The organism is Pseudomonas sp. BAY1663, assembly GCF_000582595.1.
In the GTDB taxonomy this organism is placed as follows: Bacteria; Pseudomonadota; Gammaproteobacteria; order Pseudomonadales; family Pseudomonadaceae; genus Stutzerimonas; species Stutzerimonas stutzeri_AF.
In genome coordinates this window covers 1-57,671 of sequence record NZ_AZSV01000008.1, presented here as the reverse complement: position 1 = coordinate 57,671, position 57,671 = coordinate 1, and the positions used below count along the sequence as shown (strand labels likewise).

Annotated in this window: 47 protein-coding genes and 7 pseudogenes (1 of these 54 running past the window's edge); 15 read left to right on the top strand and 39 right to left on the bottom strand. The window is 58.5% G+C overall.

Features of this window, described 5'->3' with window-relative positions:
• The 3 genes and pseudogenes from BAY1663_RS04275 to BAY1663_RS04265 all read right to left on the bottom strand — a co-directional run.
• Window positions 1-1,065, bottom strand: a pseudogene (locus BAY1663_RS04275) (TonB-dependent siderophore receptor); it reaches 1,425 nt to the left of the window's first position.
• Between the two features lie 106 nt (window positions 1,066-1,171).
• The gene (locus BAY1663_RS04270) at window positions 1,172-2,116 is read right to left on the bottom strand and encodes a FecR domain-containing protein (RefSeq protein WP_037038181.1); all 945 of its coding nucleotides are present in this window, start codon (window positions 2,114-2,116) and stop codon (window positions 1,172-1,174) included.
• Window positions 2,116-2,631 (bottom strand): sigma-70 family RNA polymerase sigma factor, encoded by a 516-nt coding sequence (locus BAY1663_RS04265; RefSeq protein WP_037038180.1) that lies wholly within the window; start codon window positions 2,629-2,631, stop codon window positions 2,116-2,118. The genes BAY1663_RS04270 and BAY1663_RS04265 overlap by 1 nt, the downstream gene beginning before the upstream one ends.
• A 140-nt stretch (window positions 2,632-2,771) precedes the next feature.
• Here BAY1663_RS04265 and BAY1663_RS04260 point away from each other — a divergent pair.
• A pseudogene (locus BAY1663_RS04260) lies at window positions 2,772-3,298 on the top strand (DUF3617 domain-containing protein).
• Window positions 3,299-3,391: 93 nt separating this feature from the next.
• Here BAY1663_RS04260 and BAY1663_RS04255 read toward each other — a convergent pair.
• On the bottom strand, window positions 3,392-3,754 hold the full coding sequence (locus tag BAY1663_RS04255) for a hypothetical protein (RefSeq protein ID WP_037038178.1): 363 nt from the start codon (window positions 3,752-3,754) through the stop codon (window positions 3,392-3,394).
• Between the two features lie 70 nt (window positions 3,755-3,824).
• Here BAY1663_RS04255 and BAY1663_RS04250 point away from each other — a divergent pair.
• Window positions 3,825-4,810, top strand: a pseudogene (locus tag BAY1663_RS04250) (GTP-binding protein).
• 6 nt (window positions 4,811-4,816) lie between these two features.
• Here the strand turns inward: BAY1663_RS04250 and BAY1663_RS04245 are convergent.
• Both BAY1663_RS04245 and BAY1663_RS04240 read right to left on the bottom strand, forming a co-directional pair.
• Complete coding sequence (locus tag BAY1663_RS04245; protein ID WP_037038176.1) at window positions 4,817-5,191, bottom strand: DUF3301 domain-containing protein; 375 nt, start codon at window positions 5,189-5,191, stop codon at window positions 4,817-4,819.
• Between the two features lie 74 nt (window positions 5,192-5,265).
• Window positions 5,266-5,673 (bottom strand): SMI1/KNR4 family protein, encoded by a 408-nt coding sequence (locus BAY1663_RS04240; protein WP_037038175.1) that lies wholly within the window; start codon window positions 5,671-5,673, stop codon window positions 5,266-5,268.
• A gap of 185 nt (window positions 5,674-5,858) precedes the next feature.
• Here BAY1663_RS04240 and BAY1663_RS04235 point away from each other — a divergent pair, with 185 nt between their 5' ends.
• On the top strand, window positions 5,859-6,071 hold the full coding sequence (locus BAY1663_RS04235) for a ParD-like family protein (protein WP_037038174.1): 213 nt from the start codon (window positions 5,859-5,861) through the stop codon (window positions 6,069-6,071).
• Window positions 6,068-6,843: pseudogene (gene map / locus BAY1663_RS04230) on the top strand (type I methionyl aminopeptidase). Before BAY1663_RS04235 ends, map begins: the two are co-directional and overlap by 4 nt.
• A 648-nt stretch (window positions 6,844-7,491) precedes the next feature.
• Here the strand turns inward: map and BAY1663_RS04225 are convergent.
• The 5 genes from BAY1663_RS04225 to BAY1663_RS04210 form a co-directional block, all read right to left on the bottom strand.
• The gene (locus BAY1663_RS04225; protein WP_037038173.1) at window positions 7,492-7,812 is read right to left on the bottom strand and encodes a hypothetical protein; all 321 of its coding nucleotides are present in this window, start codon (window positions 7,810-7,812) and stop codon (window positions 7,492-7,494) included.
• Between the two features lie 91 nt (window positions 7,813-7,903).
• The gene (locus BAY1663_RS25815; RefSeq protein WP_371257584.1) at window positions 7,904-8,599 is read right to left on the bottom strand and encodes a YiiX/YebB-like N1pC/P60 family cysteine hydrolase; all 696 of its coding nucleotides are present in this window, start codon (window positions 8,597-8,599) and stop codon (window positions 7,904-7,906) included.
• Between the two features lie 137 nt (window positions 8,600-8,736).
• Window positions 8,737-9,426, bottom strand: a complete 690-nt coding sequence (locus BAY1663_RS04220) for a hypothetical protein (protein WP_128576076.1) — start codon at window positions 9,424-9,426, stop codon at window positions 8,737-8,739.
• A 170-nt stretch (window positions 9,427-9,596) separates the two neighbouring features.
• Window positions 9,597-10,025 (bottom strand): hypothetical protein, encoded by a 429-nt coding sequence (locus tag BAY1663_RS04215; protein WP_037038170.1) that lies wholly within the window; start codon window positions 10,023-10,025, stop codon window positions 9,597-9,599.
• Window positions 10,022-11,875, bottom strand: a complete 1,854-nt coding sequence (locus BAY1663_RS04210; RefSeq protein WP_037038168.1) for a DEAD/DEAH box helicase — start codon at window positions 11,873-11,875, stop codon at window positions 10,022-10,024. Before BAY1663_RS04210 ends, BAY1663_RS04215 begins: the two co-directional genes overlap by 4 nt.
• Before the next feature lie 688 nt (window positions 11,876-12,563).
• Between BAY1663_RS04210 and BAY1663_RS04205 the strand changes: the two genes are divergently transcribed.
• Window positions 12,564-14,060 (top strand): hypothetical protein, encoded by a 1,497-nt coding sequence (locus BAY1663_RS04205; protein ID WP_037038166.1) that lies wholly within the window; start codon window positions 12,564-12,566, stop codon window positions 14,058-14,060.
• A 66-nt stretch (window positions 14,061-14,126) separates the two neighbouring features.
• Here BAY1663_RS04205 and BAY1663_RS04200 read toward each other — a convergent pair whose 3' ends face one another.
• The 3 genes from BAY1663_RS04200 to BAY1663_RS04190 form a co-directional block, all read right to left on the bottom strand.
• On the bottom strand, window positions 14,127-14,498 hold the full coding sequence (locus BAY1663_RS04200) for a hypothetical protein (protein ID WP_371257583.1): 372 nt from the start codon (window positions 14,496-14,498) through the stop codon (window positions 14,127-14,129).
• Window positions 14,499-14,793: 295 nt separating this feature from the next.
• Entirely contained in the window at window positions 14,794-15,528 is a 735-nt protein-coding gene (locus BAY1663_RS04195; protein WP_128576074.1) for a hypothetical protein, read from the bottom strand.
• 23 nt (window positions 15,529-15,551) lie between these two features.
• Window positions 15,552-16,418: a hypothetical protein gene (locus BAY1663_RS04190; RefSeq protein WP_037038164.1), complete on the bottom strand. Its 867-nt coding sequence runs from the start codon at window positions 16,416-16,418 to the stop codon at window positions 15,552-15,554.
• Window positions 16,419-16,648: 230 nt separating this feature from the next.
• Here BAY1663_RS04190 and BAY1663_RS04185 point away from each other — a divergent pair, with 230 nt between their 5' ends.
• The 3 genes from BAY1663_RS04185 (at window position 16,649) to BAY1663_RS04175 (ending at window position 21,344) form a co-directional block, all read left to right on the top strand.
• A complete protein-coding gene (locus BAY1663_RS04185) occupies window positions 16,649-18,538 on the top strand; it encodes an ATP-binding protein (protein WP_218186648.1) in 1,890 nt (629 codons plus the stop codon).
• Between the two features lie 550 nt (window positions 18,539-19,088).
• Entirely contained in the window at window positions 19,089-20,372 is a 1,284-nt protein-coding gene (drt2, locus tag BAY1663_RS04180) for an antiviral reverse transcriptase Drt2 (protein WP_037038163.1), read from the top strand.
• Between the two features lie 24 nt (window positions 20,373-20,396).
• On the top strand, window positions 20,397-21,344 hold the full coding sequence (locus BAY1663_RS04175; protein WP_037038161.1) for a hypothetical protein: 948 nt from the start codon (window positions 20,397-20,399) through the stop codon (window positions 21,342-21,344).
• A gap of 206 nt (window positions 21,345-21,550) precedes the next feature.
• Here the strand turns inward: BAY1663_RS04175 and BAY1663_RS04170 are convergent, their stop codons facing one another.
• From BAY1663_RS04170 to BAY1663_RS22920, 3 genes are read right to left on the bottom strand one after another with little or no spacing between them, the layout of a single operon-like run.
• Entirely contained in the window at window positions 21,551-22,900 is a 1,350-nt protein-coding gene (locus BAY1663_RS04170; RefSeq protein WP_033874681.1) for a hypothetical protein, read from the bottom strand.
• Window positions 22,897-24,903, bottom strand: coding sequence for a hypothetical protein (locus BAY1663_RS24960; protein ID WP_033997546.1), 2,007 nt, complete (start codon window positions 24,901-24,903; stop codon window positions 22,897-22,899). Before BAY1663_RS24960 ends, BAY1663_RS04170 begins: the two co-directional genes overlap by 4 nt.
• Window positions 24,900-25,862, bottom strand: coding sequence for a hypothetical protein (locus tag BAY1663_RS22920; protein ID WP_051497067.1), 963 nt, complete (start codon window positions 25,860-25,862; stop codon window positions 24,900-24,902). The genes BAY1663_RS24960 and BAY1663_RS22920 overlap by 4 nt, the downstream gene beginning before the upstream one ends.
• 666 nt (window positions 25,863-26,528) lie before the next feature.
• Here BAY1663_RS22920 and BAY1663_RS23295 point away from each other — a divergent pair.
• From BAY1663_RS23295 to BAY1663_RS23285, 3 genes are all read left to right on the top strand, one after another.
• Window positions 26,529-28,280: a TnsD family Tn7-like transposition protein gene (locus tag BAY1663_RS23295; protein ID WP_128576072.1), complete on the top strand. Its 1,752-nt coding sequence runs from the start codon at window positions 26,529-26,531 to the stop codon at window positions 28,278-28,280.
• Between the two features lie 96 nt (window positions 28,281-28,376).
• Window positions 28,377-28,640: a BPSL0761 family protein gene (locus BAY1663_RS25680; RefSeq protein WP_071534601.1), complete on the top strand. Its 264-nt coding sequence runs from the start codon at window positions 28,377-28,379 to the stop codon at window positions 28,638-28,640.
• An 11-nt stretch (window positions 28,641-28,651) separates the two neighbouring features.
• Window positions 28,652-29,260 (top strand): DUF6088 family protein, encoded by a 609-nt coding sequence (locus tag BAY1663_RS23285; protein WP_128576070.1) that lies wholly within the window; start codon window positions 28,652-28,654, stop codon window positions 29,258-29,260.
• Between the two features lie 218 nt (window positions 29,261-29,478).
• On the opposite strand, the gene BAY1663_RS23280 is transcribed toward BAY1663_RS23285, so the two are convergent.
• The 22 genes and pseudogenes from BAY1663_RS23280 to rpmH form a co-directional block, all read right to left on the bottom strand.
• Window positions 29,479-30,624 (bottom strand): hypothetical protein, encoded by a 1,146-nt coding sequence (locus BAY1663_RS23280; protein ID WP_128576068.1) that lies wholly within the window; start codon window positions 30,622-30,624, stop codon window positions 29,479-29,481.
• Between the two features lie 167 nt (window positions 30,625-30,791).
• Window positions 30,792-32,627 carry a glutamine--fructose-6-phosphate transaminase (isomerizing) gene (glmS, locus tag BAY1663_RS04155; protein WP_037038156.1) on the bottom strand — a complete coding sequence of 612 codons (1,836 nt, stop codon included), beginning with the start codon at window positions 32,625-32,627 and terminating at the stop codon, window positions 30,792-30,794.
• Between the two features lie 3 nt (window positions 32,628-32,630).
• Entirely contained in the window at window positions 32,631-33,413 is a 783-nt protein-coding gene (locus tag BAY1663_RS04150; RefSeq protein WP_037038220.1) for a DeoR/GlpR family DNA-binding transcription regulator, read from the bottom strand.
• Between the two features lie 76 nt (window positions 33,414-33,489).
• Window positions 33,490-34,854 (bottom strand): bifunctional UDP-N-acetylglucosamine diphosphorylase/glucosamine-1-phosphate N-acetyltransferase GlmU, encoded by a 1,365-nt coding sequence (gene glmU, locus BAY1663_RS04145; protein ID WP_037038155.1) that lies wholly within the window; start codon window positions 34,852-34,854, stop codon window positions 33,490-33,492.
• Between the two features lie 143 nt (window positions 34,855-34,997).
• Window positions 34,998-35,426 (bottom strand): F0F1 ATP synthase subunit epsilon, encoded by a 429-nt coding sequence (locus BAY1663_RS04140; RefSeq protein ID WP_037038153.1) that lies wholly within the window; start codon window positions 35,424-35,426, stop codon window positions 34,998-35,000.
• A gap of 75 nt (window positions 35,427-35,501) precedes the next feature.
• Entirely contained in the window at window positions 35,502-36,878 is a 1,377-nt protein-coding gene (gene atpD, locus BAY1663_RS04135) for a F0F1 ATP synthase subunit beta (protein ID WP_037038152.1), read from the bottom strand.
• A 47-nt stretch (window positions 36,879-36,925) separates the two neighbouring features.
• Window positions 36,926-37,792: a F0F1 ATP synthase subunit gamma gene (gene atpG, locus BAY1663_RS04130; protein WP_037038151.1), complete on the bottom strand. Its 867-nt coding sequence runs from the start codon at window positions 37,790-37,792 to the stop codon at window positions 36,926-36,928.
• Window positions 37,793-37,842: 50 nt separating this feature from the next.
• Window positions 37,843-39,386 (bottom strand): annotated as a pseudogene (gene atpA, locus BAY1663_RS04125) (F0F1 ATP synthase subunit alpha).
• A 15-nt stretch (window positions 39,387-39,401) separates the two neighbouring features.
• Entirely contained in the window at window positions 39,402-39,938 is a 537-nt protein-coding gene (locus BAY1663_RS04120; protein WP_037038149.1) for a F0F1 ATP synthase subunit delta, read from the bottom strand.
• A gap of 12 nt (window positions 39,939-39,950) precedes the next feature.
• Window positions 39,951-40,421 (bottom strand): F0F1 ATP synthase subunit B, encoded by a 471-nt coding sequence (locus BAY1663_RS04115; protein ID WP_037038147.1) that lies wholly within the window; start codon window positions 40,419-40,421, stop codon window positions 39,951-39,953.
• A 93-nt stretch (window positions 40,422-40,514) separates the two neighbouring features.
• A pseudogene (gene atpE, locus BAY1663_RS23275) lies at window positions 40,515-40,741 on the bottom strand (F0F1 ATP synthase subunit C).
• A 55-nt stretch (window positions 40,742-40,796) separates the two neighbouring features.
• Complete coding sequence (gene atpB / locus BAY1663_RS04110) at window positions 40,797-41,651, bottom strand: F0F1 ATP synthase subunit A (RefSeq protein WP_037038146.1); 855 nt, start codon at window positions 41,649-41,651, stop codon at window positions 40,797-40,799.
• A 15-nt stretch (window positions 41,652-41,666) separates the two neighbouring features.
• On the bottom strand, window positions 41,667-42,065 hold the full coding sequence (locus BAY1663_RS04105) for a F0F1 ATP synthase subunit I (RefSeq protein ID WP_128576066.1): 399 nt from the start codon (window positions 42,063-42,065) through the stop codon (window positions 41,667-41,669).
• Between the two features lie 135 nt (window positions 42,066-42,200).
• Window positions 42,201-43,073, bottom strand: a complete 873-nt coding sequence (locus tag BAY1663_RS04100) for a ParB/RepB/Spo0J family partition protein (RefSeq protein WP_037038141.1) — start codon at window positions 43,071-43,073, stop codon at window positions 42,201-42,203.
• Between the two features lie 9 nt (window positions 43,074-43,082).
• Complete coding sequence (locus BAY1663_RS04095) at window positions 43,083-43,871, bottom strand: ParA family protein (protein ID WP_037038139.1); 789 nt, start codon at window positions 43,869-43,871, stop codon at window positions 43,083-43,085.
• A gap of 16 nt (window positions 43,872-43,887) precedes the next feature.
• Window positions 43,888-44,535, bottom strand: coding sequence for a 16S rRNA (guanine(527)-N(7))-methyltransferase RsmG (gene rsmG / locus BAY1663_RS04090; RefSeq protein WP_037038137.1), 648 nt, complete (start codon window positions 44,533-44,535; stop codon window positions 43,888-43,890).
• Window positions 44,535-46,426, bottom strand: a pseudogene (gene mnmG / locus BAY1663_RS04085) (tRNA uridine-5-carboxymethylaminomethyl(34) synthesis enzyme MnmG). The gene rsmG and the pseudogene mnmG overlap by 1 nt, the downstream one beginning before the upstream one ends.
• Before the next feature lie 516 nt (window positions 46,427-46,942).
• Complete coding sequence (mnmE, locus tag BAY1663_RS04080; RefSeq protein ID WP_037038136.1) at window positions 46,943-48,310, bottom strand: tRNA uridine-5-carboxymethylaminomethyl(34) synthesis GTPase MnmE; 1,368 nt, start codon at window positions 48,308-48,310, stop codon at window positions 46,943-46,945.
• Between the two features lie 76 nt (window positions 48,311-48,386).
• Entirely contained in the window at window positions 48,387-50,060 is a 1,674-nt protein-coding gene (gene yidC, locus BAY1663_RS04075; RefSeq protein ID WP_037038135.1) for a membrane protein insertase YidC, read from the bottom strand.
• A 2-nt stretch (window positions 50,061-50,062) separates the two neighbouring features.
• Complete coding sequence (yidD, locus tag BAY1663_RS04070) at window positions 50,063-50,308, bottom strand: membrane protein insertion efficiency factor YidD (protein WP_014822280.1); 246 nt, start codon at window positions 50,306-50,308, stop codon at window positions 50,063-50,065.
• A complete protein-coding gene (rnpA, locus tag BAY1663_RS04065) occupies window positions 50,301-50,696 on the bottom strand; it encodes a ribonuclease P protein component (RefSeq protein ID WP_037038133.1) in 396 nt (131 codons plus the stop codon). Before rnpA ends, yidD begins: the two co-directional genes overlap by 8 nt.
• 14 nt (window positions 50,697-50,710) lie before the next feature.
• Entirely contained in the window at window positions 50,711-50,845 is a 135-nt protein-coding gene (gene rpmH / locus BAY1663_RS04060; RefSeq protein WP_003290924.1) for a 50S ribosomal protein L34, read from the bottom strand.
• 499 nt (window positions 50,846-51,344) lie between these two features.
• Here rpmH and dnaA point away from each other — a divergent pair, with 499 nt between their 5' ends.
• The 4 genes from dnaA to gyrB are packed head-to-tail and all read left to right on the top strand — an operon-like array spanning window position 51,345 to window position 57,481.
• Window positions 51,345-52,805, top strand: a complete 1,461-nt coding sequence (gene dnaA, locus BAY1663_RS04050; protein WP_037038129.1) for a chromosomal replication initiator protein DnaA — start codon at window positions 51,345-51,347, stop codon at window positions 52,803-52,805.
• Window positions 52,806-52,838: 33 nt separating this feature from the next.
• The gene (dnaN, locus tag BAY1663_RS04045) at window positions 52,839-53,942 is read left to right on the top strand and encodes a DNA polymerase III subunit beta (protein ID WP_037038127.1); all 1,104 of its coding nucleotides are present in this window, start codon (window positions 52,839-52,841) and stop codon (window positions 53,940-53,942) included.
• A gap of 12 nt (window positions 53,943-53,954) precedes the next feature.
• Window positions 53,955-55,067: a DNA replication/repair protein RecF gene (gene recF / locus BAY1663_RS04040; RefSeq protein WP_037038126.1), complete on the top strand. Its 1,113-nt coding sequence runs from the start codon at window positions 53,955-53,957 to the stop codon at window positions 55,065-55,067.
• Window positions 55,064-57,481, top strand: a complete 2,418-nt coding sequence (gene gyrB / locus BAY1663_RS04035; protein WP_037038124.1) for a DNA topoisomerase (ATP-hydrolyzing) subunit B — start codon at window positions 55,064-55,066, stop codon at window positions 57,479-57,481. The genes recF and gyrB overlap by 4 nt, the downstream gene beginning before the upstream one ends.
• Window positions 57,482-57,671 lie beyond the last annotated feature (190 nt).

Here is a 57,671-nt window from a genome sequence, read left to right as displayed (position 1 = left end):
TGCAGGGTCAGGCGGGTGTCCGCGCTGAAGTCGATGGAGAGCGACGGCATCAGCGCATAGCGCTGTTCCTCGATGCCATCGACCTGGTTGTCGGCATCCTTGGCGACGCCGACCAGGCGGTAGGCGATGCGCTCGTCGTCCAGCGGGCCGGTGAAGTCGAACGCGGCCTGCTTGTAGTCGTGGCTGCCGTAGGAGAACTGCAGCTGGCGGCGGGCCTCCTGCTGCGGCTTCTTGCTGGTCATCGCCACCAGGCCACCGGGCAGGCTGCGGCCGTAGAGCACCGAGGACGGGCCCTTGAGGATGTCGATGCGCTCGATGAAGTACGGATCGACCTGCAGGCTGCTGTAGGTGCCGCTGTCGCCCAGCAGCTTCTGCCCGTCGAGGTAGAGGTTGTCCACCGAGCCATCGGTGATGCCGCGCATGGCGACGTAGTCGTAGCGGGTGGTCGCGCCGTAGGGCGTGCTCATCAGCCCGGCGTGTAGCGCACCGCCTGGGCGATGGAACGCGAGCCTGGTCCTCGATCTGCTGGCGGGTGACCACCGAGACGGTCTGCGAGGTCTCCACCAGCGGCATGCTGGTCTTGGTCGCCACGCTGCTGTGGGTGGCGTTGTAGCCTTGCATCTCGCCCAGCGCGTTGCCCAGGGCGAAGCCCTCGACCACCATCGGCTTGAGTTCGACGGCACTGGCCTGCTCGACGCGCGGGGCCAGCGAGTAGTTGCCCTGGCCGTCGCGTACCGCCTGCAATCCGCTGCCCTGCAGCAGCGCCGCGAAACCGTCCTCGACGCCGTACAGGCCCTGCAGGCCGCGCGACTGGCGCCCCTGCAGCAGGCTGCCGTCGACCGACAACAGCACGCCCGCCTCGCCGGCGAAGCGGCTCAGCGCGCTGGACAGCGGGCCGGCCGGGATGTCGTAGCTGCGCACCGCCTGCTGGCTCGCCGAATTCTCGGCGGCACTCGCCAGCGCAGGCGCCAGAGCCCCCAGCGGCAGGCACAGCAGGGCGGCACGCACCGCGCCGGTCAGGGCGTGCGAGCGGCTGGGAAGGAGCGGCAAACAGGTCGAACGCATGATGAATCCTTTTCCGTGTTGGCGGGACTTATGCGCCTATGCCCGATCAGAATGGAAAAGGGGAACTGCAGATACGAATATTTTTTATTTGCAACTGTTCTTGGGGCTAGGCCGCCGGCTCCAGGCTGACCCACCAGGCCATGCGCCGCTGGATACGCACCGGCAACGTGGCCGCCAGCGCCTCCAGCACCCGCTCGGTGTCGCCCAGTGGAAATGCGCCGACCACCCGCAGGTCGGCGATGCGCGGATCGCAACCGAGATAGCCGTGGCGATAACGCGACAGCTCGGCAAGGAAGTCGCCCAGGCGCTGGTTATCGGCCAGCAGCACGCCGGTCGACCAGGCCTGCCGCTCCGCCCGCACCGGTTGCAGCGCATCGATGCGGCTGAGGCTGAAACCGGCCTGCTGCCCCGCGGCGACGCTGGTGATGCCGAGCCCCGCCAACTGGATATCCACCACGCCGGTATACACGCTGAGCAGGGTCCGGCCGTCATCCTGGCGCAGCGAGAAACGCGCCGCCTGATCGCTGCGCAGCTGCCCTTCACGGCTGCGCAGCAGGAGCGGCGGAGCGCTGCGCCCGCCCGGGGCATCGACCAGCAGCTCGCCACGATAGAGTGACAACCGCCGCGCCTGGCGATCGAAGGCGATATCCACCGCGCTGTCGGTGTTCAGCCACAGCTGCGAACCATCGGCCAGGCGCAGATCGCGGACCTCGCCGACAGCGGTGCGCTGGTCGGCGGTCCACTCGCGCCAGGGTGCCGCCCCGGTCGCCAGCGTGAGCCCGGCACCCCCGCACAGCACGCCCAGCAGCTTCAGCGCCTGGCGCCGGCTCGAGCGCTGCTGGAGCAGGCCGCCGGCGATGCGCCCGACCGGATCGGCTGCCAGCGGCAGCAACTGCCCGCTGATGCGCTCCACCCTCGCCCAGGCCCGGGCATGCTCGGGCTGCCCGACCCATTCCGACCAGGCCTGGCGCTCGGCGGCGCTGACCGTCCCGGATTGCAGCACCGCGAACCAGTGCGCGGCCTCCTGCAACACACGGTAATCGATGCTCATCACTCCTCCGCCACCAGGGTCAGGCAATGCAGCATGGCCTGCGCCATGTACTTCTTCACCATTCGCTCGGAGACCCCCAGTTCCGCGGCGATCGCCGCATAGGTCATGCCCTGCAGTTGCGACATGAGGAAGGCGTTGCGCACCTTCGCCGGCAGGCGCGCCAGCAGCGCGTCGACCTGCAGCAGGGTTTCGACGATCAGCGCCTGCTCCTCCGGCGAGGGCGCCAGCGGCTCGGGCTGCAGCGCCAGCGCATCCAGGTAGGCCTGCTCGATCTGCCGACGGCGCCAGTGATTGATCAGCAGGCCCTTGGCGATGGTATGCAGGTAGGCCCTGGGCTCGCGGATGGCGGCCATGTCCTCGTCCTTGGCCAGCACCCGCACGAAGGTGTCCTGGGCCAGGTCTGCAGCCTTCTGGTTACAGCCGAGCTGGCGCCGCAGCCAGCCATTGAGCCAGCCGTGGTGATCGGCATAGAGCCGATGCAGCAGTTGCTGCCGAACCATACCTTCGGTTGCCATGCGGCCTCCCATGAATGCTGCGGAGGTTAATGCTAACGCTTCTCAACAACATAAATCCACGACCAACTGTCCGCACTGCCGGGCGGCCTTTTGCGCAGCCTCGACTAGGCTTTCAGAACATCCGAATGTGGAGTGCGACCATGCCTCGTCTGCCCCGATTGGCCACCGCGGCCGCCCTGTCGATGTTCTTGCTGCCGGCCCAGGCCCAGCCGATCCTGCCCGGACTCTGGGAGTTCCGTAGCGGCGATATCCAGATGGATGGCCAGCAGATGCCGGGTACCGACGAGATGCTGGCACAGATGCAGAACCTGCCGGCCGAGCAGCGCAGGATGATGGAAGAAATGCTCGCGGCGCAGGGCGTGCAGCTGGGCGGCAAGGGCGTACGCATCTGCCTCAGCGAAGAACAGGTGAAGTCCGGCGACCTGCCGTTTCAGGACGATCCGGCCTGCCGCCAGGAAATCACCGAGCGCAGCGACAGCCGCTGGAAATTTCGCTTCGAGTGCCCCGATGCTCGCGGCCAGGGAGAAACCCGCTTCATCAGCGATCGCGAGTTCGTCAGCACCATCGAGAGCGAATACCGGCAGGCACCGAAACCGGCACCTCGCGCATGGAGTCCCATGCGCGCTGGGTCGGCGAGGACTGCGGGACGCTCGAACCGGTGCGCTAGCGTCTCGTCTACGCGGCTGATAGGCAAGCCGAATCGCATCGAGCAAACCGATAGTTCCACGTGAAACCCCCATGAACACAGGGGGGCCAGGCCCTACTCGGTTTCCCAGGTGCCCTCGCTGGTCTGCTCGCAGGCCGGTTGGAGAAAGCGGGCATCGCTGGCGATACCGTAGTAGTGGATGTCCTGCCGATAGGGCATGTTGGAAACGCGGGCGTCGCGGCAGATGCCGAAGGCACCTGGCGGACAGTGCTCGACGAACTGCACCTCGACCTGCTGGCCCTCGAGCTGCGGCTGGCAGAAGCCGCTGCGAAACAGCTCGGCGGGAATGCTGCGATTGGCCTGGCAGAGCTGCACCGCCACCCGCCCGTCATCACTGTGGATGACGCAGGCCTCGGCCAGCGCCTCGCCGGTCATGACGCTTCCCGCTAGTAAAGTCAGCAATAACGATAGCCGCACGAATCATTCCTCCCGAATCGCGGCGACTTTAGCACGGGGTGAGCGCAGCCTCTTCCAGCCGCGCCGCAAAATGCGCACCATGGCCGCCATGCTCGAACAGATCCCCACCCACCTCATCGGCGGCCCGCTCGGCGCCGGCAAGACCAGCCTGATCCGCCAGTTGCTGGCACAGAAGCCGGCGGCCGAGCGCTGGGCGGTGCTGGTCAACGAGTTCGGCCAGATCGGCCTGGACGCCGCGCTGCTGAGCAGCGCGGTCGAGGGCGTCAGCCTGGCGGAAGTCGCCGGCGGCTGCCTGTGCTGCGTCAACGGCGTGCCCTTCCAGGTCGGCCTGGGCCGGCTGCTGCGCCAGGCCCGCCCGGATCGCCTGCTGATCGAACCGTCCGGGCTCGGACATCCGGCCGAGCTACTGCGCCAGCTTGGCCAGGCGCCCTGGCAGCAGGTCCTGGCGGTTCAGCCGAGCGTGCTGGTGCTGGACGCCAGGCACTGAGCCAGGGCGTAGCGCTGCCCGACAGCCAGCAGCAGGCCCTGGCGGATGCCGGGCTGCTGCTGATGAACAAGAGCGAGACACTGGACGCGCCGACGCGCGCGCGACTGGCCAGCCAGTTGCCCGAACGGCCACTGTACTGGACCAGCCAGGGCCGGCTGCCGCTGCAGCGCCTGCCGGGCATCCAGGCCCATGCCCACGAAGCATCGCAGCCACCCGCCCTGCCCCAGGGCGCAGTCACGCTGCCGCAGCTCTGGCTCGATCCGCAGCAGCCCATCTGCCAGGTGCAAGGGAATGACGAAGGCTGGAGCATCGGCTGGCGCTGGCACCCGAGCCAGCGCTTCGATCTGCAGCGCATCGCGCACTGGCTGGCGCAATGGCCCTGGCGCCGCGCCAAGCTGGTGCTGCACGGCCGCGAGGGCTGGCGGTCGGCCAATGCGCTGGAGGGTCATACGCTCGAATTCAGACCCAGCGAATGGCGCAGGGATTCGCGGATCGAGCTGATCTTCGCCGAAGCCCAGGCGCAGGTCGCGCTGGAACAGGGTCTGCTCGCTTGCCGCCTGGCGAGCTGACGATGCTCAATCGCGCGTGCGGCGCCAGTCGTCCAGCTGGATCACCCGCCCCGGTTCCGCGGCGGGCTGGAACGGATGGGCGGCCAGCTCGATACGGCCGACCTGCGCGCCGAACATGACGATGCTGCCAGGATGGCGTTGCTCGCCGGTGACGGTGAATTCGAAACCGTAGATGCGCGCCAGCCGGCGCCGCCCCCGGGCATCCGGCAACAGCGCCAGGCGGCGGAAGGCAACGGCGCCGTCGAGCAGCTCGACGTCCATCTTCTGGCAATGCCGGCGCACCGCCAGCAGGGCACGCTCGCGAATGCCGTGGGAATGCCAGAGCCAGGCGCCCGCGGCGGCCAGCAGCATGAACAGGAACAGGTTGCCCAAGGTCAGCATAGGGTTTCGGATCGTTGGCAGAAGGCGCACAGCTTAGCGCTTTTCGTCAGCGCGAGGCGGTTCGGCAGCCGCACTCAGCTTTCCAGCCAGACGTCCCGCGCCCAGTGCCAGACCGTTTCCCAGGTTTCCTCGGTCAGTTCGCCGTCGTCGCCGTCCCAGAGGGTAACCTGGCCTTCCAGATCGACCACATAGTAATCGCGACCGTCCTGGCAGAGCGGCACCAGGTCGCGCGGCACCCCGGCATCCCAGGCGTTGGCCGCCACCTCGGGCAGGTAGGTATGCGCTTGCGGATCGGTGGCGGTGACCGGCTCCAGGCGGCCATAGACCACGTCGCTGACCTGCAGCAGGAACTCGCGCAGGCCGAACGGCAGGTTGATCAGCAGCTGTTCCTCGATCTCCACCAGCAGATCGTCGTCCGGCAATTCCAGCGGCACCGGCACCGGCTCGTTGAGTTCCCGCAGCTGTTCGATGACCTCTTCCATCGCGACTCCCCTCGTACCGCGTCGATCAGCGGGTGTTATACCCGCCCGCGCATTGGCGAGCCAGCGTTTACGCCGTTCGCTGGATGAACAGGTCGCGCTGCCCCGCTGCCTGCTCACGCGGGCAGATGAAATTCGCTCCTTATTTCTATATGATTCGTATATGTTTCATTTAGACGGAGATTTCCATGGGAATCGTCAATATCGATGACGAGCTGCACGAGCAGATTCGCAAGGCGAGCAGCGTGTCCTGTCGCTCGATCAATGCCCAGGCCGGCTTCTGGATTCGCATCGGCATGTTGTGCGAAATGAACCCAACACTCAGCTTCCACGAGGTGGTTGCCGCGCAGATGCGCACCGCCGGTGTCGTGGTGCCTGCCAGAGCGGCGGATGCCTCATGACCAAGAAGCCGGAGGAAATCGCTCTGATGGCGGAGTCAGGCAGGTTGCTGGCATCCGTGTTCGGCTATCTGGATCGGTTGGATCTGCTCGGCCTGTCGACCCTGCAGGTCAACGACCTGGTGGACGATTTCATCGTCAATCAGCTCGGCGCGCGCCCCGCGAGCAAGGGGCAGTACGGCTTCGCCTACGCCATGAACACCTCGCGCAACCAAGTGGTGTGCCACGGCGTGCCCAGCGCCTGCGAGATCCTGCAGAACGGCGATCTGGTGAATTTCGACATCACCCTGGAGAAGAACGGCTATATCGCCGATTCCAGCAAGACCTATCTGATCGGCGAGGTTTCGGCGCAGGCCCGGCAGCTGGTGCAGGTCACTTACGAAGCCATGTGGAAAGGCATCGAAGTCGTGCGGCCTGGGGCCAGGCTCGGCGATATCGGCCACGCCATCGAACGGCACGCCCGCGCCCATGGCTACTCGGTGGTCAGGGAATATTGCGGGCACGGTATCGGCCGGGAAATGCACGAGCCGCCCGAAGTGCTGCACTGGGGCAAACCGAAGACGGGCCTGACGCTGCGCGAAGGCATGGTCTTCACCATCGAACCCATGCTCAACCAGGGCCGCAATGCCGTACGCACCCAGCGCGATGGTTGGACGGTGGTCACCCTCGACGGCAAGCTGTCGGCGCAGTTCGAGCACACCGTGGCGGTGACCCGCGATGGCGCGCGGTCCTGACGCTCCGCCCCGAGGAACGGGTTTCGGGTTTGTCCGCATGACAAAAGGCTAATGCTGTTCAGATAGGCACGGCGAGTACGTTGTAGGAGCGCGCCATGCGCGCGAATCGCGGGCGTGGCCCGCTCCTACAGTGGAACTAAACAATAAAGTCTGTCGCACGCAGGCCCCGAAATCCGGGGTGTCCAGCATGCTCGAATAAGATCGCAAAACTGTCGCAACCATCCCGAATCGAATTTAGAGAATAGGCATCAACTAATAAAAACTGTCGCGGCGTTATAAGCGCTTGAATCATATGAATTTTCTACCAGATACAGTCTCTTTACGCTTGCCTTAGCCTCAGTGACCGGTTCTGCCATGCGCGAGCTTGAGTGTAGCCAAACCACTTTTCATGCTTAGTTAGATGCCGCAGGAATTTGCCTCGGTGTGACTCAGTGCGCATGTCTCTGTGACCAAAAGCTGTCTTCCCCAGTAGCAGCAAAATGGGCAGGTACCCTGAAGCTCAGGAGGTTATGCCTCAGCTTAGTAAATCACAGTCGAAGCAGTCAGGCTTATACAGATGCCGCCTGTATAAAGTTTTTCAAAACCAATGAAGGGTACGAAGCAATAACATCGCTTTGTACCAATACCAAGGCTTGGCGGTTGCAGGAGCTGGGGTTAACTTATTTATTATTGCCCATAGGTATCCGAACCTAGGCAGCTTTGATAATGAAGTTTGCTTTTTCAAGCGGGCCTCGAACAATGCTCATAAGCTGCCGAGCGAACTGTGCATAATTCCACATACCAACAGCTTCGCAGGCAATGGCGATGTGTTTGAGCCTAACCCAGACACCTGTCAAAAGATTAGTGTAGAGCTTAAGGTGCTCCAACATATAGTTAAGTCGCGCGCTCAAGTAATTATGGGTTGTTTTCTCTATATTTTCCACATAACGCTTGACCAAACTTGGCTCTTTGCCGAGCTCTTCATCTATAAATTTCTGGGGATCTTTTGAGTTACGGAGCTCCAACGTCATCCATTCAGGGTTGTATCGGTAAGGATTTACTTTAACGTCATGATTGTAGAAAGTGAGGTAATCATTTTCGTGCAGGAAGCTGACGATCGTTTCATCGAGCTCTGGGTGAGCAACAAGTAAGCCTCCTACGTCGTTTATTGTCTGGATATCGAAAGATTTTTTTAGGGTCTGATCTGCCGCAACTAGGGCTCTTACCTTCGCTAGCCATTCGAAAGTGTCGAGAGCGTTTTTTTAACTGGGTCGGTGATTGCGCAAACTCAATCTCACCCAAAAGAGCTGGCCTGATGATGCCAGATACCCGTTCAAATGCCTTCGTTCTAGCTAACCTGCCAGGGGTACAGTAATGGGGTGATCCGAGGTTGATGAAATCGTAATCAATTTCAGCATAGGCCAATGCAACAAGCCTTGAGCAAAACTGCTTCTTGGTTGCCTCCAGCTTCATTAATCGCCTGGGCAGCGCAAGCGTTGCCTCATCTAAGGCATATAGTGAGCCGACTTGCTCATGAGCGTAACGGCAGATCCTATCGATCTGAGTATCGTCCAAGGGCACTTTGCTCCTAAGCACAGCACAGTGGCTTGGCTTGTCCAGAATGAGTCTCTGCGCATTCTTAGAAAAAACACCCTCTCTTACCGCCTCAATCATTGTGCCGCCAACCCATATGGCCGCATGTGAGTATTTCGAAGCGGTACCCAGCCTTACTCCTTTGCTCACCACAGTTTTCTCCGCAGTGAGGATGATGTCGCCTCGCTGAAGCAGAGAACGCTCAAGGGTATATTTTGTTTCCATAATTTCCCGAACTATAAGAATCTCGGCCCAGCCTAGATCCAAAGCGGCACGCTGCAAAAGCAAACGCCGTTATGTTCAACTTAATCTACGTTGAGCTGCAGCTTAGAGGATGAACCGGGTGTCGTCTGAAATACCTGTTAGGTCTTAGGGTCAAACATTTTGAAGAGGCGCTCATCGTCACCCTTCCAGTGGGCCTTACACGTGCATTGTGTTTTACACTTTCTACGCTCAATGGGAATATCAATTTTGGCATCTTGCATTGCAAGCCGAAGAGCTCCTACGGCCATGCTATAAATATTGACGTTCTCATCAGTCTTCAGCTTTGGATCATCAAGGATTATTTTCTTAAGGTGCCGCCCAAATGGTAGTGATCCGCCACAGTGCCGCAATACGATCATCTGGTCGAACCTGCCCCTGACAAAATCGCTATCTAGCTCTTTTTTACTCTGAAACCATCTTTCTTCGTCCGACCTCCCTGCCCACTTTGTCGGATTCTGTTTAGTTACCCAAATCCGGCCTGTCTTATTTCGATCAATTAGTGCGATATCGAAGACAAATAGAACTGGGCCATAGGCGTTGGCACGGTTCGCTCTCGCGTGAATATCCACGGAGTCAAGAAAGACATCGAACCATATGCTATATCGCCTATCGGCTTCATCAGAGGACTGCGCAGTCTGCGTCAACCCCATGCGCTCCACGGTTCCGCGAGACATCAAAGCCTTGCTTCTCAGAAACTGGCAAGCAGTCGCGATACTATTAGCATGATATAGCTCGCCTACGCCTTTCCCTGACAGCGCCTCAAAAACATACTGAGATGGAATGTCCATTGAGATCTACCTTCCCGATAGCTAGAGCGCACCACGTGCGCCGCTATCCCCTCTAGCAGCTCGACCTTATATCTGGGAAAACGGGCTAACAACCCTGCTGTCACATCTAGAGATCAAAGCCCAAGACGGCATGACTTCACGTTACGAGGCTTACAGAAGCTAGAACGAGATCAGGCTACCAGCTGCAGCCGAGGCGCAAGCGCCAAAAATTCACGAGGCATGGTAGACAGGATCCTCGCGACCTTTTCCTGCGGGAGTTTCTCGACGAGAAGCGCCTCGAGTTTTCCAATCCGCTCCTGAACCGCCTGCGAACGATCCCACTGGATGCTGAATTTCTTGGCTGAGATCTTCTGCTCCACAAGGACAAGATGACGGTTGCGATCATAGGTGTAGCGCATCGTGACCTTGCTCGAGCCACCCTCCTCATCTGCCTCAAGGAAGGTAATCTCGAAAATCATTCCCGTCGAAATCTTTCGTGCTGCTGACTCGACGTAAGCATCTTCGAACAGGTTATCTATGAGATCACTGGGCTGAACCCCACGGGTGACATGGAGAGTCGTGAGCTCGTCGACAAGCGTTTGGATGGATTCGAGACTCATTTCAGCATACCCCTCAGTTCAGCCACAATCACCTCCACGTGCTCAATCGACTTGGACAGTGAGCTATTGTCGCGTTCAGCGACTTTGCCGAATTTTTTCAGTAGCTTGGCGTTGATAAAGCTCACCAGTATACCGTCGTTCGGCATATTTGGCTTAGCCACAGCCAAATGATTCCTGAATTTCGGATAGAGAGTAGACGCCTTTTCATCAATGTTCAGGTCGCTCAGTAGGGTGGCTACTTCGTCCTGAGCCTTCTTCGTCAAGATCTCGCGGAGCTGTTTGCGCGCGATCTCAGGCCGCTTGGCCACGAGGTTCGGATCGATCGTCTGGGCGGCTTTTTTTGTTTCCGCGTTGATGAATACGTTTTTGAGCTGTGCCAAAACGTCTGCGTCGTACCCTTCCAGTCCTACCAGCGCTTGCACCTTCTGAGTCGCTATGGAGTTAATCTCGGCCCGTTTCTCAGAGAAGATTTTGTTGAAGTCCAAGTCTTCAAGATACGAATCCCGGTCACTCACGAACGCATCAGATGACGAGACGCCGGCCAGGGAATGCTCCTTCCTGGTGTACTCCTCGTCAGTAATTGTGTACTCCCGTGTCCGCTGATGCCTGGCCCGATCCACCTCTTTCTGGAAGGCACTCCACATCGAATTTAGGCCGGTTTCCTCGTGGTAAATCACCACCGCGTTGTTGTCGATTTCAAAGGCAGTTATTTCCTCCGCCGGAATTGCTCGCAAGACGCGGCCAACGATCTGGGCGAAAGCATTGATGCTGCGGTAGGGGCGGAACAGCGCGAGTACAGTAAGGTAGCGGTGGTCATACCCTTCCATGAGCATGTTCACAGAGATCACTACATCGCATTCGTGGTTATCAATCACCCGGAACGCCGTGTCGATCTCAGACTGCTCCATGTCGCTGTGCACAATCGCAGCAGTCAGATTCTTGGACTGGTACCAAGTGCGTAGGTCTTCGGCGTGAGTGATGCTGCAACCGACAGCAAGTATCTTGTGAGGTACGTTCGGCGAAGACTTCCGCAGATCGTTGAGGTTGGCGATGCTTCGCTCAATCACATCCATTGAGCATTCTGGAGACAGCGCCACGCTCCGCTCCAGCCACTCTCGGTCTCTCAACTCAAGGACCTCATCCTTGGAGAGCCGCACGCCTGGTTGCTCGGCAAGCGTAAAGTAGAGCTCGTGAGCGTTAACGGTCTCTTTCCTCAGCCATTTCACATAGCGATCACGCATCACCTCCGAAAGAGGGGTTTCGTGGATAAGCTTACCGGGTACCTCTTGCTTGTCACCGCGGAATGGCGTGCCTGTGATAAAAATCTTCTTAGCCTTGGAGAAATGATTCAGAGTTTTCTGCCACGTCCCTGCCGGCGCATGGTGGCCCTCATCGATGATGATGAGGTCAAAGAAGTCAGCGGGCACACGCTTGGTCAGAGAGGTTCCACGTTCATTGTAAACCTGCTGAATATTCGAGTAGACGAAATGGCTTTGCTCAAGGCTCGTCAGCAGCGTCTGAGAGTTGTATTCACATGTGATCGGTAAGTCTTCTGCACTGAAGATCACGTCGAAATTGATCCAAAAATTGTCCTCCAGCAGCTCTTGGGTCTTTCGGATGCTCTGCTTCGTTACCAGGCCTGGGGTGATGATCAGCACACGTCCTTGCGCGAGCCCGAACGGGACGATAGAGATCAACCCACTTTTTCCTGTGCCGGTTGGCAGCACGATCAAAGCGTCTTCATTGGAGCTGGAAAAATGCTCCTGCGCCTTGATGTAGGCTTCGATCTGGGGTGTGCGCAGCTTGTTGTTCCCTAGAATATTGGCTGCCGTATCGATGAAGTAGTTCATGGACAGTCTTGGTTCCTATTGGGCGGCGAGCGCCATGGAGCGCGCACGCATGGCGGGCACATGGCGACGGGAGGAATAAGAAGGAAGGGGCGACAAGGCATTGCGGAGCATAGGCATTGAAATATCCATATTTCGGGATGTTGATCGAGCTTCACGGCGTCGCTTCGATTATGGCCTAGTAATATCATGGGTAGGTTTTGCAGTCGATCACGTAACTGATCGTTATGAATAGTGATCATCGCAATTGCGGATGCCCGGAAAAGTACTACCGAGATTACCAAAGAAGGGGGCTAAGACAGCGTAATGAACCGCATTAGCTCCATGGGCGGCTTTTGCATGCCAGCTATCTGCCCCAGATAACGGTACGAATTGAGCCCCCCACGGAGCTTCCGGTTCATGAGGATAGGCCGACCAATTTTCCGCCTCAATTCTTGCCGGTTCCAAGCAGGTAGAGGAACTGTCGCTGCAGACGCGTATGGCCTTCTATTACGGGCCGTAAAAAGCACTCTGACAGACGGCTGAGATGAGCATCTTGCCTAGCTGTGACATGAGAATTCCTTTTATCTCAAACGAATGAAACCTAAATTATTGATTTATATAGATAAAATTTTTAGGCGAATTTGCTATGCACGTCGTAGAGGTTTTTAAATTATAAATAGCGCTCTGTGACATGATGTGAGGAGATGACGTGATCATCGAAGCGCTGGAGGAACTGGGTCCGTGCTTGAGCACAAAATTGGCAAGCCACCTGGTTGCTCATTACGACCTATCGCAGGATGCGGCTCGTCAACGCATCAGCCGAGCACCAAAAAATGAAGTTCGACGGTTAAGCAGCTTGCCCTTCCCTCACAGGGCAGCATTTGTTTATCTAAAAAGCCAGTACGGGACGGAGGAGTATTGGAACAACCTCTACGAGGCGATTTTATCTGTCGAGGGCACCTACTCGCGGGCCGTGGCCTCTGTCCTTTGTCGCGAGATGGTGCCGGTTCATCACTTCCACATCGCCTGTGGCGCTCCCAGCGCCCAAAAGGGACATATTGCCTCAAGGGCAGCTCTCAAGCGTCTAACAGACGCCGGGGTCTTGACCGAAAATACCTTGCCTGGAATTGGTCTTTGCGTGATGACCAGGCAGACGCTCGAAAGCCCTGAGTTCAGCGCTATTGCGGCAAGTGTCCGATCACGCTTGATGGCTGAGTCCGTGCTGCTCGATAGCATCAAGGAGTGGCTACGAAATTTGGCTCTTGCGAGCTTTAATAGTGTCGCCCTCCGAGGAACCATAGAGGATCCGCTGCCCAGCGTAGGTACGTTCAACTGGGACCTCAGTGCGCCCAGTTACAGCACCGCCCTAGCCCAACGACGTAAAGGTGAGCTCGTTCCTGGGTTCATCGCGTGCGATGTTCTCCTTACCGACAACATTAGCGTCAGCGCAATCAAGCCCTTCCTCCACAAGATACAAACGCTTCAGGCCCTACAAAATATCGGCCGCGTCATGTTCATCCTGGTCGGCCAGCGTTTTGATAACGACGCCTTCATTGAGCTTAGAACAGCAGGTGTGATACCTGCGACGCCTGAATCTCTATTTGGAAAGGAGATCGCTGCAGCCTTCCGAGATCTGATCAAGACGTTGACGGATGCAGTGCAGGGGGTCGTCAACGCAGCGAAACTCGACGACGTCATTACCAGACTTGGTAAGCTCGAGGGCGCTTTGGGGAATATGCGAGGCTCGTTCTTCGAACTGATCATTGCCGAGCTCGTAAGAAAAACATTTCCCGGAGAGGTTCAGCTCAACAAAATCTGCTTAGGCGAAGATGGAAAGGCTGAAGTTGATGTCTGGGCCGTGAAAGAAGGGATCTCAGCCAGAATCATCGAGTGCAAAGGCATGGCGCCTGGCGCTCTTGTGAGCGATGAAGAGGTCGGACTGTGGCTAACCACCCGCATCAAGCGGGTCAGACACCACTTGAAGAACGTCCTTCACTGGGACAAACCCAAGCCACAGTTTGAGCTGTGGACGAGTGGGGTCTTGTCAGCCGAAGCACAGCATCGAATCGAAAAAACACGCAATGCGAATAGCGCAAAATTTGGCCTAATCGTCGTCGGTCCGGAGGAGGTTCGGAAGGCCGCTAAATCAATGAACGACGAGTCTCTACTGAAAACCCTGGAGCACCATTTCATTCCCACTCAGTGAAGACCCGTTATCTACTTGTGGGGATCTTAGGCGCTCACCTTTAGTTCAGCGCCACTAAAAGCCTTTCTAGCCAAGGAAAGCAATATCACAATTCAAGGGGAGAGACCCGCCAGGCTCAGGATGCTGGGCCACCACAAAATCAGGCGGTCGAGCTACCCCCGTCATTGAAAAATCATCGCGAGCAACGCGCCCGAAATCGCTGATTTCTTGCTCCTCACCGCTGAACATAAAGTTCACCATGCGCTCTCGTTTGAGACCGGAAATCGTCCTGAAAAAGCAGGGCTCGCAAAGATGGACTTCGTAGCGCTCGCCATCATGAGCCGAACCATAACCCCAGCTGGCTTGCAGAGTGCCGAATTGCAACCCATACCCTTCCACACGCGTGCTGTCGCCACAAACGTCGCACAGTACATCACTGACCGATTCGGTCTGTTCCATTGCTGTGGTCTTCATTAGCAACCTCCCACCTGAATACAGGTCTGTATTCGTCTACCCAGCACCGATGCTTCTTCTGGACCTTAGCTCTAGAACCGCAATAAGCCTGCATGCGCTTCGGAGCAAAGGCAGACTGCAGTTCTCAGCCCGCCTGGATCGGTAGCACCATTAGCCGATTTAGCGGCCACCTCAGGCACCTGCTCTGTTCCACTCCAAGCCTGAAATTTTCCGTTCCGAAACTTCAGCCATGATGCAGGCGGGTATCGACTCTGCTGAAACTATGACCGTAGCCTAGCTTTCAGAACGCAGCTTCAAGAGCAGCATCAAGATCCGCTTTAAAACGCCCCAGGTGAGCCCGAAGCACATGATCCTGACTATCAAAGCACTCCTTCAGGATATGCAGGTAGTTGTTCCGCTCTCTGTAACCGTATGGCTCGATAAGATGCCGTCGCATCACAGCGGCCAATGAAGCCAGATGCTTTCGATTCTCCAAGTCTCGCAGGGTACTGAGCGCCACCCCCAGCAACATCTCCTTGAACCGACGGGCTAAGCGCGATGAAATTAGGACGGGCTGGATGACTCGGCCAATGGCTTCCGCAGCTTCGAAGGAAATGTAAACGTGGTTGCCTTCCATCTGGTCTGCATGGACAACTTCGCCCGATTTTGTAAGAGCGTCGGCATCCCTGATCCACACCGCAGTAGCGCTAACGACTTCGTACAGTAGGTAGCACAGCGGCGTTGGGAACTCATGGCTCTCATCTTCTGGCCGAACTTCACGAGCTCGGTCGACTAGGCGGCTCGCGAAATGAGGCATGTAATGGAGCCACAAATGGTCGGCAACCCTCTGATGTAGGCCCTCCAGAACCATGATCCTGAAAAACCAGATGCCTGCATAAACCGGATCACGATGCTTACCAACATCTTGAAAGGTCAGTAACCGTCCATTGAGCCTCTTCTCAAGTGTCTCATCCGCGTCGATCCGCGCTAAAACAGCCTCACCGACAGACCGGTAAACCCCGAGTCGGGCGGCCATATTAACGTCGTTGCAGTAGAACCTCATGAGGCGCGATTCTCATCAGGCAACGCCAGGCGATGCCCGCCACCATCGAAGTTGTCGTTGTTCTTCAGCTCGCTGTAGAAGACGCTAGCCTCGTTGGCTAATAGAGCCTCGAAGAATTCGTCTTGGAAATCATCAACAAAACGCGTTGCACGCTCCATGAGCTCAATACAGAGGTATGGCCGAGCGATGGCGAGATAGCCGACCAGGGGGCGAGATGAAAGCAGCCGCTTCACGACTATGGCAGCACGACGCTGCACCCGCTGCGAAGGACCGATTAGATCGGCAAGCCATTCGCGGAAGCTAAACCACTTGCGGGAGAGCCAGTTCGTCGAAGCTGCCTCTCCAAGCGAGATGGCCCCATCGTCTCGGAAGACGACCTGCAAGTTGGGATGCGGTGGCCGGATGACGCTGGCCAGACGGCTTCGCACACTTTCTGACGCCACTAGGTTCAACGCCGATGAAAGGTGAAGTTGCAGCAGCTCAGTGAGCTCCTCGAGCTTTCCAGCGTGCAATAGCGATGAGGTCAGATCATCGAAGAGCCCGAGATTCCATCTCGTCAGCCTGGTTCTGCGCGACCGCCAATAAACGAACGTAGCGAGCAGTAAGAACAGCAGGTACTGAGTAGCGCTCTTGTCGAAGCCCCACAGCCAGGGACCGAAGGTAGGAAAACCTAGTGCGGTAAGTACTGGTTGGAAGAACAACCCATGGATGATGAGCAGCACGACCCAGATGACCAACCAATCGAGCCAGCTAAGGCTCAAACGGAAGCTGAGCCTGGCTGTACTTGGCACGATAGACCATACCGCAGCAATCAAGCCAAGCATTGTGAGTAGCGTACTCGTGTCGATGCCTGCTGGGTTCATCAGTGATCCTACTTTTCGGAATGCAGTTAACTGGCCGTTTTCAGCTTGCGCGCAGAGCGAAATCCTCGACCTTCGCGCCACCTACGCAGCGTTTCATTTTGATCGGCCGCGCGCCCATTATTTGATGCATACCTCCAAAGAGTCACATAACATCTCTCGGGAATCGGCGCTTGAATGACCTTTCAAGAGCACGTGAAGTCGATCTAATCACTCCAAGGAAGACAAGCAGCATGGAGCAACGATCTCTCCTTTACGACGCCCGCTTTCTCGAAAGCTACGCGGGGGCCATCGTCACCGACCCTGCAACCGCCATCGTCGAATTGGTCGCCAACTGCTGGGATGCTTACGCCACCCAAGTGGAGATTGCCTGGCCAGCCGCTGACTCGGGCCGACAATTTAGGATCAAAGACAACGGCCTCGGGATGACCCGAGACGAGTTTCAGCATATCTGGCGCACCATTGCGTACAACCGACTCTCAGTTCAGGGCGCTATCGCCGCGCCCCCACAAGACATCGAAGGACTGCCTCGCCCCGTATTTGGCAAGAACGGTAAGGGGCGTTTCGCCAGTTTCTGCTTTGCCGATGAATACCTGATCACTTCACGTAAAAACGGCCAGGAGTTCGTCTGTCGCGTTCATCGAACCCTTACCGAACCCTTGGTGCTGGAAGAGATCTCCTTCAAGGCCGAGGGAGTCGAAGGCCACGGCACCGAGATCGTTGGCAACGGCGACATTCCTCCGCTGAATTTCAGTGAAGAGCAAGCCCGCGAACTGATCGGCAGCCGATTTCTCGCCAACCCGGCCTTCACGGTGTCGATCAACGGAAAACCGATCACCTTCAGTGACATCCCCGAACTGCTATCCAGCGTGGAGCTTGAGATCCCTGATCTAGGGAAAGTGATCATCCTACACATCGATACCAAGAAGGCCGACCGGACCACAAAACAGCATGGCATCGCCTGGTGGGTGCAAAACCGTGCCGTCGGCGACTGCAAATGGAGCCGCAGCGATTACGAGCGCGTGCTCGATGGCCGCACCTCCGAGGCCAAGCGCTTCACCTTCATCGTCCAAGCCGACTTTCTGAACCAGCATGACGCAGTCACACCAGACTGGAGTGGGTTCAAGGACGACAACCCAACCTGGTGCGCCACGCGCGAGGCCGTCCAAGACCGCATCCGACAGATCATTCACAGCAGCGGTGAAAGCGAGCGTGAAGCCAAGCGCGTCGCTGTGATAGAGCGTGTCGGTAACACCGTAAACACCCTATCCCCTAGCAGTAAAGATCGCGTCGAGGCCTTTATCGACGAAGTGGTAAAGACCTGTCCTAACTTTGGCGAGCAGGAAATTGTTCAGCTCTCCACGATCCTTGCGAAGCTGGAAAAGGCCAAATCGCGCTATGGTTTGCTCGAACTCTTGCACAAATGCGAGCCCAACGATTACGACACGCTGCACACCATCCTCTCCGAATGGACAATCGGCATGGCCAAGCTCGTGCTCGACGAGATCCAGAACCGCCTGAAACTCATCGGAGAGCTGCGCACCAAAATTCGGGTCGCTGGAATCGATGAAGTCCATGAGTTGCAGCCACTCTTCGAACGAGGCCTGTGGATGTTCGGTGCGCAATTCGAATCCATAGAGTTCACCTCCAACAAGGGCATGACCTCTGTCATCCGCCAACTGTTCGGCGACCGCCAGGGCAAAGGCAGCCGCAACCGCCCGGACTTTGTAGCCCTACCGGATTGCAGCGTCAGCTTCTATGCCAGGGCGTCCTATGATGAGGACTACAACGAAAATGGCGCCGCACATGTCGTGATCGTGGATCTCAAGACGACCAACCTACCGCTCGGCTCCCGCGAGAGGGAGCAAGTCTGGCGGTACGTGAAGGAGCTGAAGGCCAAGGGCACATTCGTCAGCACACACGAGTGGATGGTTTCATTCTCGGCAGCATCATTGAGCCAGGTGAAGATGATCCCACCACCCACGGTGAAGGAGTCAAAATTACCCCTATGCTCTACGACACTATTTTGCTTCGCGCTGAGAAACGCCTGCTTAACCTCTACACCAAAGTCCAAGACGCCCCATTTCTGCTTGAACAGCAAGAGCAACTCGCCAGCTTTCTGAAGCCGATAGACGTTCGTCAGGGGGATCTGGTCGCAGCGGTTGACGAATAAGAGCGCCTATCAATAAGGCTCCGGCACCCCGTCATCCGGCTTACAGCGATACATGGACCCAGAGCCAACATGATGCCATCACCCACAACAAGTGACATGGCCATGCCTGTAATCAGCATTGGCTCCGACTGACGAAGCAGAGCCAATGTCTGAACGCAAAGGTGGTTGCTATGTCACTTGAGATTTATGCTAGCCTGCAAGCGCTTTGGATATAGATCCAAAGGTGCATCACAAGCTGTCAAGCCCCATGGCGGCATCCCAGGTATAACAACCAAAGGTGACCAGCAATGCGGCCAGCAGCCCTCGGATACTTATCTTCATAGGTACTCCAAGTGTGACGCTGACATTATACGTCGATCCTAGCAATCGCGGCGAAATCGGAACTGGGTGACAGAGACCGATTGGATGATGTGAGGAGCATTTGAGTTTATCCGGCCAGGCGGCTGAGGATTGCCGCCATCCTATGCCTGGCCGGTTGGCTCGAACAAGGATGTACGCAGATGGCAGAAAATTGGTACAAGTCACGGGGCTACCTGCACTTTGATCGCCCGATCAACCAGGCTGCGGCGCTGGACATAGTCTCAAACCCAAAAGCTGTTGCCAGGCACGCCTTTTACCCATTCATTCGCTATGTCGCACAAACAAAGAAGGTGTTTTTCGACAAAAGCATTGGGAAGGTGGTCAAAAAAGACCCAAAGGAACGGCCTATTTCCTACGCCGCACACGTCGACAGCCACATTTACTCGTACTACTGCGAACAGCTGAACCAGGCCTACGAGAACCATCTGGCTGAAATGGAGTGGTCATCTTCCATTCTGGCGTTTAGAGCCCTTGGCAAAAGCAATATCGAATTTGCTCGGGATGCCTTCCTGAATATTGCGGCGAGAGAGTCCTGCTGCGTCATCGCCATCGACATCAAAGGGTTCTTTGATAACCTGGATCATGTGCACCTGAAAGTTGCCTGGCAGTCCCTCCTTGGCACCAGCCAACTGCCCGATGATCACTACGCAGTGTATCGCTCCCTCACCAAGTTTTCGTTCGTCTACAGAGACCAAGTCTACGAAGCGTTGGGGCTTTCAAAGAACAACCCCAAGCAAGGCCGCAAGCGAATTTGCGAACCCCATGAATTCCGGGCCAAGGTGCGTGATCGCGCCCTGATCGAAACCAACAAGGACAAGAAGGGTATCCCCCAGGGCTCTCCCATCAGTGCCCTGCTGTCCAACGTGTACATGATGGGCTTTGATAAACAGATTCACTCTTATGTCCAATCCTGCGGCGGTGCCTACTACCGATACTGCGACGATGTTTTGCTGATTGTCCCGCTGGAAAAGGAAGCAGAGGCCAAGACCTTAGTGGATCAACGCGTCAGTGAAATAGGACTGGAAATTCAGGCCGCCAAGACGGAGACCTGCAAATTCACACGGTCAGCCAAAGGATTGAGATCAGAACGACCGCTGCAATACCTGGGCTTTATCTTCGATGGAGCGAGCATCTACCTGCGTTCGTCGTCTCTAGCCCGCTACCAAGATCGTGTACACAGAGGCATCTGGCTGGCCGAAAAATGCATGGACAAGGTCAATGCCAAGCGGATTGCCAGAGGCCAGTTGCCCCGCTCGATGTTTCTGAAAAAGCTGTACAAGCGCTATTCCTATCTGGGCCGGAGAAATTTCATCTCCTATGGCTACCGGGCTGCCAGGATCATGCACGCTCCCTCGATCAAGAAGCAGCTCAAGCCACACTGGAGCAGGCTCCGCGAACGTATTTCTACCGCCCAAGGCGAATGACGCCCCGAATTAGAGAGCCCCACCATGGCGATGAAGTTTGGCCGCGCTCATTGCGAACAACTCAAAAAATCGTTGTCCCCTTACCAAGCACGCGATCTGTATACCAACGAAGACGGCGAGCACTATGCACAGGAGTTGACCTTTCTTTGCGAGGATCAGCGCTGCCGTGCGCTACTCACCCCCGTCGGCATCTACATGGCGCGCAAATCAAAACGGGCGCTGCACTTTCGCACTAGGGAGGAACATGCACCGGACTGTGATTTTTTACAGCCTGGCGCATCAGGTGGCACGAGCCGCTCGCCAGCGGAGCAGGAGGACGACTTTAAACCCAGCGACTTCCCAACTGAACTAGATTTATCTCCTCGTCCCCGTAAAGGCGCTGGAGGGGGAGGCGAAACCACGACCAGTGGGATTGATGACGAGACAGGCACCAGCGGGGCCGCCTCGACACGCGACGGCAAAATGCGAAAGACGAGTACCCGCACGCGCTATTTGGACTTGGTGGTGGATTGCTATCTGTCCGAGGATGACGCCAGCAAGAACCAACTCTTAACCATTGCAGACAAGACCAAAACCTTTGCCCGCTTCTTCAAGAAGATCCAGTATTTCCAAGACGAAACCGGACTAATCTACCACGGCCTGATCGATGATCTACGACTATACGCAGGCAAAGGCGTGGGCCTGCGCTTTGCCGAATTGGTGTGGGTGGACAAGAAGCGATACCGTGTCTGGGCGTATGTTCCGCAGGAGCGTATCGAAGAATCCCGACGCCGAAAGGCTTTTCTGGCAGAAATTGATGAATTGGAGAAAGCGATCAAGGCCGGAGAACAAGTACATGCGTTCTTTGTCGGCGCCTACCCGCTCAGAAGCACCGTAGAGAATAGAGACGGCAGCCAATTTGAGGTGTATCGAGCTGAGCTACTGAGCATTGATCATCTATCGCTGGTGTTTGCCGAATCCAGCCAACGTTAGAACTCCACACACAAACTTCAGATTATCACTGTGTAGCAAGAACGCCCCTACACAGTAAGGGTCGCATAGATTCTAATCAGCTCTCTTGGCGAACACACTGGTAACCAACAGCGTCCTAGCCGGATGCTGGGGCTCCTGCCCTCACTACCCTGACCAAGTAACTGGCCGCATTTAGTTCGCGCACGGAGAGTAGCTACAACCCGAACTTATTTTGGCTTCTTCGGTTTAGGCGGAGAGCTTGTAGACTCGACAAATTGGTGAAAGGCGCTGGTCAAATCCTCGACTGACGCCTTTGGCAAGCGAGGAGCACGAGGAGCCTTGGTCGACAGAGTAGTTTTCGAAGTGGCTTTCTCAATGTGATCCATAGCTGCCCGCTCGCTTTCATTAAGGGCTGAATCAAAGACTTTGGCTACGACACGGTTATCTCGATCTGCGCGGGCAAATGCCACAATGTTGGATCGGACGGTTACGGGAAGCTCAAACGGACAACGAAGATCTAACCGGCCACCTGTCCTACGATTCTGCAGCGCTTGTAGCTGCAGTTCCTCCACATCCTCCCGATTCGCCGCATATGCGACGGAGCGATATGCCTGGCTAATGTCTGACAGAGTCAGGGACTCACGTCCGGAGCTGCGCGCCTCGATGTAGGCGTGCTTTATAAGTTGAACAACGAGCCGCTTGATTCCAAACGTAGACTTATAAATTTCGTGGGCGAGGTCATCAATTGATCCAGATATGTGGCCGCCCGACACCCTAACGCATTCAACAATGTAATTCCTCCACCCAGAGCTCTCTGGATCATCGGGTAGCATGATCCTCGGCTCCGAAAGCAGGCGCTGCTTGTCTTCGCTGTTGCGACCCAAAAGCTTGTGCAAAAGACTGTAGTTGGAGACAAACACCATCGGAGGGCCAATCGCGGCCAACGTTAACAAGATGTCTGTGACTCGTGAAACACCCTGCCCAGCGTTGATGTGCTGAGTTTCTTCTAGAAGGAGTAGCGATACACCATCTCTATTTGCCCGACGGCGGCACTCGACGAGTAATTTAGCAACGTTATGGCTAGTTGACCTTTGATCACCCAAAACAAAGTCCGCCAACATCTGCCTACCGCCAGCTTTGCCCCTGGCGCTCGCATACCAGTGAGAGGTCAACTTCAAGCTTCCCTCAAAATGGTTGCAGGCGAGGTCTACAGGTGGAGGCAAAACCTTCCGCAGAGCTGCTATGGTCTGGGTCTTACCTATTCCGGCTAGGCCCGTCAGGCAGATAGGAGCGACTTCCACGTCAGGGGGGTTATAAATTCGAGAAATGTATTCCACTTCACTCGAAAATAGTCTCTGGCTGTGCAGCGACGCCTTCGTTGCCATTTCCTTGATGAACGCTAGGGAAAAATCATTGGGTAGATAAATTTCCTTAAGAGCACCTTCGAGTGCTTCGGCAGCGACCAAAACGTCCTTGCCACCTAAATCTCTAACAGCACCGGGCTTTACAGTTACTCGCTCGCGAATACGCTCGACATCCAAGCAGCCGTCAAAACGGGTATTGATGACCTCGTTCACTTTGCCTTTCCTCTGAGGCGGTTGAAATCAGCCGTATCCCGCAGCGCCGCACCGCCTTTAGAGGGTCGGCCTAGCTTTCGCTGACCGCTGTCCCATTCCTCTCCGGTTTCTCTCTCGAATCGATCCCTAAATTCCTGTTGAATCGCCGGCCTTTCATGTCGAAGATCTGCCGCAACTGCACGACGCATCTTGTCGATTTCTTTCAGATCATGCAGTGAAATATCGACACTACTTTCCGGTGTACTTGCAGGACGAATAAAGTCCAATTCGTATAGCAAACCTTCTACCTCGACCCAAATATGTCGCACGCACATCGTTAGTGCGAATGCAGAAACAGAAACTGTACCATTTCTGGCAATACGATCGAACACTCGGGTGTTTACTAGCGCCTGAGATCTATATTTACGACCATAAAAATATACGGCATCTTTTTTAATTGTAGCAGGATGCTCGGTTAGAAATAACCTAACAGCTCTATCATATGGCATACCAATAGCACTATTTCGACCGCGACTATCGAGATAGCACCAAATGTTGTGAGGTGTAGGTTTGAAACCTGTCAGTAACATTTCCTCCGTCATCCGCATAGCCGCATCAGAGCTATGATTATCAGATAGTACACGCATGATCTCACGTCGAGCCATCTGTACGAAGTTCAACTTACTGTGAACATAGCTTGGCTGATCTAGCGTCTTCTTATCCCGTGGATGAGACGACTCCACAGTTGCCTTGGACTGTCCTGAAAAGGAAGGAGTTAACTCAAGACTTCCAAGCCAGCGTATTTCCGACGTGCAGTCGTAGCCAGCTCCAGGTCCTCTATCGAAAACGATACTACCGGAGAGTCCTATACTCGGCCACTCACCAGGCTTTATCACCAACCCAAATAATTCGCCAAACTTCACCTTATCAATAGCCATTGAAAACAGGGCCATCCTATAGGCTTCCATGTTTTCTCGACCCTCTGAAAAGCCGATGCCCAGTATGGCTCCCGATAGGCCACAAACCGCACGCACTACGCAGAATCCATCCACTGCACTGCCTTCAGTGATACCTGAAAGCTTTTCAGAGAGATTATAGCCATCGAACTCTACACGCTGATTCAAGTTAGTCAGGCTCTCAGCAAAGCTACCCTCTGATCCGGCTTGAGCTCTCGCTATATGGGGCCCTTTTAACTCATAGGCGAGCGCTTTCGGATTGATAAGTTTGCGTACCCAATATTTGAACTGCGTAATCGAAGGAAAAGGTTTTCCATCAGGATGAATGAAAGACTTTGAATCCCCCCTTGTTACGACGGTGCAGCCAAACTCTTTGGTTAATACATCACTATAAAGCCTTTCTTGGCTGCCATACGCCGATCTAAACCTCAAGAACCCTGAAAGAATCTTCTCTTTCATTTCAGCAGTGCATGGATACCCAGAACTTCGTCCTTTCGGAGAAGGCCTGCCTAATTTCCTTGAATTCGTATGGGCCTCGCGGTTCCAGCCGCCAATACGGTGAAGCGGAGGCATTAACGCCCATTTATTAAAACCAAAAACAATATAACTATAGAACCACAGCCTAAGCCTCCTCGCATTCTGCTGTGGAATAGATTTCTTGGCGTGAGCATTGATAATAGCATTGGGATTATCGCTACTAATTACAATCAGATAATTAGCTATCAACTCCGAAATAGCCATATATCTACGATCTACCTTCTGGCTATAACTTTCCTTCGTGGAGATTCTACGGCGCTCCAAGTGAGAGACAGAATAACCTTGAATAGGTCCTAACCACGGCGGGTAGTCATCTCGAGCGTCTTCAACCAAAAAACCCTGTTCAAGACCTTCCTCAAAATCAATCCTAGAAACTGTAATAAGCTCTACACTCACATCTTCGTTTTCATTGGCAAACAAGACAAGCCTGACTCGGTTTCGATCAGAGTCGCTATTAAGAAAATGATAAGCTTGTCCTTGATCAAAACACTTGAAACCCTGAGGCGCGACAATTCGCGCTCCTAGCATCATGCTTCAAACTCCACGAACAGGCTGCCATATACTGACAGTAGGTCTTGTTCTGATGGTTTGAGCGGATGATCTATTAGTATTGGCTCGAAGAAATTTATCGATAATTTCCGACTCCAAATATCCTGATAGATCGCTGCAATAAACTGATCACGACACCCCCAACGAGCACCGTACTGAAGAGCCACATGTGCCAGCGGTATCCCATTCGCAAAAGCTTCCTGTAGCGAGCAACTAAAATCCGACATTACGGTAGAATCGTGCGTTACTGAGAGTTCGTGCATACTAAAGAGTAGATCCAGATTAGCTATGACTACCGGATCAATCATATCTAAGGAGACTTGAACCGTCCTTATTCCTGCGCTAGCGTAATACTCCAACTCAAGCTTGGCTCTGAGTTGAGCATGATCTCTATCTTTCTTCTGCTGAATTGGGCTCTTGGCGCTTGAGAGCCGTCTTTCCGAAAAAGCATTTCTTACATCCTTCACAGACCAATTCACGGCATAAGGTATCCCCGTGTGGCTAGCCATAAAGAGCAGAAGATCCCCTTGATAGGGAAATGGTACTTTCTTACGCTCGCCACTGGAGTTAGTAACTACAATCTCGTGATGCTTGAATCCAATCTGCGTTGCAATTTCTAGCGTTCCACGCAATGGCGGTGGAAATGTACCAACTGTCAAAGGGTGACCATGTAAAGGATGAATCGTCGTTACGGGCGACAACATTTTTTGTTCGTGAATATCAATAAGTTCAGGATGATAAAGCGCGAGCTGAGCGAACACTCGCTCAGGGGTGGACAAAACATGTAGCGTTCTCCCAAGTTTCCGGCTGTTCAGCCGACTTATACGAGAACCCTTTGGCGCTTCACGAGTAACAGCCAGTGTGGAAGGCGTATAGATTTCCCCCCACCTAAAGCGGCCTTGCCGGCTTACTATCAGCTCAAATCTCTGCTGAGGGGTCATCCCTTAAATTCCAATGTCATCGGGCTGTTCAACGCGCTAGTCATTTTCAAAAATGGCTATAGACGGCGCGAAACCATTTATCCGAGGTGGGCATTCTTAAGCCTCGCCATTCACGATCAAAACTTTTCTAAGGATGAGCGAGAACATACGAGGCTTGACGCCCCGCACTGAGCGGATAGACAATGGAAAGGTCAGGCAGTCAAATCTGACGTTTCCACGGAGGCCCAAGGTCGCACTTGGGCCTTTGTCTATCTAGCTTTTGGCTCTCCTTGATTGGCTAGATGTCACATATTCACTTCTTCCTCTCAAACCAACCAACGTAACCCTCGTCGCCCACAAGAGTGGCTGATTCCTAGGATTTTATATGTCCTAGAAGTTCTAATCTCGCGTGAGAGCGGGGCATGTTAACGCCGGAAAAAGTAGGCTGACAACAAAAAAATGGCGAAAAAATCCGCCTCCGGAGGCGGATTTGCACGCAATTTTACGCAATTTTTTTAAAAACACACTGTTACTAGGTGGTTTGGAGAATTAGGAATTTAGACAGTCTACGGTTTACCGTAGACTTTATAACAAAAAATAGTGACACTAAATTTTCTTATCTCCTCAAGTTATCTCAAGAGCATAGACGTACTACTATCCTCATTGCTTTGGAAAGGTGAGCGGCTTATGCGAATCTATGATCAAGGCTCTGTACATTGGCAGCCAACTGTCGCCTTAAATTGGCTGGAGGATGAGACATTTTTTAGCGTTTGTAGTCGTCATCATGTGATTTGGGGCAGCCCTGACGCGATGACTACGTTTCGTGGATTATTCCAGTCAGAGGGTAATTCACTACCTCATGATTTTCCGCACAGTTTGGACGCGCTCCGACACCCGATGCGGGCGGTGCTAGGTGATCCAGACGTGATTATCTCTCGAAGAACCATCTTCCCCTTTTTTCGTCCGTTCCAGTCACAGGAACACATCCAGGCAGCCCTAAATATAATGAAGGGATTGCAGCTTGGATCAATTAAATACAAGCTTGGCCTGGTAACAGGGCGCTTTGGCGCAGAACATCCTTTAAAAGCATGTCACGCCTGTATTGATGCTGACATTAATAACCACGGAACTTCTTACTGGCATCTTTGCCATCAATATCCAGGCGTAAGCATCTGCCCTATACATAAGCAGATGCTTCAGGAAAGCATCCATAATAGGCAATGGTCTGGGCGCTTTCGTTGGACTTTGCCAGACAAAGGCGATCTGACATCATGGGACTTTGCAGGTTTCAATTCCATTACCCAACATGCTCTTCTACAGTTATCAAATTCCGTTCTTGATTTGGCTGCTCTTGGAAATGTCAGATCCTTTGACCCATTTATTGTAAGCTCGGTCTATCGCAACACTCTTCAAGAAATGGACTTTCTAAATTCAATTTCACAGAAGGCAGCGCCATCACTGGCCAAATATGCTGCATTGCTTCAGCCTTACCACTCTCTTACGTCGCTACCTCATACTGCGCAAAAGGCTCGTACCTACATAGAGCATCTTGTCAGGAATCCTCGCGGCCACAGTCATCCGCTCAAGCACCTCGTGATGATCAATTGGCTGTTCGGACAAGTCCGCGATTTCATTGATGCCTACGACTGTGCGAAAGCAGAAAAAGCAGAAAAAGCAGAAAAAGCAGAAAAAGCAGAAAAAGCAGAAAAAGCAGAAAAAGCAGAAAAAGCAGAAAAAGCAGAAAAAGCAGAAAAAGCAGAAAAAGCAGAAAAAGCAGAAAAACAATCTGTTCAATTCGGGAGGGTAGGTCAATACTTACAATTTGAAGGATCTGCGGAGTCTACGGAGACATTACCGCAAAAACTTAAACCGAAAGTCCTCAAACCTCATACCCGATCTGAAATATTGAGACGGCTTCGCAAAGGTACTCCAAAAAAACTTATTTGCTCAGAATTCAAACTGACCATATCAACAGTTAATAAACTTCTCAGATCTGAGGCGTTAGTTAAAAAAGCTTGGACAGAATCCACACACAACAAAACCCTATTAAAAAATAGGTCAGAATGGAAATCCTTGATCAAAAAACACCCTAACTCTAGCGCTAAACTCGTACGCTCCGAAAACCCCAAGCTCTACGCATGGCTTTATCGCAATGATAAGTCTTGGTTACTAAAAGAAACAGAGAGACTTCCAACCGGGAGAACTGGAAACAACTCAAAAGTTGACTGGGCCTTAAGGGACGAGGCACTAGAAGCTCTTCTTATAACGAAACTTAATGAAGACCCTTGCTCTATTAGAAGTAGTAAAGTTAGCAACAAGGATATTTATACGCTAGCACCCGAGCTATCTATCTGTCTAAAATCTCGCAATCAATACCCGCGCACACGTGCGCTATTACAAAAAGTAAAGAACTGCCACCAGCCTTCCAAGCTGCATTAATCTTTTACTGATAGGAGCATCACTGGAGTAGATGTCTTGAAGCATGCAGGTTAGTCAGGTATTTCAGGTGAAAACTGTCATTTGGAGATCGCTTAATTGACCCTTCCCCATGAAAGAACCCGTGCCATCATCAAAACTGAAGAATTTCTGAGAGAGCTAACTCGTAGCCCCGAACTGCCTCAGGATATCCGGAGCTATGCGAAGAGTCTTCTCAGGCACTATCCATCTGCCGATCAGATATTTTCGTTGGGGCGGCTAGAGGAATGTTTGGAAAGCGACACCCCTGACGACGAATTTCGAAGACGTGTGATTGCCTGGCATCAGACCTTGCTGAGCTCGTCATTGGAGCCACCGAAATAGTGATTCGCCACATGGATTCTAAACTTCCGGTCTCATATCGCGTGGCACAGCAGGTCCGGCGCATGCCCAAAGGGCGGGTCTTCAGCATCAGGCGCTTTGCAGCCTTGGGAACGAAGAACGCTATTTCAAAGGCTTGCGCCCGGCTCGTAAGCGTAGGCGAGCTCGAGCGCGTTTATCCCGGCATCTACATGCGGCCAAAGCGAAGCCCGTACACCGGCTGGGTTCGTCCCTCGGTTTTGGACTTGGTAAAACTGCTTGCCAAGCAGAACAGTTGGACGCTGCAGATCCATGGCGCTAATGCCATCAGAGGATTCGGACTCAGCACTCAAATGCCACTCATCCCAATTTATTACACTAGCGGCCCCAGCAGATCTCTGTTTGTCGGGAATGCCGAAGTCAGACTCGTGCATGCCGCACCAATGACTTTGCAGCACCCTGGAACTCGTGTTGGCATGGCTATCAGCGCTTTGCTGTATTTAGGAAAAGGAGGGTCTAAGCCGGATCACGTCGAAAAAATAAAAAGAGCGCTTAGTGCTGACGAACTGGTTACATTAATGAACTGCAGATTGCCGATATGGATGCACGAAGCATTAGGGACTGCCTTGAACACACACAAATAGCCACACGCAGTATCGTCAGCGGCTACAGCACGTGGGTGGCGTGTACGCCGCTTTGAGGAGACTCCAACTAATCGTCATTCGCCAACAATCTCTATCTTCCAGTTCAAGGAAAAGCGACCTATCTGCGCCGATGCGAGACGCGTCATTTATTCAACTGCGCAACGACATTTTCGAACTGCTTCATGATTCTCTGGCTGCGCCCAGATCCTGGCTAACGGTTAAGTTCCTGAGCTGCTATCTTTGTGATTGGCCAGCACCGGAACCGCTGGTAAAGGAGGGCCAACTCTCCTTGGACTCAGCTGATGCCCCTTCCGGCGAGGCGATGGAAAATTGCAACACGGGTACAGCGTCGGGCGATCATATCTGTCGTTACTATGGCTAAGTTGAGAGAGAGGAGATGGGTACGGGCACAACCAGTGACCTACGCCATGAACATAATCCTCTTCAACATATTGAGCGGACTCGCTACCCCAAGCCCGATAAGTAGACCAAAGGGAGGATACCGGGCGAGGCTCATACCTATAACGCTTCACATCCTCCAGAAAATGATTAAAACTCTCGTAAAGAAATAAAACTGAGTCCAAAGCCAAGCCTGAATATTCACTAAGAAACATTGCATTGTTCTCAGCGGCATGTGCCTCTATAACCTTAAGTACGTGCCTTACCTTAGATCTTAACTCCTCTGCTACTCCTTTACCAACCTCGCCGTAAGAAGAAATTAAACACAAGAATTTATCATTCACTGCTAATAAGGCGGACTCGATAGGAATAACAAAACCGAAATCAAAAACGTCCTTAAAAAATTTTGCCTTTTTTAGCTCTAAGGAGTCTTCATTCTTGACAGATAGTATCTCACTAAGATGACGGCCAGCGCAGCCCTTCCACATTACCTCCAAACCATGGCCCTTATAGGCAAAGGTCCTGCCGCAGAATGGGCAGTTGCTCACTAGATGAACATTATGTTTGGCGCAAACCTTGATGTCTGGGCGGGGTGCTCTTCGCCAATATGAAAAACCGAGGACGTTCAAATCCTCTTTCACACACTCCGGGCAAAAGGCTGCGGAAACACGATCCGACTCGAAATGATGGTATTGGGAGCGATATTCTGTGTGTGAATAAGAAATATCTTGGCTGCTTTTAAAAATTGAATACCTCGGGTAGAAGGTGTGGTGGTGAAGAAGACGGTTGAAGCCATAACAACCAAACCACCCCATAGCCGCAGCTATTACTTTTACATCATTAGAACAGACAGCAAATTTTGTTAGGCGATCAAGAGCCTTTATCTCGGGATCATGCCAATTCAGAAATATGTTTCGCGCGATAAATGAGCGCAGAGACTCATCGCTTTGGATACGCAAAAGCATGGCTATCCTGCAGATGGGATTGACGGACTGACCAACGAGCGATGCTAGGGTGCAGATGTTCGTAACAGGTGGTGAGCCCGGTCGGCCCCCCACCTTCTGCGACAGTTTTTATTGTTTAGCGACAGTTTTTATTGTCTAAAACCAACAGCTTCAGCAGGAGCCAGTCCTCACTCGACGGTGACGCTCTTGGCCAGGTTGCGCGGCTGGTCGACGTCGGTGCCGCGCAGCACCGCGACGTAGTAGGACAGCAGCTGCAGCGGCAGGGTGTAGAGGATCGGCGCCAGCGCATCGTGGATATGCGGCATGTTCACCAGGAAGGTACCCTCGCCGTTCTCGATGCCAGCCTCGCGGTCGGCGAAGACGATCAGTTCGCCGCCGCGCGCGCGCACTTCCTGCAGGTTGGACTTGAGCTTCTCCACCAGCTCGTTGTTCGGCGCCACGGTGACCACCGGCATGTCGGCGTCGACCAGCGCCAGCGGGCCGTGCTTGAGTTCGCCGGCCGGATAGGCCTCGGCGTGGATGTAAGAGATTTCCTTGAGCTTGAGCGCGCCCTCCATCGCCACCGGATACTGCGCACCGCGGCCGAGGAACAGGGTGTGGTGCTTCTCGGCGAAATGCTCGGCAATCTTCTCCACCGTGGTATCCATCGCCAGCGCCTCGCCCAGGCGGGTCGGCAGCCGGCGCAATTCCTCGATCAGCTCGGCTTCCCGGGCGGCGTCGAGGCTGCCGTGCACCTGGCCCAGCGCCAGGGTCAGCAACATCAATCCTACCAATTGGGTGGTGAAGGCCTTGGTCGAGGCCACGCCAATCTCCGGGCCGGCCTGGGTCAGCAGCGTGAGGTCGGACTCGCGTACCAGCGAGCTGATGCCGACGTTACAGATCGCCAGGCTGGCCAGGTAGCCCAGCGCCTTGGCGTTGCGCAGCGCGGCCAGGGTGTCGGCGGTCTCGCCGGACTGGGAGATGGTGACGAACAGGGTGTCCGGCTGCACCACCACCTTGCGGTAGCGGAACTCGCTAGCCACCTCGACCTGGCAGGGAATCCCGGCCAGCTCCTCCAGCCAGTAACGCGCGACCATGCCGGCGTGGTAGCTGGTGCCGCAGGCGACGATCTGCACGTTGCGCACCCGGGCGAACAGCTCGGCGGCCTGCGGGCCGAAGGCCTGCACCAGTACCTGGCGCTCGCCGAGACGGCCTTCCAGGGTACGCTGCACGACCTTGGGCTGTTCGTGGATTTCCTTGAGCATGAAGTGGCGGTATTCGCCCTTGTCCGCCGCCTCGGCGCCCTCGTGGTACTGCACGGCCTCGCGCTGTACCGGCTGGCCGTCGACATCCCAGATCTGCACGCTGTCGCGGCGGATCTCGGCGATATCGCCCTCCTCCAGGTACATGAAGCGGTCGGTGACCTGGCGCAGCGCCAGCTGGTCGGAGGCGAGGAAGTTCTCGCCCAGGCCCAGGCCGATCACCAGCGGGCTGCCGCTGCGTGCGGCGAGCAGGCGATCGGGTTGCTTGGCGCTGATCACCGCCAGGCCGTAGGCGCCGTGCAGGTCCTTGACCGTGGCCTTGAGCGCGACGGTCAGGTCACCGAGCTCGTCGAGCTTGTGCTGCAACAGATGCACGATGACTTCGGTATCGGTGTCGGAAACGAAGACGTAGCCGAGCGCCTTGAGCCGTTCGCGCAGCGCCTCGTGGTTCTCGATGATGCCGTTGTGCACCACCGCCAGGTCGTCGCCGGAAAAATGCGGGTGGGCATTGCGCTCGCACGGCGCGCCGTGGGTGGCCCAGCGGGTATGGGCGATGCCCAGGCGGCCGGACAGCTGCGCCTGCGCCTGGGCCTGCTCCAGTTCCGCCACCTTGCCGGAACGGCGCAGGCGCTGCAGCGCGCCGGCGGCATTCAGCACGGCGATGCCGGCGCTGTCGTAGCCCCGGTATTCCAGGCGCTTGAGGCCCTCGAGAAGGATCGCGGTGATGTTGCGTTCGGCGACGGCGCCAACGATGCCACACATGGTTCAGGTCTCCAGATTGGGTTCGACGGCCGCGCAGAGCAGCTTGACGCCGCGGGCCTGGATACGGGTGCGCGCCTCGTCGCTGAGACGCTCATCGGTGATCAGGGTATGGATGCCGCTCCAGGGCAGCTCCAGGTTGGGAATGCGCCGGCCGATCTTGTCCGCTTCGGCCAGCACGATGACTTCCCGGGCGACCTCGGCCATGACACGCGACAGGCCCAGCAGTTCGTTGAAGGTGGTGGTGCCACGTTCGAGGTCGATGCCGTCGGCGCCGATGAACAACTGATCGAAATCATAGGAGCGCAGCACCTGCTCGGCGACCTGGCCCTGGAAGGACTCCGAATGCGGGTCCCAGGTGCCACCGGTCATCAGCAGCACCGGCTCGTGCTCCAGTTCGCGCAGGGCATTGGCCACGCTGAGCGAGTTGGTCATCACCACCAGGCCCGGCTTGTGGCCCAGCTCGGGAATCATCGCCGCGGTGGTGGTGCCGCTGTCGATGATGATCCGCGCATGTTCGCGGATGCAGCCCACCGCTAGGCGCGCGATGGCCTGTTTCCACGGCGAGACGGGCTGGGCCGTGTCGCCGATCAGCTCCTGGGGCAACGGCACCGCACCGCCGTAGCGACGCAGCAGCAGGCCGTTCTTCTCCAGCGCGGCGAGGTCCTTGCGGATGGTGACTTCGGAGGTCTCGAAACGCCGCGACAACTCATCCACGCTAACTTCGCCCTGCTCGTTGAGCAGGGCGAGAATCGCGTGGCGGCGTTGCGGCGTGTTGCGCTTCGACATGAACATGTTTCGATTCGAAAGTTAATGCCGCGAATCAAAACATATGCGCCCGGAGGACGCAAGCTGGCAGTGCCGCTTAAGGCTTCTGCTTGCTCGGCCGCTGCCAGCCGTCGATGTTGCGCTGGCGGCCCCGGCCGAGCGCCAGGGTATGCGTCGGCACATCCTCGGTGATCACCGAGCCCGCACCGGTGGTGGCGCCATCGCCCAGGTTCAGCGGCGCGACCAACGAGCTGTTGGAGCCGATGAACACGTCCTCGCCCATCACCGTCCTGAACTTGTTGGCGCCGTCGTAGTTGCAGGTAATGGTACCGGCGCCGATGTTGCTCCGCGCGCCGATCTCGGCATCGCCCAGGTAGCTCAGGTGGCCGGCCTTGGCGCCTTCGGCCAGGGTCGCGTTCTTCAGTTCGACGAAGTTGCCCACGTGCGCCCTGGCGCCGAGCACACTGCCGGGGCGCAGGCGGGCGAACGGGCCGCAGTCGGCGCCCTCGCCGAGTTCCGCGCCTTCCAGGTGCGAGTTGGCCTTGACGATCGCGCCCTTGCGCAGGGTGCTGTCCCTGATCACGCAGTTGGGGCCGATCGAAACGCCGTCCTCGATGATCACGCTGCCTTCGAGAATCACGTTGACGTCGATCAGCACGTCGCGGCCGACGCTGACGTCGCCGCGCAGGTCGAAGCGCGCCGGATCGCGCAGCGTCACCCCCTCGGCCATCAGTCGGCGGGCCGCGCGCCGCTGATAGTGGCGTTCGAGTTCGGCAAGCTGGATGCGGTCGTTGGCGCCCTGCACTTCCATGGCATCCAGCGGCTGCTCGGTGGCCACACGTAGGCCATCGGCCACCGCCATGGCGATCACGTCGGTCAGGTAGTACTCGCCTTGGACATTGCTGTTGGACAGCCGCCCCAGCCATTCGCCGATACGGCTGCCCGGTACCGCCAGGATGCCGGTATTGCCCTCGCGAATCGCCCGCTGCTCGGCGCTGGCGTCCTTGTGCTCGATGATCGCCTGCACCTCGCCCTGCGCGTCGCGGACGATGCGCCCGTAGCCGCTGGGGTCGTCGAGTACCACGGTGAGCAGCGCCAGCTGCTCGGGACCGACCTTGTGCAACAGGCGCTGCAGGGTTTCGGCCTCGATCAGCGGCACGTCGCCGTAGAGGATCAGCACCCGCTCGGCCGCGAGGTTCGGCAGCGCCTGCGCCACCGCATGGCCGGTGCCGAGCTGCTCGGCCTGGACGACGTAGTTGAGGTCCTCGCCCGCCAGGCACTGGCGCACCTGCTCGGCGCCATGGCCGATGACCACCTGGATGCTCCGGGGCTGCAGCGCACGCGCGGTATCGATGACATGCCCGAGCATGGATTTGCCGGCGACCGGATGCAGCACCTTGGGCAGGGAGGAACGCATGCGGGTGCCCTGACCGGCGGCGAGAATGACGATATCGAGAGACATGGGCTGATCCTGAAACGGTATCGGGCCGGGTAGCGGCCCGGCGATGCCGGAGCCATCCGCGCGCCGGTCCGACAAATGGCGGAAAAAGAAAAAGGGTAGCCAAGGCTACCCTTTTACTCGTGCGCGATGAAGTCGCGGGCCGATCAGTGCCGGCCGTACTTCTTGCGCAGGTGCTCGATGGTACGCAGCTGGGCGGCAGCTTCGGCCAGACGAGCGGCGGCGGAACCGTAGTCGAAATCCGCCCCCTTCTCGTGCAACGCCTTTTCCGCAGCCTTGACGGCGGCCTGAGCAGCGGCCTCGTCGATGTCCTTGGCGCGCGTGGCGGTATCGGCGAGAACCTTCACCATGTTCGGCTGCACTTCGATGAAGCCGCCGGAGATGTAGAAGATCTCCTCGTCGCCACCCTGCTTGATCACCCGCACCGGACCCGGCTTGAGATCGGTCAGCAGCGGCGCGTGGCCCGGCAGGATACCGATGTCACCCAGGTTGCCATGGGCGACGACCATTTCCACCAGCCCCGAGAACAGCTCTTCTTCCGCGCTGACGATGTCGCAATGGACTGTCATAGCCATACTTATGCCTCGGTAATCAGCCCGCCCGGCCAAGGCCGGTCAGGCTGGATCGGCGCCCGCGAACGGGCGCGCCAGTTACAGTTTCTTGGCTTTCTCGATGGCTTCGTCGATGGTGCCGACCATGTAGAACGCCTGCTCCGGCAGGTGGTCGTACTCGCCATTGAGGATGCCCTGGAAGCCACGGATGGTTTCCTTCAGGGACACGTACTTGCCCGGGGCGCCGGTGAAGACTTCCGCCACGTGGAACGGCTGGGACAGGAAGCGCTGGATCTTGCGCGCGCGCGCCACCAGCTGCTTGTCGGTCTCGGACAGTTCGTCCATGCCGAGAATGGCGATGATGTCCTTCAGTTCCTTGTAGCGCTGCAGCACGTACTGCACGCCGCGGGTCACTTCGTAGTGCTCCTGGCCGACCACCAGCGGGTCCAGCGAACGGCTGGTGGAGTCCAGCGGGTCGACCGCGGGGTAGATACCCAGCGAGGCGATGTCGCGGCTCAGTACCACGGTGGCGTCGAGGTGGGCGAAGGTGGTCGCCGGGCTCGGGTCGGTCAGGTCGTCCGCGGGAACGTAGACGGCCTGGATCGAGGTGATCGAACCGGTCTTGGTGGAGGTGATGCGCTCCTGCAGAACGCCCATTTCCTCGGCCAGGGTCGGCTGATAACCCACCGCGGACGGCATACGACCCAGCAGTGCCGACACTTCGGTACCGGCCAGGGTGTAGCGGTAGATGTTGTCGATGAACAGCAGGACGTCGCGGCCTTCCTCACGGAACTTCTCGGCCATGGTCAGGCCGGTCAGGGCCACGCGCAGACGGTTTCCCGGCGGCTCGTTCATCTGGCCGTAGACCATCGCCACCTTGTCGAGAACGTTGGAGTCCTTCATCTCGTGATAGAAGTCGTTACCTTCACGAGTACGCTCGCCGACGCCGGCGAACACGGACAGACCGCTGTGCGCCTTGGCGATGTTGTTGATCAGCTCCATCATGTTCACGGTCTTGCCGACACCGGCACCACCGAACAGGCCGACCTTGCCGCCCTTGGCGAACGGGCAGACCAGGTCGATGACCTTGATGCCGGTTTCCAGCAGGTCGTTACCACCCGCCTGCTCGGCGTAGCTCGGCGCGGCGCGGTGGATGCCCCACTGCTCTTCGCACTCGACCGGGCCGGCCTCGTCGATCGGCTCGCCCAGCACGTTCATGATGCGGCCGAGGGTACCGGTGCCGACCGGCACGGCGATGGCCTTGCCGGTGTTGTTGACGTCCAGGCCACGCTTGAGGCCTTCGGTCGAACCCATGGCGATGGTACGGACAATGCCGTCGCCCAGCTGCTGCTGGACTTCCAGGGTGGTCTCGGCGCCCTGAACTTTCAGTGCGTCATAGACGTTCGGCACCAGATCGCGCGGAAATTCCACGTCGATGACGGCGCCGATGATTTGAACGATACGTCCGCTACTCATGTTTGGTTCCTCTGACTTTTCAGCCATTGTTAACAGTTGAACCGTTCTTAAACCGCGGCAGCGCCGCCGACGATTTCCGAAATTTCCTGAGTGATCGCAGCCTGACGGGCCTTGTTGTAGACCAGTTGCAGATCGCTGATCAGTTCACCGGCGTTGTCGGTTGCGTTCTTCATGGCAATCATCCGCGCCGCCTGTTCGGCTGCGCCGTTCTCGACCACCGCCTGATAGGCCTGGGACTCGATGTAACGAACCAGCAGGGCATCCAGCAGTTGCTGGGCGTCCGGCTCGTAGAGGTAGTCCCACTGACCCTTCTTGACCGGCTCGGCGTTCTCGTCTGCAGCCAGCGGCAGCAGTTGGTCGACCGTCGGTTTCTGGGTCATGGTGTTGATGAACTTGTTGGATACCAGGTACAAGCGATCGATACGGCCCTCGTGGAAGCCATCGAGCATGACCTTGACGCTGCCGATCAGATCGTTGATCGACGGCTCTTCGCCGAGGTTGCCGATTGCCGCGACCACGTTACCGCCGAAGCTGCGGAAGAAGCTCGCACCCTTGTTGCCGATCACGCAAAGGTCTGCTTCGACCTTCTGATCGTGCCACTCCTTCATGTTCTTGATCAGCGCCTTGAACAGGTTGATGTTCAGGCCGCCGCACAGACCACGGTCGGTGGACACGACGATATAGCCGACACGCTTGACCGGACGCTCCACCATGAACGGGTGGCGGTACTCGGGGTTGGCGTTGGCCAGATGGCCAATCACCTGCCGGATCCGCTCCGCATAAGGACGGCTGGCCGCCATGCGCTGCTGTGCCTTGCGCATCTTGCTGACCGCCACCTTCTCCATGGCGCTGGTGATCTTCTGCGTGCTTTTGATGCTCGCAATCTTGCTGCGAATCTCTTTTGCGCCTGCCATTTGACACCTATCGGGTTAGCAGGCGGGCGCCGCGAGGCGCCCGCTGCGGCTTACCAGCTTTGCGTGGCCTTGAACTTCTCGATGCCGGCCTTCAGGCCCGCGTCGATTTCGTCGTTGAAGTCGCCCTTCACGTTGATCTTCGCCATCAGCTCGGCGAACTCGCGGTTGAAGAAGGCGATCAGGGCCTGCTCGAAAGCACCCACCTTCGCCACTTCCACGTCGCCCAGGAAGCCACGCTCGGCGGCATACAGGGACACGGACATGTCGGCGATGGACATCGGCGCGTACTGCTTCTGCTTCATCAGCTCGGTGACGCGCTGACCATGCTCGAGCTGCTTGCGGGTGGCCTCGTCCAGGTCGGAAGCGAACTGCGCGAACGCAGCCAGTTCACGGTACTGGGCCAGGGCGGTACGGATGCCACCGGAGAGCTTCTTGATGATCTTGGTCTGCGCCGCACCACCGACGCGGGATACCGAGATACCGGCGTTGACGGCCGGACGGATACCTGCGTTGAACATGGCCGATTCCAGGAAGATCTGACCGTCGGTGATGGAAATCACGTTGGTCGGAACGAACGCGGAAACGTCGCCCGCCTGGGTCTCGATGATCGGCAGCGCGGTCAGCGAACCGGTCTTGCCCGTCACGGCGCCATTGGTGAACTTCTCGACATACTCCTCGGAAACGCGGGAAGCGCGCTCCAGCAGACGGCTGTGAAGATAGAACACGTCGCCCGGGTAGGCTTCGCGTCCCGGCGGACGGCGCAGCAGCAGGGAAATCTGACGATAGGCCACGGCCTGCTTGGACAGATCGTCGTAGACGATCAGCGCGTCTTCACCGCGGTCACGGAAGTACTCGCCCATGGTGCAGCCGGCGTACGGAGCCAGGTACTGCAGCGCGGCGGACTCGGAAGCCGAGGCGGCGACGATGATGGTGTTGGCCAGGGCGCCATGCTCTTCCAGCTTGCGCACCACGTTGGCGATGGTCGACTGCTTCTGACCGATGGCCACGTAGACGCAACGGATGCCGCTGTTGCGCTGGTTGATGATGCGTCGATCGCCATGGCGGTCTTGCCGATCTGGCGGTCACCGATGATCAGCTCGCGCTGGCCACGACCGACCGGGATCATGGCGTCGACCGACTTGTAGCCGGTCTGTACCGGCTGGTCGACCGACTTACGCCAGATCACGCCCGGTGCCACTTTCTCGACGGCGTCGGTTTCCTTGGCGTTGATCGGGCCCTTGCCATCGATCGGGTTGCCCAGTGCGTCGACCACGCGGCCCAGCAGTTCCGGACCTACCGGAACTTCGAGGATGCGGCCGGTGCACTTGGCGCTCATGCCTTCGGTCAGGCCCAGGTAGTTACCCAGAACCACGGCACCGACGGAGTCCTGCTCCAGGTTCAGTGCCATACCGAAGATGCCGCCGGGGAACTCGATCATTTCGCCGTACATGACGTCGGCCAGACCGTAGATGCGTACGATGCCGTCGGAAACGCTGACGACGGTGCCCTCGTTACGGGCTTGAGCAGCGACATCCGATTTCTCGATGCGCTGCTTGATGATTTCACTAATCTCGGAAGGATTCAGTTGCTGCATGCCATGACCCTCAAATCAGGATTTCAACGATTCGGCCAACTGGCTCAGTTTGCCGCGGACCGAACCGTCGACAACCACGTCACCGGCGCGAATCACCACGCCGCCGATCAGCGCAGGATTCACGGCCTGCTGGAGGTTGACGGTGCGATCTAGCCGCTTCGACAGGGCGGCAGCCAAAGTTTGGAGTTGCGCGTTGCTGAGCTCGAAGGCGGTTTCGACTTCGGCTTCGAGCGTTTTCTCGGCTTGCGCCTTGATGTCCTCGTACAGCTCCCACACGGTCGGCAGGACCGACAGGCGATCATTCTCGCCAAGGGTCTGGACGTAGTTGCGGAACGCTTCGTCGGTATCGTCGCCGAGCAGACGCACCAGTTCCTGAACCTTGCTTTCGCTGGTCAGGCGGGGGTCGTTCAGCAACGCTGCGACTTCGGGGACTTCAACAGCGACGGCGGCCAGGTTGAGCATCTTCGACCAGGATTCGGTCTGTCCTGCCGCACTGGCGAACTCGAAAGCGGCTTTCGCGTAAGGCCGAGCAAGCGTCTGGGTATTGATCATCGCTTGCCTCGCTTAGAGTTGGGAGGCCAGTTTTTCGACCAGCTCGTTGTGCACCTTGGCGTCCACCTGGGACTCCAGGATCTTCTCCGCGCCGGCGACGGCCAGAGCCGCTACCTGACTGCGCAGTTGGTCCCTGGCACGGTTCACTTCCTGTTCGATCTCGGCGCGGGCGCCGGCGACCAGTCGCTCGCCTTCCACACGTGCCTGCTGCTTGGCTTCCTCGATGATCGCGTTGGCGTGCTTGTTCGCCTGTTCGATGATCTGGGCTGCCTGCTCCTTGGTCTCACGCAGGGTGTTGGACACCTTGTCCTGAGCCAGTTTCAGGTCTTGCTGCGCACGGCCTGCCGCATCCAGTCCTTCGGCGATCTTCTTCTGGCGCTGCTGCATGGCCTGGGTGATGGGCGGCCATACGAATTTCATGCAGAACCAAACGAAGATAGCGAAGGCGAGCGTCTGACCGAACAGCGTCAAGTTAATGTTCACAGCGATTTACCTCGTGCTATCTCGTTCAACGCGGGAGTCATTCCACGGCGACGGGGCTCGCCCGGCGAACCCCATCTCAAACCGGAAAAATGCTTAGCCGGCGACAACGAAGATGAGGTACATCGCGATACCAACGCCGATCATCGGCACGGCGTCGAGCAGACCGGCCATCAGGAAGGTCTTGGTTTGCAGCTGAGGAGCCAGCTCGGGTTGACGAGCGGTGGATTCCAGCAGTTTGCCGCCCAGCAGGGCGAAGCCGATGCCGGTACCCAGGCACCCAGACCGATCATGATGGAGGCGGCGATGTAGACGAGTTCCATGTAAAGCTCCTGAAGCTAAGGGGGTTAAGGTTTTTCGGTGAAGCGTTAGCGGTTTTCAGTGATGTTCTTCATGGGCAGAGCTCAGGTACACCACCGTCAGTACCATGAAGATGAAGGCCTGAAGCGGGATCACCAGGATATGGAAGATCGCCCAAGGCACATTCAGGGTCCACTGCACGTAGAACGGCAGCAGAGCGATGAGGATGAACACCACCTCACCGGCATACATGTTGCCGAACAGACGCAGCGCGAGGCTGAGCGGCTTGGTCAGCAGACCGAGGATTTCCAGGAACAGGTTGAACGGCACCAGCGACCAGTGGTTGAACGGGGTGAATGCCAGTTCCTTGCTGAAGCCGCCGAAGCCCTTGACCTTGACGCTGTAGAACAGGATCAGGACGAAGACGCCGAGGGACAGGCCGAAGGTGCCGTTGGGATCGGCGGTCGGCACGATCTTGAAGGCCGGCAGGCCGAGCAGGTGGGCGATACCCGGGATGTAGTCGACCGGAATCCACTTCAGGCTGTTCATCAGGAACACCCAGACGAAGATGGTCAGCGCCAGCGGGGCGATCAGGGTGTTGCGGCCGTGGAAGGTGTCCTTGACCACGCCTTCGACGAACTCGACGCACATCTCGACGAAGTTCTGCAGCTTGCCCGGTACGCCGGCCGTGGCGGCCTTGGCGGCGCTGCGGAACAGCAGGATGAAGAGGGCGCCCATCAGCAGCGACCAGCCCAGGGTGTCCAGGTGGAACGCCATGAAGCCCATGTCGCGCGCCTCGAGGCCGGTCTGGGCGATGGTCCAGGTGGCTTGATCGAGGACGGAGCCGTCAGCGCGCTCGTAACCCGCCGGCAGCTTGCCGTAGGTCAGGTTCTGCAGGTGGTGCTGGATATATTCAGCCGGGGTACTCGCCATATACGCCTCAAATGCTCAATGCTTCGGATTGTTTTTCATCAGCAGGAGCGCACTTGCGCCGACGCCCAGAACCAGCAGATAGCCAGCGAACAAGGCAACCGGTTGCAGCGGCCGCACCCCCACGAACACCAGCGCGAACAGCGCTGCTGCCAGAATCTGTTTACCCATCTCTCCAGACCAGAAGGACTGGATGATCGCCCGGGTCGAACGTGCGCCAAAATAACGAAAGGCCTTGTATGCGAAATACACGTTCGCCAACAGTGCGATCAGACCGCCGCACAAGGCCGAATAGCCGGCGACGATACCAAAAACGATCCCACATGAGACAGCGGTCAATAAAGCGACCAGTGCTTGCATCAGCAGAACGCGAAAGGCTGGGAGGCGATGGAAGGGTGTTCTGTTGCGTATGTTCACCGGGTTTCCATCACTGCAGCAGGCCGCGCAAATTAATTGTCCGCAGTCAAAAAAAGCGCGGCGAGTATAGGAGCAGGCCAGTCAGCGTTCAACCATCCGGTAGTATTTTCCGACTAGCACTACAAACATTTTGTATCAGCGGATGTGCGCCAGCACGCCCTGCAGTTCATCCAGAGAGCTGTAGCGGATCACCAGCTGACCCTTGCCCTTCTGACCGTGCTTGATCTGCACCGGAGAGCCCAGACGTTCGGCCAGGCGCTGTTCCAGGCGGCTGATGTCCGGATCGACCCTGGCTTCGACCTTGGGCGTTTCCTTGCTGTTCAGCCACTGGCGCACCAGCGCTTCGGTCTGCCGCACGGTCAGCCCGCGTGCGACAACATGCCGCGCGCCTTCCACCTGTTGCTCGGCCGGCAACCCCAGCAGTGCGCGGGCATGGCCCATCTCCAGATCGCCATGGGACAGCAGTGTCTTGATCTCTTCGGGCAGGGCGATCAGCCGCAGCAGGTTGCTCACCGCGACGCGCGATTTGCCCACCGCGTCGGCCACCTGCTGCTGGGTCAGCTGGAACTCCTGCTGCAAGCGCTGCAGGGCCACGGCTTCCTCGATCGGATTGAGGTCCTCGCGCTGGATGTTCTCGATCAGCGCCATGGCGATGGCGGCCTCGTCGGCGACTTCCCGGACCAATGCCGGCACGGCTTCGATGCCGGCCTGCTGGCTGGCGCGCCAGCGGCGCTCGCCGGCGATGATCTCGTAGCGGCCGCCAGTGATCGGCCGCACCACGATCGGCTGCATCACGCCATGGGTCCTGATCGACTGAGCCAGCTCTTCCAGGGCCTGCGGGTCCATGTCGCGGCGCGGCTGGTACTTGCCGCGCTGGATCAGCTCCAGCGGCAGGTGCTGCAGTTCGCGGGTATCGACCTTGGCCGCCTCTTCCTGCATGGCCGAGACGCTGGCGCCGCCGAGCAGGGCATCCAGTCCGCGTCCTAGGCCTCTTTTCTTGGTCGCCATGAAGATTCCTTATGCGAGGGCGCTGCGCGCGGCCTGGCGCTGGCGCCGCGACAGTTCGCCGGCCAGTGCCAGGTAGGCCAGTGCGCCCTTGGATTGCTTGTCGTAGACCAGTGCCGGCATGCCGTGGCTGGGCGCCTCGGCGAGCCGCACGTTGCGTGGGATGACGGTGTCGTAGAGCTTGTCGCCGAAATGTGCCTTGAGCTGTTCGGAGACGTCGTTGGTCAGGCTGCTGCGCGGGTCGTACATGGTGCGCAACAGGCCTTCGATCTTCAGGCTCGGATTCAGCGCTTGGCCGATGCGCTGGATCGAGTTGACCAGATCGCTCAAGCCTTCGAGCGCGTAGTACTCGCACTGCATGGGGATGATCACGCCGTCGGCGGCGGTCAGCGCGTTGATGGTCAGCATCGACAGCGACGGCGGGCAGTCGATGAGGATGTAGTCGTAGTTCTCGCGCACCGGCGCCAGCGCCTCGCGCAGGCGGTTCTCCTTGGCCGGCAGGTTCAGCAGCGCGACCTCGGCCGCGGTCAGGTCGCGGTTGGCCGGCAGCAGCTGGTAGCCGCCGTGTTCGGAGAACTGCATGGCGTCCACCAGGCTGCATTCGCCGATCAGCACGTCGTAGATCGAGTACTCCAGGTTCAGCTTGTCCACGCCGCTGCCGGTGGTGGCGTTGCCCTGGGGGTCGAGGTCGATCAGCAGCACCCGGCGCCGGGTGGCCACCAGCGAGGCGGCCAGGTTGATGCAGGTGGTGGTCTTGGCGACACCGCCCTTCTGGTTGGCGATGGCGAATACTCTGGCCATGGTCAGCGTCTGTCCGTCATGAAGTGCGGCGCAGTATCAGCAGATGGCGCTGGCCTTGGCAACCGGGAACCTTGAGTACGTGACAGGCATCCAGGCGGAAATCGTCCGGCAGCGCCTGCAGTTCGTCGTCGGGCTGCACGCCCTTCATCGCCAGCCAGCGGCAATCGGCTACCCCCAGGTGACGGGTCCAGTCGGTGAAGTCCTGCAGGGAGCTGAAGGCCCGCGAGGTGATGCCGTCGAACGGAGTTGCCGGCCGATAATGTTCCACTCGGTCGTGGACGACCTCGAGATTGGCCAGTTTCAGCTCCAGCTTCACCTGGGTCAGGAAACGGGTCTTCTTGCCGTTGGCGTCGAGCAGGGTGAAGCCATGCTCGGGGAACATGATCGCCAAGGGCACGCCTGGCATGCCACCGCCGCTGCCGACGTCGAGCCAGTGCTGGCCGGCTTCGGCGACGAAGGGCACCACGCTGAGGCTGTCGAGCAAGTGACGCGAGACCATCTCGTCCGGATCGCGCACTGCGGTCAGGTTGTAGGCCTTGTTCCACTTGATCAGCAACGCCAGGTAGGCCAGCAGCTGTTCCTGCTGGTGGGTGCTGACTTCGATGCCGAGTTCAGCGGCGCCGCGAGCAAGCTCGGCGGCGTGCTGTTCGCTGACTCCGTTCATCAGGCACTCTGCTCCAGTTGCTGGCCGGCATTGCGCTTCTTCAGGTGGATCATCAGCAGCGATACCGCCGCCGGCGTGACGCCGGGAATGCGCGAGGCCTGGCCGAGGGTCTCCGGACGGGCCAGGCCCAGCTTGTGCTGGATCTCCTTGGACAGCCCGGCGATCGTCGCGTAGTCGAGATCGGTCGGCAGGCGCACGTTCTCGCTGGCGCGCAGGCGTTCGATCTCTTCCTGCTGGCGCTCGATGTAGCCGGCGTACTTGGTCTTGATTTCCACCTGCTCGGCGACCTGCGGGTCTTCGGCGCCGGCACCGGTCAGTTCGATCAGGCTCTGGTAGTCGATTTCCGGTCTCGCCAGCAGGTTGAGCAGGTTGTATTCGCGCGCCAGCGGGCTGCCGAAACGCGCGGCGATGGCCTCGCCCTCGGCGCTGCCCGGGCGTACCCAGCAGCTCTTCAGCCGCTGTTCCTCGCGCTCGATGCCTTCGCGCTTGGCGCAGAACGCCGCCCAGCGGCGCTCGTCGACCAGGCCCAGCTCGCGGCCCTTCTCGGTCAGGCGCAGGTCGGCGTTGTCCTCGCGCAGGATCAGCCGGTACTCGGCGCGCGAGGTGAACATGCGGTAGGGCTCCTGGGTGCCGAGGGTGATCAGGTCGTCGACCAGCACGCCGAGGTAGGCCTCGTCGCGGCGAGGGCACCAGCTGTCCTTGCCCTGCGCGCGCAGGGCGGCATTGGCGCCGGCGAGCAGGCCCTGGGCGCCGGCTTCCTCGTAGCCGGTGGTGCCGTTGATCTGGCCGGCGAAGAACAGCCCGGCGATGACCTTGGTTTCCAGGCTGTACTTGAGGTCGCGCGGGTCGAAGTAGTCGTACTCGATGGCGTAGCGGGGCGCACGATGTGCGCGTTCTCCATGCCGCGGATGCTCTGCACGATCTGCAACTGCACGTCGAACGGCAGCGAGGTGGAGATGCCGTTGGGGTAGAGCTCGTGGGTGGTCAGGCCTTCGGGCTCGAGGAACACCTGGTGGCTGTCCTTGTCGGCGAAGCGATGGATCTTGTCCTCGATCGACGGGCAGTAGCGCGGGCCGACGCCTTCGATCACGCCGGAATACATCGGCGAGCGATCCAGGTTGGCGGCGATGATCTCGTGGGTGCGCGCGTTGGTGTGGGTGATCCAGCAGCTGACCTGCGGCGGATGCTGCTCGCGCGAGCCGAGGAAGGACATCACCGGCAGCGGCGTATCGCCGGGCTGTTCGGTCATCTGCGTGAAATCCACCGTACGGCCGTCGATGCGCGGCGGCGTGCCGGTCTTCAGCCGGCCGACGCGCAGCGGCAGTTCGCGCAGGCGCTGGGCCAGGGCGATCGACGGCGGATCGCCGGCACGACCGCCGGAATAGTTCTGCAGGCCGATGTGGATAAGTCCGCCAAGGAAGGTGCCGGTGGTCAGCACCACCGAGCTGGCGAAGAAACGCAACCCCATCTGGGTGACCACGCCCTTGACCTCGTCCTGTTCGACGATCAGGTCGTCGGCCGCCTGCTGGAATATCCACAGGTTGGGCTGGTTCTCCAGGATCTCGCGGATCGCCGCCTTGTACAGCACGCGGTCGGCCTGCGCGCGGGTGGCGCGTACCGCCGGTCCCTTGCGGCTGTTGAGCACGCGGAACTGGATGCCGCCCTTGTCGGTGGCGGTGGCCATGGCTCCGCCCAGGGCATCGATTTCCTTGACCAGATGGCTCTTGCCGATGCCGCCGATGGCCGGGTTGCAGCTCATCTGCCCGAGGGTTTCCACATTGTGGCTGAGCAGCAGGGTCTTCACGCCCATGCGTGCCGCTGCCAGCGCAGCTTCGGTGCCGGCATGGCCGCCGCCGATCACGATCACGTCAAAACGGGAAGGGAAGTCCACCACGCACCTCGTGCCTGTTCAGATGGGAATTGGGGAAACCGCGAAGTATAGGGATTTAGCCGAAGCTAAAGAAGGGCCCTGAGCAAAAAATGATCAACCGTTGGGTCGAATGCTCGGGCAGGCAAAAGAATACAAAGAAGAAGAAATTTATAAAGAGCTTGTTTATATGTTTATGTATGGTGACAAGCCCTTCTGTGGATAAAAGCTTGCAGCCCACTCCTGGCGCCGTTTGCAAGGAATGATAACCCTGTGCGGTGGCTGGGTGTCGGCGGTGTGTTTGCCGTCGGCAGCCTGTGGATTAAATCAAGGCTTATGCACAAGCGGGATTATCCTCGGCTTTCGGGTCGTCTTATCGACCGGGTTCAGGGCCGTTTTTCCACAGGGCTCCTGCTCCAGCATGGTGTAGCAGATAAAGCATGCGCGAACAGCCATCCGCCGCACTTTGCGGCACGGCGGATGACGGGATTGGGGCGGAGAGGACGGGGGCGCAGGCGGGTGATTACGCCTGTATCGGACTCACTTGCCGATGCAGAAGCTCGAGAAGATACGCCCAAGCAGATCGTCGGAGCTGAACGCCCCGGTGATCTCGCCGAGCGCCTGTTGCGCCAGGCGCAGGTCCTCGGCCAGCAGTTCGCCGGCGCCGGCGAGGGTCAGCTGGGCGTGACCGTGTTGCAGGTACTGCTCGGCCAGGCGCAGCGCATCCAGGTGACGGCGGCGGGCGCTGAAGCTGCTTTCGGCGGTCTGTTCGTAGCCCATGCAGCTTTTCAGGTGCTCGCGCAGCAGCTCGATGCCTTCGCCGGAACGGGCGCACAGGCTCAGCGTCACCTGGCCATCGGCGGCGACCCGCAGGGCGATCGGCTCGCCGCTCAGGTCGGCCTTGTTGCGGATCAGCGTGACCTTGTCCGGCTCCGGGTTGCTGTCGAGGAATTCCGGCCAGAGCGCCGAGGGATCGTCGGCCTCGGGGGCGCTGGCATCGACCATCAGCAGCACCCGGTCGGCCTCGCCGATCGCCGTGAGCGCACGCTGTACGCCGATGCGCTCGACATGGTCCTGGGTGTCGCGCAGCCCGGCGGTGTCCACCACGTGCAGCGGCATGCCGTCGATGAGGATGTGTTCGCGCAGCACGTCGCGGGTGGTGCCGGCGATATCGGTGACGATGGCCGCCTCGCGCCCGGCCAGCGCATTGAGCAGGCTGGACTTGCCGGCGTTGGGACGGCCGGCGATGACCACCGTCATGCCGTCGCGCAGCAAGGCACCCTGGCCGGCCTCGCGCAACACTGTGGATAACTCGGCACGTACGCCCTCGAGTTGCGCGAGCACGTGGCCATCGGCGAGAAAGTCGATTTCCTCCTCGGGAAAGTCGATGGCCGCCTCGACGTAGATGCGCAGCTGGATCAGGCGCTCGGTGAGCTGGTGCACCCGCCGGGAGAACTCGCCCTGCAGGGAACGCACGGCATTGCGCGCGGCCTGGGCCGAGCTCGCTTCGATCAGGTCGGCGATGGCCTCGGCCTGGGCCAGGTCGAGCTTGTCGTTGAGGAAGGCCCGTTCGCTGAATTCGCCGGGCCGCGCCAGCCGCGCGCCCAGTTCCACGCAGCGCTGCAACAGCATATCGAGCACCACGGGGCCGCCGTGGCCCTGCAGTTCCAGCACGTCCTCGCCGGTGAAGGAATGGGGGCCGGGGAAGAACAGCAGCAGCCCTTCGTCGATCACCTCGCCGTCGTCGGCATGGAACGGCCCGTAGTGTGCATGCCGCGGTGTCGGCTCGCGCCCGCTGAGGGTGATCGCGACCGCCCTGGCACGCGGGCCCGAGACACGGACGATGCCAACTCCACCGCGCCCGGGCGCGGTCGCGACGGCGGCGATGGTATCGCGGGCATGGCTCATGGGGGCCTCCTGTCAGGCTAACGGGGAGAAAGCAAAACGCCCCAATCAAGGGGCGTTCGCGTAAGCGGGCAAGGCGTCAGGCTTTCTTGGCCGTACCTTCGATCTGCCGGGTAATGTACCACTGCTGGGCGATCGACAGGACGTTGTTGACTACCCAGTACAGCACCAGGCCGGCCGGGAACCAGAGGAAGAAGAAGGTGAAGATGATCGGCAGCAGCTTCATCACACGCGCCTGCATCGGGTCCGGCGGAGTCGGGTTCAGTTGCTGCTGGATGAACATGGTCACGCCCATCACGATCGGCAGGATGAAGAACGGATCCTTGATCGACAGGTCGGTGATCCAGAACATCCACGGTGCCTGGCGCATCTCCACGCTTTCCAGCAGTACCCAGTAGAGGGCGAGGAATACCGGCATCTGCACCAGGATCGGCAGGCAGCCGCCCAGCGGATTGATCTTCTCCTTCTTGTACAGCTCCATCATCGCCTGGGACATCTTCTGGCGATCGTCACCGAACTGTTCCTTGAGCGCCTGCATCTTCGGCGACACCGCGCGCATGCGCGCCATCGACTTGTAGCTGGCCGCCGACAGCGGGAAGAATGCCAGCTTGATGACGATGGTCAGGGCAATGATCGACCAGCCCCAGTTGCCCAGCAGCGCATGGATGTTCTGCAGCAGCCAGAAGATCGGCTGGGCGATGAACCAGAGGATGCCGTAGTCGACGGTCAGACGCAGGCCGGGGGAGAGTGCTTCCAGCTTGTCCTGGCTCTTCGGGCCGGCATACAGGGTGGCGCCGGTCTCGCCCTGGGCGCCGGCCGCGACGCTGAGCGCCGGACCGGTGAAGCCGATGATGTAGTTGCCCTGGCTGTCCTTGCGGGTCTGCACCTGGTTGGTGTCGCCGGCCTGCGGAATCCAGGCGGTGACGAAGTAGTGCTGCAGCCAGGCGACCCAGCCGCCCTGCACGGTCTCACGCAGGTTCTTTTCGTCCATGTTCTTCATGGAGACCTTGCGATAGGGCTCGTCCTTGGTCCACAGCGCGGCGCCGAGGTAGGTGGCGGTGCCGGTGGCGGTGCTGGAGGACGGGTCGCTGCTGTTGTCGCGCTTGAGCTGGCCGAACAGGTAGCCGGTCCAGGGCTTGTCGCTCTGGTTGTCGATCAGGTAGCGCACGCCCAGATCGTAGTTGCCGCGCGCGAAGGTGAAACGCTTGATGTAGTTGACGCCTTCGGCACTGTAGGTCAGGTCGACCACCAGCTGGTCCTGGCCGTCGGCCAGTTGGTATTCGGTCTTCTCGCTGGCGTACTGCGGACGTCCGCTGGCCTTGTCCGGGCCGTCGCCGATCAGGCCGCTCTGCGCCTCGTAGGTACGCTCGCTGCTGCGCTCGAACAGCTGGAACGGCACGTCAGGGCGATCCTGGCGTCGCGGATACTGCGGCAGTTGCAGCTCGACGATGTCGCCGCCCCGCGGATCGATGGCGACGCTCAGCACATCGGTGCGCACGCGGATCAGCTGATTGCTCGGCGCGGCACTGGGCAATGCGCTGGCTTGCTCTTGGCCGGCCACCGCCGGTACGTCTTCGACACCATTCTCGCTGGCAGTAGTGGCTGGAGTGTCCGGCAGCGCCGGTGCTGCGGCCTGGCTTTGCGAGGTTTCGGCTGGCAGGGCGGCCTGGCCGTAGTCCTGGTTCCACTGCAGAACCATCAGGTAGGCAACGACTGCCAGGGCTACAAGCAGGATCGAGCGTTTGATATCCATGGTTACTCGGCCATCGGAGATGAATTGGAAGTGTTATGGGAGGGCACGGGATCGTAGCCGCCGGGATTCCACGGATGGCAGCGACCCAGCCGGCGCAGACTCAGCCAGCCGCCGCGCAGCAGACCATGGGTTTCGATGGCCTCGAGTGCATAGCAGGAGCAGCTTGGATAGAAACGACAATGGCTGGCCATCATGGGACTGATGGCGTACTGGTAAACCCTGATCGAAGCGATGGCCAATTTACGCATGGGTAGTGTTGGCTGCTCCAGGTTCGGCGGAGGCCTTGGACGGCGTGCGTGACAGGCGCTTCCAGAGCTTGACGAACTGCCGTGCCAGTTCGGGATTGTCCAGATCGGCCAATCCCTTGCGGGCGACGATCACGATATCCCAGCCCGTCAGTCCCAGCTGGTGGTGACGAAAGGTTTCGCGGATCTGCCGCTTGATGCGGTTGCGCTCAACCGAGAGCTTGACGCTCTTCTTGCCGATCACCAGGCCGAGACGAGGGTATTGCAGATCGTTCTCGCGGGCCAGCAGCAGGACGTGCCTGCCAGGTACCTTACCGGAAGGGGAGTCGAAGACTGCCTTGAATTGGCGGGGGGTCAGCAGTCGCTTTTCCCGGCCGAAGTCCCGACTCACTACCTGTTCCGATATCAGACGGTCAGACGCTTGCGGCCTTTGGCGCGACGACGCGACAGGACTTGACGACCGTTCTTGGTGGCCATGCGGGCACGGAAGCCATGGGTACGGGCGCGCTTGATGGTGCTGGGTTGGAAAGTGCGTTTCATGGTGCGTTTACCTGGTGATCCATCGCGGGCCGGAATGGCCCCCTTTTAAGAGACCGGCGATTGTAGAGAAGCTGCCCGGCCAGGTCAATTTCCAACCAGACTTCTGCCTGATAAAAGATAGAAAGAGAGATATTTAAAGCTTTCAAGATGTAATGCTTGTATATGATGCCGCCCATGCCTGTGTAAAAGTCCGGCTATGCCCCGTGGTTCGTGGGCTTCAGGAAAGGCGAACCAGGTGGGTAAGCCGTGCGGGGCTGGTGGAGTGTCTCGGAGTAACCTGGGGATGGAATGCCTGGATATCCACAGGAGGCGTTGGCCGTTGGTTCTTCACAGGCTCATCCAGAACCTTCAGCTGCGGTTATCCACAGAGTTGAAGGGGCGGCTTGGCGCAACGCTTCGACTCTGGTTGAGCGACCGGCTTTCGGGTTGTTGTGGATAACCGCAGACCCGACAGCTACAATGCCGCCTTCTTACCTCGACAGCGTCGATAGGAGATTCCGTGTCGGTGGAACTTTGGCAGCAGTGCGTGGAGCTCTTGCGCGATGAACTGCCTGCTCAGCAATTCAACACATGGATTCGTCCGCTCCAGGTAGAAGCCGAGGCTGACGAACTGCGGGTCTACGCGCCCAATCGCTTCGTGCTCGACTGGGTCAACGAGAAGTACCTGTCGCGTCTGCTCGAACTGCTTTCCGAGCGTTCCACCGGACTTGCCCCTGCGCTCTCGCTGCTCATCGGCAGCAAGCGCACCGCTGCCGCCGCACTTCCTTCCGCTGCCGCCGCGGCGGCTCGTGCCCAGCCGCAGCCGGTCCCCGTGGCCCCCAGCGCAATCGAGCAACCGCAGGCTGCGCAGTTCGAGCCGCTGTCCGTCGCAGCCGAAGAGCCCGAGGCGGCACCGCCGCGAGTCGAGCGCGCCGTGCAGGTGGAGGGCGGGCTCAAGCACACCAGCTATTTGAACCGCACCTTCACCTTCGAGAACTTCGTCGAGGGCAAATCCAACCAGTTGGCACGCGCCGCGGCCTGGCAGGTGGCGGACAATCCCAAGCACGGCTACAACCCACTGTTCCTCTATGGTGGCGTCGGCCTCGGCAAGACCCACCTGATGCATGCGGTGGGCAATCACCTGCTGAAAAAGAACCCCAACGCCAAGGTGGTCTACCTGCACTCCGAGCGCTTCGTCGCCGACATGGTCAAGGCGCTGCAGCTCAACGCCATCAACGAATTCAAGCGCTTCTACCGTTCGGTGGACGCGCTGCTGATCGACGACATCCAGTTCTTCGCCAAGAAGGAACGCTCGCAGGAAGAGTTCTTCCATACCTTCAATGCGCTGCTCGAGGGCGGGCAGCAGGTCATCCTCACCAGCGACCGCTACCCCAAGGAGATCGACGGCCTGGAAGAGCGCCTGAAATCGCGTTTCGGCTGGGGCCTGACGGTGGCGGTCGAGCCGCCTGAGCTGGAAACCCGGGTGGCGATCCTGATGAAGAAGGCCGACCAGGCCAAGGTCGACCTGCCGCACGATGCGGCCTTCTTCATCGCCCAGCGCATACGTTCCAACGTGCGCGAACTCGAAGGCGCCCTGAAACGGGTGATCGCCCATGCGCACTTCATGGGCCGCGATATCACCATCGAGCTGATCCGCGAATCGCTGAAGGATCTGCTGGCGTTGCAGGACAAGCTCGTCAGCGTCGACAATATCCAGCGCACCGTGGCCGAGTACTACAAGATCAAGATATCCGATCTGCTGTCCAAGCGCCGTTCGCGTTCCGTCGCGCGGCCGCGGCAGGTGGCGATGGCGCTGTCCAAGGAATTGACCAACCACAGCCTGCCGGAGATCGGCGATGCGTTCGGTGGCCGGGATCACACCACGGTCCTGCATGCCTGCCGTAAGATCGCCGAACTTCGGGAAACTGACGCAGATATCCGCGAAGATTACAAGAATCTGCTGCGAACTTTGACAACCTGAGTGCGACCCATCTACTAGGCAAGGGACCAGACCATGCATTTCTCCATTCAGCGCGAAGCCCTGTTGAAACCCCTGCAGCTGGTTGCCGGCGTCGTCGAACGGCGCCAGACCTTGCCGGTGCTGTCCAACGTCCTGCTGGTGGTGCAGGGACAGCAACTGTCGTTGACCGGTACCGACCTGGAAGTCGAGCTGGTCGGCCGGGTCGCCCTCGAGGATTCCGCCGAACCGGGCGAGATCACCGTGCCGGCACGCAAGCTGATGGACATCTGCAAGAGCCTGCCCAGCGATGCGCTGATCAACATCCGTCTCGATGAGCAGAAGGTGGTGATCAAGTCCGGACGCAGCCGTTTCACCCTGTCGACGCTGCCGGCCAACGATTTCCCCACGGTGGAAGAAGGTCCCGGCTCGCTGTCGTTCAGCGTCGAACAGGGCAAACTGCGCCGCCTGATCGAACGCAGCAGCTTCGCCATGGCGCAGCAGGACGTGCGTTACTACCTCAACGGCATGCTCATCGAGGTGTCCAGCGGCATGCTGCGCGCGGTGGCCACCGACGGCCATCGCCTGGCGATGTGTTCCATGCAGGCCGGCATAGAGCAGGCCGATCGTCATCAGGTCATCGTCCCGCGCAAGGGCATCCTCGAACTGGCGCGCCTGCTCAACGACCAGGACGCCGAGGTCAGCATCGTCCTGGGCCAGCACCACATTCGCGCCACCACCGGCGAGTTCACCTTCACTTCCAAGCTGGTCGACGGCAAGTTCCCCGACTACGAACGCGTATTGCCGCGTGGCGGCGACAAGCTGGTGGTCGGTGACCGGCAGCTGCTGCGCGAGGCCTTCAGCCGCACCGCCATTCTCTCCAACGAGAAATACCGTGGCATCCGCCTGCAGCTGGAAAGCGGCCTGCTGAAAATCCAGGCCAACAACCCCGAGCAGGAAGAGGCCGAGGAAGAGGTGGCGGTCGACTACAATGGTGGCTCGCTGGAGATCGGTTTCAACGTCAGCTACCTGCTCGACGTGCTGGGCGTGATGACCACCGACCAGGTTCGCCTGATCCTTTCCGACGCCAACAGCAGCGCCCTGCTCCAGGAATTCGACAACGACGACTCGGCCTACGTCGTGATGCCGATGCGCCTGTAATCGTCGACCTGAATGTCCCTCAGTCGTATCTCCGTCACCGGGGTACGCAATCTGCACCCGGTGACGCTGACGCCCTCTCCTCGCATCAACATCCTCTTCGGCGATAACGGCAGCGGCAAGACCAGTCTGCTCGAGGCTATCCACCTGCTCGGCCTGGCCCGTTCGTTTCGCAGCATCCGCCTCAATCCGGTGATCAGCTACGAGCAGCCGGCCTGCACCGTGTTCGGCCAGGTGCAGCTGCCCGACGAGCACAGCCGCGCGCTGGGCATCTCGCGCGATCGCAGCGGCGAGGTGAGAATCCGTATCGACGGGCAGAGCGTTCGTTCGACCGCCGAGCTCGCCGATACCCTGCCCTTGCAGCTGATCAACCCGGATAGTTTCCGCCTGCTCGAAGGTGCGCCGAAGCTGCGCCGGCAGTTTCTCGATTGGGGTGTGTTCCACGTGGAACATCGCTTTCTCGGTGCCTGGCAACGGCTGCAACAGGCCCTGCGGCAACGGAACTCGTGGCTGCGGCATGGTACACTTGACGGCGCTTCGGAAGCGGCCTGGAGCCGGGAACTGGCGCTGGCGAGCGACGAGATCGACGGCTATCGGCGCGCCTATATCCAGGCGCTGAAACCGGTCTTCGAAAGAACGCTCGGCGCGCTGCTGGAGCTCGATGGGCTGACGCTCAGTTATTACCGTGGATGGGACAAGGAGCGCACGCTCAGCGAGGTGCTGGCGGCTTCCCTGGAGCGCGATCGAGCGTTGGGACATACCCAGTCCGGACCTCAACGCGCCGACCTGCGGCTGAGAATGGGCAACCATAACGCGGCCGAAGTTCTGTCGCGCGGCCAACAGAAGCTGGTGGTGTGTGCCTTGCGCATTGCCCAGGGCCACCTCGTCAGCGAGGCGAAGCGTGGGCAGTGCATCTACCTGGTCGACGACCTGCCGTCCGAACTGGACGAGCAGCATCGGCTGGCGTTGTGCAGGTTGCTCGAGCAACTGGACTGTCAGGTGTTCATTACCTGTGTCGATTCAACTGTTTTGCAAGCAGGCTGGTGCGAGCAGACACCAGTCTCAATGTTTCACGTGGAACATGGGCATATCAGCCAAGTCCACGGCCCCTCGGGAGTGAAGGCATGAGCGAAAACCACACGTACGATTCGTCGAGCATCAAGGTACTCAAAGGCCTCGATGCCGTGCGCAAGCGTCCCGGCATGTACATCGGCGATACCGACGACGGCACCGGTCTGCACCACATGGTCTTCGAGGTCGTCGATAACTCGATCGACGAAGCCCTGGCCGGCCACTGCAGTGACATCTCCATCACCATTCATGTCGATGAATCCATCACTGTGCGTGACAACGGTCGCGGCATTCCGGTGGACCTCCATAAGGAAGAAGGTGTCTCGGCGGCCGAGGTCATCATGACCGTACTGCACGCCGGTGGTAAGTTCGACGACAACTCCTACAAGGTTTCCGGCGGCCTGCATGGTGTGGGGGTGTCGGTGGTCAATGCACTGTCCGAGGAGCTGCTGCTGACGATCCGCCGCGAAGGCAAGGTCTGGGAACAGCTGTACCGCCACGGCGTGCCGCAGGCGCCGCTTGCCGCAGTCGGCGAGACCGATACATCGGGCACCGAAATCCACTTCAAGCCTTCGGCCGAGACCTTCCAGAACATCCACTTCAGCTGGGACATCCTGGCCAAGCGCCTGCGCGAGCTGTCCTTCCTCAACTCCGGGGTTGGTATCGTCCTGCGTGACGAGCGCAGCGCCAAGGAAGAGCTGTTCAAGTACGAAGGCGGCCTGAGCGCCTTCGTCAGCTACCTCAACACCAACAAGACCGCGGTCAACCAGGTGTTCCACTTCAACGTGCAGCGCGACGACGGCGTCGGTGTCGAGGTGGCGCTGCAGTGGAACGACAGCTTCAACGAGAACATCCTCTGCTTCACCAACAACATCCCGCAACGCGATGGCGGCACCCACCTGGCCGGCTTCCGCTCGGCGCTGACCCGCAACCTGAATGCCTACATCGAGCAGGAAGGCCTGGCGAAGAAGCACAAGATCTCCACCACCGGCGACGATGCGCGCGAGGGCCTGACGGCGATCATCTCGGTGAAGGTGCCGGACCCCAAGTTCAGCTCGCAGACCAAGGACAAGCTGGTCTCCTCCGAGGTGAAGACTGCGGTGGAACAGGAGATGGGCAAGTACTTCGCCGACTTCCTGCTCGAGCATCCCAACGAGGCCAAGGCCGTGGTCGGCAAGATGATCGACGCCGCCCGTGCCCGCGAGGCTGCGCGCAAGGCCCGGGAAATGACCCGGCGCAAGGGCGCGCTGGATATCGCCGGCCTGCCGGGCAAGCTCGCCGACTGCCAGGAGAAGGATCCTGCGCTGTCCGAACTCTACATCGTGGAGGGTGATTCCGCGGGTGGCTCGGCCAAGCAGGGGCGCAACCGCAAGACCCAGGCTATCCTGCCGCTCAAGGGCAAGATCCTCAACGTCGAGAAGGCGCGCTTCGACAAGATGCTGTCCTCCCAGGAAGTCGGTACGCTGATCACCGCGCTGGGCTGCGGCATCGGGCGCGAGGAGTACAACATCGACAAGCTGCGCTACCACAACATCATCATCATGACCGATGCCGACGTCGACGGCTCGCACATCCGCACCCTGCTGCTGACCTTCTTCTTCCGCCAGCTGCCGGAGCTGATCGAGCGTGGCTACGTGTATATCGCCCAGCCGCCGCTGTACAAGGTCAAGCGTGGCAAGCAGGAGCAGTACATCAAGGACGACGAGGCGATGGAGGAATACCTGACCCAGTCCGCCCTGGAAGATGCCAGCCTGCACGTCAACGAAGACGCCCCTGGCCTCAACGGCGAGGCGCTGGAGAAGCTGGTCAACGACTACCGCACGGTGATGAAAACGCTGCAGCGCCTGTCGCGGCTGTATCCGCAGGAGCTGACCGAGCACTTCATCTACCTGCCGCGGGTATCGGTCGAGCAACTGGCCGACCAGGCCGCCATGCAGGCCTGGCTGGAGCAGTACGCCGCACTGCTCAAGAATGTGGAGCGCTCCGGCCTCGTCTATAACGCCAGCCTGCGTGAAGACAAGGAGCGCCACCTGTGGCTGCCCGAAGTGGAAATCAGCTCTCACGGGCTGGCCAGCTACATCACCTTCAACCGTGACTTCTTCGCCAGCAACGATTACCGCACCGTTACCGCGCTGGGCGAGAAACTCAATAGCCTGCTCGAGGAAGGTGCCTACGTGCAGCGCGGCGAACGCAAGAAGCCCGTGGCCAGCTTCAAGGAAGCGCTCGACTGGCTGATGGCAGAAGGCACGCGCCGGCACAGTGTCCAGCGCTACAAGGGGTTGGGCGAAATGAACCCGGATCAGCTGTGGGAAACCACCATGGACCCGAACGTGCGCCGCATGCTCAAGGTGACGATCGACGATGCGATTGCTGCCGATCAGATCTTCAATACGCTGATGGGCGATGCCGTCGAACCGCGTCGTGATTTCATCGAAACCAATGCGCTGGCGGTGTCGAACCTGGATTTCTGATTTCCTCTTCGGTGCTTCGAACGAAACCCGGTCCCTGGACCGGGTTTTTTATGCGAGATAGACAATCTGCATCGCCCCGACTGGTTTAATCAATTTCGAAAACAGCCCTTGTCGGCATAAGGTTATCCCCATCGAAAGTTACTTACCTTACCGCCCGATGGGCAGCCAAAATTCAAGCGGGGTATAGCCT

What these genes read in the sequence shown, in the direction of transcription:
- yidD (WP_014822280.1), bottom strand. Translation starts at nt 50,308, where the DNA reads ATGCGTAAATTGGCCATCGCTTCGATCAGGGTTTACCAGTACGCCATC.
- BAY1663_RS04190 (WP_037038164.1), bottom strand. Translation starts at nt 16,418, where the DNA reads ATGAACCCAGCAGGCATCGACACGAGTACGCTACTCACAATGCTTGGC.
- BAY1663_RS25815 (WP_371257584.1), bottom strand. Translation starts at nt 8,599, where the DNA reads ATGGAAACAAAATATACCCTTGAGCGTTCTCTGCTTCAGCGAGGCGAC.
- BAY1663_RS04270 (WP_037038181.1), bottom strand. Translation starts at nt 2,116, where the DNA reads ATGAGCATCGATTACCGTGTGTTGCAGGAGGCCGCGCACTGGTTCGCG.
- BAY1663_RS04140 (WP_037038153.1), bottom strand. Translation starts at nt 35,426, where the DNA reads ATGGCTATGACAGTCCATTGCGACATCGTCAGCGCGGAAGAAGAGCTG.
- BAY1663_RS23285 (WP_128576070.1), top strand. Translation starts at nt 28,652, where the DNA reads ATGGATTCTAAACTTCCGGTCTCATATCGCGTGGCACAGCAGGTCCGG.
- BAY1663_RS04215 (WP_037038170.1), bottom strand. Translation starts at nt 10,025, where the DNA reads ATGAGTCTCGAATCCATCCAAACGCTTGTCGACGAGCTCACGACTCTC.
- BAY1663_RS04245 (WP_037038176.1), bottom strand. Translation starts at nt 5,191, where the DNA reads ATGCTGACCTTGGGCAACCTGTTCCTGTTCATGCTGCTGGCCGCCGCG.
- BAY1663_RS04120 (WP_037038149.1), bottom strand. Translation starts at nt 39,938, where the DNA reads ATGATCAATACCCAGACGCTTGCTCGGCCTTACGCGAAAGCCGCTTTC.
- atpB (WP_037038146.1), bottom strand. Translation starts at nt 41,651, where the DNA reads ATGGCGAGTACCCCGGCTGAATATATCCAGCACCACCTGCAGAACCTG.
- gyrB (WP_037038124.1), top strand. Translation starts at nt 55,064, where the DNA reads ATGAGCGAAAACCACACGTACGATTCGTCGAGCATCAAGGTACTCAAA.
- yidC (WP_037038135.1), bottom strand. Translation starts at nt 50,060, where the DNA reads ATGGATATCAAACGCTCGATCCTGCTTGTAGCCCTGGCAGTCGTTGCC.
- BAY1663_RS04175 (WP_037038161.1), top strand. Translation starts at nt 20,397, where the DNA reads ATGGCGATGAAGTTTGGCCGCGCTCATTGCGAACAACTCAAAAAATCG.
- BAY1663_RS04220 (WP_128576076.1), bottom strand. Translation starts at nt 9,426, where the DNA reads ATGGACATTCCATCTCAGTATGTTTTTGAGGCGCTGTCAGGGAAAGGC.
- BAY1663_RS04095 (WP_037038139.1), bottom strand. Translation starts at nt 43,871, where the DNA reads ATGGCCAGAGTATTCGCCATCGCCAACCAGAAGGGCGGTGTCGCCAAG.
- rsmG (WP_037038137.1), bottom strand. Translation starts at nt 44,535, where the DNA reads ATGAACGGAGTCAGCGAACAGCACGCCGCCGAGCTTGCTCGCGGCGCC.
- atpG (WP_037038151.1), bottom strand. Translation starts at nt 37,792, where the DNA reads ATGGCAGGCGCAAAAGAGATTCGCAGCAAGATTGCGAGCATCAAAAGC.
- rpmH (WP_003290924.1), bottom strand. Translation starts at nt 50,845, where the DNA reads ATGAAACGCACTTTCCAACCCAGCACCATCAAGCGCGCCCGTACCCAT.
- BAY1663_RS04265 (WP_037038180.1), bottom strand. Translation starts at nt 2,631, where the DNA reads ATGGCAACCGAAGGTATGGTTCGGCAGCAACTGCTGCATCGGCTCTAT.
- atpD (WP_037038152.1), bottom strand. Translation starts at nt 36,878, where the DNA reads ATGAGTAGCGGACGTATCGTTCAAATCATCGGCGCCGTCATCGACGTG.
- BAY1663_RS04100 (WP_037038141.1), bottom strand. Translation starts at nt 43,073, where the DNA reads ATGGCGACCAAGAAAAGAGGCCTAGGACGCGGACTGGATGCCCTGCTC.
- glmS (WP_037038156.1), bottom strand. Translation starts at nt 32,627, where the DNA reads ATGTGTGGCATCGTTGGCGCCGTCGCCGAACGCAACATCACCGCGATC.
- BAY1663_RS04240 (WP_037038175.1), bottom strand. Translation starts at nt 5,673, where the DNA reads ATGGAAGAGGTCATCGAACAGCTGCGGGAACTCAACGAGCCGGTGCCG.
- BAY1663_RS04210 (WP_037038168.1), bottom strand. Translation starts at nt 11,875, where the DNA reads ATGAACTACTTCATCGATACGGCAGCCAATATTCTAGGGAACAACAAG.
- BAY1663_RS24960 (WP_033997546.1), bottom strand. Translation starts at nt 24,903, where the DNA reads ATGATGCTAGGAGCGCGAATTGTCGCGCCTCAGGGTTTCAAGTGTTTT.
- glmU (WP_037038155.1), bottom strand. Translation starts at nt 34,854, where the DNA reads ATGTCTCTCGATATCGTCATTCTCGCCGCCGGTCAGGGCACCCGCATG.
- BAY1663_RS22920 (WP_051497067.1), bottom strand. Translation starts at nt 25,862, where the DNA reads ATGACCCCTCAGCAGAGATTTGAGCTGATAGTAAGCCGGCAAGGCCGC.
- BAY1663_RS04195 (WP_128576074.1), bottom strand. Translation starts at nt 15,528, where the DNA reads ATGGCCGCCCGACTCGGGGTTTACCGGTCTGTCGGTGAGGCTGTTTTA.
- recF (WP_037038126.1), top strand. Translation starts at nt 53,955, where the DNA reads ATGTCCCTCAGTCGTATCTCCGTCACCGGGGTACGCAATCTGCACCCG.
- BAY1663_RS23280 (WP_128576068.1), bottom strand. Translation starts at nt 30,624, where the DNA reads ATGCTTTTGCGTATCCAAAGCGATGAGTCTCTGCGCTCATTTATCGCG.
- BAY1663_RS04200 (WP_371257583.1), bottom strand. Translation starts at nt 14,498, where the DNA reads ATGGAACAGACCGAATCGGTCAGTGATGTACTGTGCGACGTTTGTGGC.
- BAY1663_RS04235 (WP_037038174.1), top strand. Translation starts at nt 5,859, where the DNA reads ATGGGAATCGTCAATATCGATGACGAGCTGCACGAGCAGATTCGCAAG.
- mnmE (WP_037038136.1), bottom strand. Translation starts at nt 48,310, where the DNA reads ATGAGCCATGCCCGCGATACCATCGCCGCCGTCGCGACCGCGCCCGGG.
- BAY1663_RS04225 (WP_037038173.1), bottom strand. Translation starts at nt 7,812, where the DNA reads ATGACGTTGGAGCTCCGTAACTCAAAAGATCCCCAGAAATTTATAGAT.
- BAY1663_RS04150 (WP_037038220.1), bottom strand. Translation starts at nt 33,413, where the DNA reads ATGTCGAAGCGCAACACGCCGCAACGCCGCCACGCGATTCTCGCCCTG.
- drt2 (WP_037038163.1), top strand. Translation starts at nt 19,089, where the DNA reads ATGGCAGAAAATTGGTACAAGTCACGGGGCTACCTGCACTTTGATCGC.
- dnaN (WP_037038127.1), top strand. Translation starts at nt 52,839, where the DNA reads ATGCATTTCTCCATTCAGCGCGAAGCCCTGTTGAAACCCCTGCAGCTG.
- BAY1663_RS23295 (WP_128576072.1), top strand. Translation starts at nt 26,529, where the DNA reads ATGCGAATCTATGATCAAGGCTCTGTACATTGGCAGCCAACTGTCGCC.
- BAY1663_RS04185 (WP_218186648.1), top strand. Translation starts at nt 16,649, where the DNA reads ATGGAGCAACGATCTCTCCTTTACGACGCCCGCTTTCTCGAAAGCTAC.